Origin of the sequence: Mesorhizobium carmichaelinearum, from assembly GCF_900199455.1 — a bacterium.
In the GTDB taxonomy this organism is placed as follows: Bacteria; Pseudomonadota; Alphaproteobacteria; order Rhizobiales; family Rhizobiaceae; genus Mesorhizobium; species Mesorhizobium carmichaelinearum.
The window spans coordinates 1-55,324 of sequence record NZ_FZQR01000025.1 but is presented as its reverse complement, the minus strand read 5'-3'; the positions used below and the strand labels follow the sequence as shown (position 1 = coordinate 55,324).

At 62.9% G+C, this 55,324-nt stretch carries 55 protein-coding genes, 1 tRNA gene, 1 pseudogene and 1 riboswitch (1 of these 58 cut by a window edge); of the genes and pseudogenes, 32 read left to right on the top strand and 25 right to left on the bottom strand.

Features of this window, described 5'->3' with window-relative positions:
• The 4 genes in view from CKW40_RS33915 to CKW40_RS33900 are tightly spaced (at most 35 nt apart) and all read left to right on the top strand, a layout consistent with a single transcriptional unit that may run on beyond the window.
• Positions 1–1,221 carry the 3' portion of an NADH-quinone oxidoreductase subunit M gene (locus CKW40_RS33915; protein WP_095204086.1) on the top strand. Its footprint begins 285 nt before the window's first position, so only the last 1,221 of its 1,506 coding nucleotides appear in the window; its start codon lies beyond the left edge, outside the window; it ends in the stop codon at positions 1,219–1,221.
• 18 nt (positions 1,222–1,239) lie between these two features.
• The gene (gene nuoN, locus CKW40_RS33910; protein ID WP_095204085.1) at positions 1,240–2,676 is read left to right on the top strand and encodes an NADH-quinone oxidoreductase subunit NuoN; all 1,437 of its coding nucleotides are present in this window, start codon (positions 1,240–1,242) and stop codon (positions 2,674–2,676) included.
• A 4-nt stretch (positions 2,677–2,680) separates the two neighbouring features.
• Positions 2,681–3,502, top strand: a complete 822-nt coding sequence (locus tag CKW40_RS33905; RefSeq protein WP_095204084.1) for a biotin--[acetyl-CoA-carboxylase] ligase — start codon at positions 2,681–2,683, stop codon at positions 3,500–3,502.
• 35 nt (positions 3,503–3,537) lie between these two features.
• Positions 3,538–5,208, top strand: coding sequence for a ribonuclease J (locus tag CKW40_RS33900; protein ID WP_095204106.1), 1,671 nt, complete (start codon positions 3,538–3,540; stop codon positions 5,206–5,208).
• A gap of 9 nt (positions 5,209–5,217) precedes the next feature.
• Here the strand turns inward: CKW40_RS33900 and CKW40_RS33895 are convergent, their stop codons facing one another.
• Positions 5,218–6,081 carry an MBL fold metallo-hydrolase gene (locus tag CKW40_RS33895; RefSeq protein ID WP_095204083.1) on the bottom strand — a complete coding sequence of 288 codons (864 nt, stop codon included), beginning with the start codon at positions 6,079–6,081 and terminating at the stop codon, positions 5,218–5,220.
• A 159-nt stretch (positions 6,082–6,240) separates the two neighbouring features.
• On the opposite strand from CKW40_RS33895, the gene mce reads away from it, so the two are divergent.
• Together mce and CKW40_RS33885 are read left to right on the top strand one after the other, a co-directional pair.
• Positions 6,241–6,645, top strand: a complete 405-nt coding sequence (gene mce, locus CKW40_RS33890; RefSeq protein ID WP_095204082.1) for a methylmalonyl-CoA epimerase — start codon at positions 6,241–6,243, stop codon at positions 6,643–6,645.
• A complete protein-coding gene (locus CKW40_RS33885; RefSeq protein ID WP_010910093.1) occupies positions 6,642–6,926 on the top strand; it encodes a DUF1467 family protein in 285 nt (94 codons plus the stop codon). The genes mce and CKW40_RS33885 overlap by 4 nt, the downstream gene beginning before the upstream one ends.
• A gap of 296 nt (positions 6,927–7,222) precedes the next feature.
• On the opposite strand, the gene CKW40_RS33880 is transcribed toward CKW40_RS33885, so the two are convergent.
• A complete protein-coding gene (locus CKW40_RS33880) occupies positions 7,223–7,573 on the bottom strand; it encodes a hypothetical protein (protein WP_095204081.1) in 351 nt (116 codons plus the stop codon).
• Here CKW40_RS33880 and proS point away from each other — a divergent pair.
• From proS to CKW40_RS33850, 7 genes are all read left to right on the top strand, one after another.
• Positions 7,572–8,900, top strand: coding sequence for a proline--tRNA ligase (gene proS / locus CKW40_RS33875; protein ID WP_095204080.1), 1,329 nt, complete (start codon positions 7,572–7,574; stop codon positions 8,898–8,900). The genes CKW40_RS33880 and proS overlap by 2 nt on opposite strands.
• Positions 8,897–10,183: a lipoprotein-releasing ABC transporter permease subunit gene (locus CKW40_RS33870; RefSeq protein ID WP_095204079.1), complete on the top strand. Its 1,287-nt coding sequence runs from the start codon at positions 8,897–8,899 to the stop codon at positions 10,181–10,183. The genes proS and CKW40_RS33870 overlap by 4 nt, the downstream gene beginning before the upstream one ends.
• Positions 10,135–10,863, top strand: a complete 729-nt coding sequence (locus tag CKW40_RS33865) for an ABC transporter ATP-binding protein (protein ID WP_179298215.1) — start codon at positions 10,135–10,137, stop codon at positions 10,861–10,863. Before CKW40_RS33870 ends, CKW40_RS33865 begins: the two co-directional genes overlap by 49 nt.
• 120 nt (positions 10,864–10,983) lie before the next feature.
• Positions 10,984–11,277: a GYD domain-containing protein gene (locus tag CKW40_RS33860; RefSeq protein ID WP_095204077.1), complete on the top strand. Its 294-nt coding sequence runs from the start codon at positions 10,984–10,986 to the stop codon at positions 11,275–11,277.
• 267 nt (positions 11,278–11,544) lie between these two features.
• Positions 11,545–11,697 (top strand): hypothetical protein, encoded by a 153-nt coding sequence (locus CKW40_RS44085; RefSeq protein ID WP_179298214.1) that lies wholly within the window; start codon positions 11,545–11,547, stop codon positions 11,695–11,697.
• 385 nt (positions 11,698–12,082) lie between these two features.
• Entirely contained in the window at positions 12,083–13,333 is a 1,251-nt protein-coding gene (locus CKW40_RS33855) for a site-2 protease family protein (RefSeq protein ID WP_095204076.1), read from the top strand.
• A 174-nt stretch (positions 13,334–13,507) separates the two neighbouring features.
• Positions 13,508–14,158: a hypothetical protein gene (locus tag CKW40_RS33850; RefSeq protein ID WP_143748418.1), complete on the top strand. Its 651-nt coding sequence runs from the start codon at positions 13,508–13,510 to the stop codon at positions 14,156–14,158.
• A 14-nt stretch (positions 14,159–14,172) separates the two neighbouring features.
• Here CKW40_RS33850 and lipB read toward each other — a convergent pair whose 3' ends face one another.
• Positions 14,173–14,916 carry a lipoyl(octanoyl) transferase LipB gene (lipB, locus tag CKW40_RS33845; RefSeq protein ID WP_095204105.1) on the bottom strand — a complete coding sequence of 248 codons (744 nt, stop codon included), beginning with the start codon at positions 14,914–14,916 and terminating at the stop codon, positions 14,173–14,175.
• A gap of 187 nt (positions 14,917–15,103) precedes the next feature.
• On the opposite strand from lipB, the gene CKW40_RS33840 reads away from it, so the two are divergent.
• Positions 15,104–15,188, top strand: a tRNA-Leu gene (locus CKW40_RS33840).
• 86 nt (positions 15,189–15,274) lie between these two features.
• Here CKW40_RS33840 and CKW40_RS33835 read toward each other — a convergent pair.
• From CKW40_RS33835 to CKW40_RS33795, 9 genes are all read right to left on the bottom strand, one after another.
• On the bottom strand, positions 15,275–16,600 hold the full coding sequence (locus CKW40_RS33835; protein ID WP_095204074.1) for a HAMP domain-containing sensor histidine kinase: 1,326 nt from the start codon (positions 16,598–16,600) through the stop codon (positions 15,275–15,277).
• Entirely contained in the window at positions 16,597–17,358 is a 762-nt protein-coding gene (locus CKW40_RS33830) for a response regulator (protein WP_179298216.1), read from the bottom strand. The genes CKW40_RS33835 and CKW40_RS33830 overlap by 4 nt, the downstream gene beginning before the upstream one ends.
• A gap of 17 nt (positions 17,359–17,375) precedes the next feature.
• Positions 17,376–18,230: a MipA/OmpV family protein gene (locus CKW40_RS33825; RefSeq protein WP_095204073.1), complete on the bottom strand. Its 855-nt coding sequence runs from the start codon at positions 18,228–18,230 to the stop codon at positions 17,376–17,378.
• A gap of 211 nt (positions 18,231–18,441) precedes the next feature.
• Positions 18,442–21,351, bottom strand: a complete 2,910-nt coding sequence (locus CKW40_RS33820; protein ID WP_244571393.1) for a phosphoenolpyruvate carboxylase — start codon at positions 21,349–21,351, stop codon at positions 18,442–18,444.
• Between the two features lie 33 nt (positions 21,352–21,384).
• On the bottom strand, positions 21,385–22,284 hold the full coding sequence (gene sucD, locus CKW40_RS33815) for a succinate--CoA ligase subunit alpha (protein WP_095204072.1): 900 nt from the start codon (positions 22,282–22,284) through the stop codon (positions 21,385–21,387).
• A 13-nt stretch (positions 22,285–22,297) separates the two neighbouring features.
• On the bottom strand, positions 22,298–23,485 hold the full coding sequence (locus CKW40_RS33810) for a malate--CoA ligase subunit beta (RefSeq protein ID WP_095204071.1): 1,188 nt from the start codon (positions 23,483–23,485) through the stop codon (positions 22,298–22,300).
• 19 nt (positions 23,486–23,504) lie between these two features.
• Positions 23,505–24,467: an HpcH/HpaI aldolase/citrate lyase family protein gene (locus CKW40_RS33805; protein WP_095204070.1), complete on the bottom strand. Its 963-nt coding sequence runs from the start codon at positions 24,465–24,467 to the stop codon at positions 23,505–23,507.
• Positions 24,468–24,479: 12 nt separating this feature from the next.
• Positions 24,480–25,670, bottom strand: coding sequence for an aminotransferase class V-fold PLP-dependent enzyme (locus tag CKW40_RS33800; RefSeq protein WP_095204069.1), 1,191 nt, complete (start codon positions 25,668–25,670; stop codon positions 24,480–24,482).
• Between the two features lie 123 nt (positions 25,671–25,793).
• Positions 25,794–26,414 (bottom strand): LuxR C-terminal-related transcriptional regulator, encoded by a 621-nt coding sequence (locus CKW40_RS33795; RefSeq protein WP_095204068.1) that lies wholly within the window; start codon positions 26,412–26,414, stop codon positions 25,794–25,796.
• A 425-nt stretch (positions 26,415–26,839) separates the two neighbouring features.
• Here CKW40_RS33795 and mgtE point away from each other — a divergent pair.
• The 3 genes and pseudogenes from mgtE to CKW40_RS33785 all read left to right on the top strand — a co-directional run bounded on the left by mgtE (position 26,840) and on the right by CKW40_RS33785 (position 29,327).
• Positions 26,840–28,250, top strand: a pseudogene (gene mgtE / locus CKW40_RS33790) (magnesium transporter).
• 156 nt (positions 28,251–28,406) lie between these two features.
• On the top strand, positions 28,407–28,790 hold the full coding sequence (locus CKW40_RS43265; RefSeq protein ID WP_143748417.1) for a DUF6572 domain-containing protein: 384 nt from the start codon (positions 28,407–28,409) through the stop codon (positions 28,788–28,790).
• Between the two features lie 150 nt (positions 28,791–28,940).
• On the top strand, positions 28,941–29,327 hold the full coding sequence (locus CKW40_RS33785; protein WP_006203215.1) for a MerR family transcriptional regulator: 387 nt from the start codon (positions 28,941–28,943) through the stop codon (positions 29,325–29,327).
• A 35-nt stretch (positions 29,328–29,362) separates the two neighbouring features.
• Here CKW40_RS33785 and CKW40_RS33780 read toward each other — a convergent pair whose 3' ends face one another.
• From CKW40_RS33780 to CKW40_RS33760, 5 genes are all read right to left on the bottom strand, one after another.
• Complete coding sequence (locus CKW40_RS33780) at positions 29,363–31,507, bottom strand: beta-galactosidase (protein WP_095204067.1); 2,145 nt, start codon at positions 31,505–31,507, stop codon at positions 29,363–29,365.
• A 26-nt stretch (positions 31,508–31,533) separates the two neighbouring features.
• Positions 31,534–32,679, bottom strand: a complete 1,146-nt coding sequence (locus CKW40_RS33775) for an ABC transporter ATP-binding protein (RefSeq protein ID WP_095204066.1) — start codon at positions 32,677–32,679, stop codon at positions 31,534–31,536.
• Positions 32,680–32,746: 67 nt separating this feature from the next.
• The gene (locus tag CKW40_RS33770; RefSeq protein WP_095204065.1) at positions 32,747–33,598 is read right to left on the bottom strand and encodes a carbohydrate ABC transporter permease; all 852 of its coding nucleotides are present in this window, start codon (positions 33,596–33,598) and stop codon (positions 32,747–32,749) included.
• A complete protein-coding gene (locus tag CKW40_RS33765) occupies positions 33,598–34,482 on the bottom strand; it encodes a carbohydrate ABC transporter permease (protein ID WP_095204064.1) in 885 nt (294 codons plus the stop codon). Before CKW40_RS33765 ends, CKW40_RS33770 begins: the two co-directional genes overlap by 1 nt.
• A gap of 67 nt (positions 34,483–34,549) precedes the next feature.
• Positions 34,550–35,821, bottom strand: coding sequence for an ABC transporter substrate-binding protein (locus CKW40_RS33760; RefSeq protein ID WP_095204063.1), 1,272 nt, complete (start codon positions 35,819–35,821; stop codon positions 34,550–34,552).
• Positions 35,822–35,935: 114 nt separating this feature from the next.
• On the opposite strand from CKW40_RS33760, the gene CKW40_RS33755 reads away from it, so the two are divergent.
• Positions 35,936–37,111 (top strand): ROK family protein, encoded by a 1,176-nt coding sequence (locus CKW40_RS33755; RefSeq protein ID WP_095204062.1) that lies wholly within the window; start codon positions 35,936–35,938, stop codon positions 37,109–37,111.
• Positions 37,112–37,135: 24 nt separating this feature from the next.
• Here the strand turns inward: CKW40_RS33755 and CKW40_RS33750 are convergent, their stop codons facing one another.
• Positions 37,136–37,612 (bottom strand): methyltransferase family protein, encoded by a 477-nt coding sequence (locus CKW40_RS33750; protein ID WP_095204061.1) that lies wholly within the window; start codon positions 37,610–37,612, stop codon positions 37,136–37,138.
• Positions 37,609–38,607, bottom strand: coding sequence for a heparan-alpha-glucosaminide N-acetyltransferase (locus CKW40_RS33745; protein ID WP_095204060.1), 999 nt, complete (start codon positions 38,605–38,607; stop codon positions 37,609–37,611). Before CKW40_RS33745 ends, CKW40_RS33750 begins: the two co-directional genes overlap by 4 nt.
• A 209-nt stretch (positions 38,608–38,816) precedes the next feature.
• Here CKW40_RS33745 and CKW40_RS33740 point away from each other — a divergent pair, with 209 nt between their 5' ends.
• Positions 38,817–40,016, top strand: coding sequence for an MFS transporter (locus tag CKW40_RS33740; protein ID WP_095204059.1), 1,200 nt, complete (start codon positions 38,817–38,819; stop codon positions 40,014–40,016).
• A gap of 3 nt (positions 40,017–40,019) precedes the next feature.
• Here CKW40_RS33740 and CKW40_RS33735 read toward each other — a convergent pair whose 3' ends face one another.
• Positions 40,020–41,189, bottom strand: coding sequence for an aromatic ring-hydroxylating oxygenase subunit alpha (locus CKW40_RS33735; RefSeq protein ID WP_095204058.1), 1,170 nt, complete (start codon positions 41,187–41,189; stop codon positions 40,020–40,022).
• 143 nt (positions 41,190–41,332) lie between these two features.
• Positions 41,333–41,530, top strand: a riboswitch (cobalamin riboswitch).
• Positions 41,531–41,563: 33 nt separating this feature from the next.
• On the opposite strand from CKW40_RS33735, the gene CKW40_RS33730 reads away from it, so the two are divergent.
• From CKW40_RS33730 to cobO, 4 genes are read left to right on the top strand one after another with little or no spacing between them, the layout of a single operon-like run.
• Positions 41,564–41,743, top strand: coding sequence for a CbtB domain-containing protein (locus tag CKW40_RS33730; protein ID WP_091575531.1), 180 nt, complete (start codon positions 41,564–41,566; stop codon positions 41,741–41,743).
• Positions 41,744–41,758: 15 nt separating this feature from the next.
• On the top strand, positions 41,759–42,562 hold the full coding sequence (locus CKW40_RS33725) for a CbtA family protein (RefSeq protein ID WP_095204057.1): 804 nt from the start codon (positions 41,759–41,761) through the stop codon (positions 42,560–42,562).
• Positions 42,555–43,070: a bifunctional adenosylcobinamide kinase/adenosylcobinamide-phosphate guanylyltransferase gene (gene cobU / locus CKW40_RS33720; protein ID WP_095204056.1), complete on the top strand. Its 516-nt coding sequence runs from the start codon at positions 42,555–42,557 to the stop codon at positions 43,068–43,070. The genes CKW40_RS33725 and cobU overlap by 8 nt, the downstream gene beginning before the upstream one ends.
• A 1-nt stretch (position 43,071) precedes the next feature.
• A complete protein-coding gene (gene cobO, locus CKW40_RS33715; protein WP_095204055.1) occupies positions 43,072–43,686 on the top strand; it encodes a cob(I)yrinic acid a,c-diamide adenosyltransferase in 615 nt (204 codons plus the stop codon).
• 120 nt (positions 43,687–43,806) lie between these two features.
• On the opposite strand, the gene cbiB is transcribed toward cobO, so the two are convergent.
• Entirely contained in the window at positions 43,807–44,778 is a 972-nt protein-coding gene (gene cbiB / locus CKW40_RS33710) for an adenosylcobinamide-phosphate synthase CbiB (RefSeq protein ID WP_095204054.1), read from the bottom strand.
• On the opposite strand from cbiB, the gene cobD reads away from it, so the two are divergent.
• Positions 44,777–45,820, top strand: a complete 1,044-nt coding sequence (gene cobD / locus CKW40_RS33705) for a threonine-phosphate decarboxylase CobD (RefSeq protein WP_095204053.1) — start codon at positions 44,777–44,779, stop codon at positions 45,818–45,820. The two genes, cbiB and cobD, sit on opposite strands and share 2 nt — an antisense overlap.
• A complete protein-coding gene (locus CKW40_RS33700) occupies positions 45,817–46,326 on the top strand; it encodes a tyrosine phosphatase family protein (protein ID WP_095204052.1) in 510 nt (169 codons plus the stop codon). Before cobD ends, CKW40_RS33700 begins: the two co-directional genes overlap by 4 nt.
• A gap of 24 nt (positions 46,327–46,350) precedes the next feature.
• On the opposite strand, the gene CKW40_RS33695 is transcribed toward CKW40_RS33700, so the two are convergent.
• The 4 genes from CKW40_RS33695 to CKW40_RS33680 all read right to left on the bottom strand — a co-directional run bounded on the left by CKW40_RS33695 (position 46,351) and on the right by CKW40_RS33680 (position 48,245).
• Entirely contained in the window at positions 46,351–46,647 is a 297-nt protein-coding gene (locus CKW40_RS33695; protein WP_095204051.1) for a type II toxin-antitoxin system RelE/ParE family toxin, read from the bottom strand.
• Positions 46,647–46,901, bottom strand: coding sequence for a type II toxin-antitoxin system ParD family antitoxin (locus CKW40_RS33690; protein WP_095204102.1), 255 nt, complete (start codon positions 46,899–46,901; stop codon positions 46,647–46,649). The genes CKW40_RS33695 and CKW40_RS33690 overlap by 1 nt, the downstream gene beginning before the upstream one ends.
• 102 nt (positions 46,902–47,003) lie before the next feature.
• Positions 47,004–47,807, bottom strand: coding sequence for a creatininase family protein (locus tag CKW40_RS33685; protein WP_095204050.1), 804 nt, complete (start codon positions 47,805–47,807; stop codon positions 47,004–47,006).
• Positions 47,808–47,861: 54 nt separating this feature from the next.
• Positions 47,862–48,245 (bottom strand): RidA family protein, encoded by a 384-nt coding sequence (locus tag CKW40_RS33680; RefSeq protein ID WP_095204049.1) that lies wholly within the window; start codon positions 48,243–48,245, stop codon positions 47,862–47,864.
• Between the two features lie 265 nt (positions 48,246–48,510).
• Between CKW40_RS33680 and CKW40_RS33675 the strand changes: the two genes are divergently transcribed.
• From CKW40_RS33675 to CKW40_RS33645, 7 genes are read left to right on the top strand one after another with little or no spacing between them, the layout of a single operon-like run.
• Positions 48,511–49,515: an ABC transporter substrate-binding protein gene (locus tag CKW40_RS33675; protein WP_095204048.1), complete on the top strand. Its 1,005-nt coding sequence runs from the start codon at positions 48,511–48,513 to the stop codon at positions 49,513–49,515.
• A gap of 12 nt (positions 49,516–49,527) precedes the next feature.
• Complete coding sequence (locus CKW40_RS33670; RefSeq protein ID WP_095204047.1) at positions 49,528–50,352, top strand: ABC transporter ATP-binding protein; 825 nt, start codon at positions 49,528–49,530, stop codon at positions 50,350–50,352.
• Positions 50,339–51,190: an ABC transporter permease gene (locus CKW40_RS33665; RefSeq protein WP_095204046.1), complete on the top strand. Its 852-nt coding sequence runs from the start codon at positions 50,339–50,341 to the stop codon at positions 51,188–51,190. The genes CKW40_RS33670 and CKW40_RS33665 overlap by 14 nt, the downstream gene beginning before the upstream one ends.
• A gap of 4 nt (positions 51,191–51,194) precedes the next feature.
• Positions 51,195–52,496, top strand: a complete 1,302-nt coding sequence (locus CKW40_RS33660) for a cytosine deaminase (RefSeq protein WP_095204045.1) — start codon at positions 51,195–51,197, stop codon at positions 52,494–52,496.
• Complete coding sequence (locus CKW40_RS33655) at positions 52,496–53,899, top strand: FAD-binding oxidoreductase (protein ID WP_095204101.1); 1,404 nt, start codon at positions 52,496–52,498, stop codon at positions 53,897–53,899. Before CKW40_RS33660 ends, CKW40_RS33655 begins: the two co-directional genes overlap by 1 nt.
• Entirely contained in the window at positions 53,899–54,480 is a 582-nt protein-coding gene (locus CKW40_RS33650; protein ID WP_179298213.1) for an NAD(P)H-dependent oxidoreductase, read from the top strand. Before CKW40_RS33655 ends, CKW40_RS33650 begins: the two co-directional genes overlap by 1 nt.
• Positions 54,480–55,067, top strand: coding sequence for an NAD(P)H-dependent oxidoreductase (locus CKW40_RS33645; RefSeq protein WP_095204043.1), 588 nt, complete (start codon positions 54,480–54,482; stop codon positions 55,065–55,067). Before CKW40_RS33650 ends, CKW40_RS33645 begins: the two co-directional genes overlap by 1 nt.
• Positions 55,068–55,324 lie beyond the last annotated feature (257 nt).

Below are 55,324 nucleotides of genomic sequence, written 5' to 3'. Positions count from 1 at the left end.
TTCCTGATGCCGCTCTGCATCCTGGCCTCGTGGGAAGCGATCGAGAAGCGCGTCAAGGCCTATATGATCGCCTTCCTGCTGCTCGAGACGCTGATGATCGGCGTGTTCTGCGCGCTCGACATCGTGCTGTTCTACGTCTTCTTCGAAGCCGGTCTGATCCCGATGTTCATCATCATCGGCGTCTGGGGCGGCAAGCGGCGCGTCTACGCCTCGTTCAAGTTCTTCCTCTATACGCTCGCCGGTTCGGTGCTGATGCTGCTCGCCATCATGGCGATGTTCTACCAGTCCGGTACGACCGACATACCGACGCTGTTGACGCACAGCTTCCCGGCCAACATGCAGACATGGCTGTGGCTGGCCTTCTTCGCCTCCTTCGCGGTGAAGATGCCGATGTGGCCGGTGCACACCTGGCTGCCGGATGCCCACGTCGAGGCGCCGACGGCAGGTTCGGTCATCCTGGCCGCCATTCTCCTGAAAATGGGCGGGTACGGCTTCCTGCGTTTCTCGCTGCCGATGTTCCCGCTGGCATCCGAAATGTTCGCGCCGCTGGTCTTCACGCTCTCGGTCGTCGCCATCATCTACACCTCGCTGGTGGCGCTGATGCAGGAGGATATGAAGAAGCTGATCGCCTATTCGTCTGTCGCCCATATGGGCTTCGTCACCATGGGCATCTTCGCCATGAACCAGGAAGGCGTGCAGGGCGCGATCTTCCAGATGCTCAGCCATGGCCTCGTGTCGGGCGCGCTGTTCCTTTGTGTGGGCGTCATCTATGATCGCATGCACACGCGTGAGATCGCCGCCTATGGCGGGCTGGTCAACAACATGCCGAAATACGCCACCGTGTTCATGGTCTTCACCATGGCCAATGTCGGCCTGCCGGGCACCAGCGGCTTCGTCGGCGAGTTCCTGACCATGCTTGGCGTGTTCCGGGTCAACACCTGGGTGGCGTTCTTCGCCGCCACCGGCGTCATCCTGTCGGCGGCCTACGCGCTCTGGCTCTATCGCCGGGTGATTTTCGGCGCGCTGACCAAGGACAGCCTGAAGAACCTGCTCGACCTGTCGCCGCGCGAGAAGTTCATCATCTACCCGCTGGTCGTGCTGGTCATCTTCTTTGGCGTCTATCCCGCTCCCGTCTTCGATGCGACGGCCCAATCGGTCAAGTCGCTCGTCACCAATGTCACCGCATCCATCGGCGCCGCGCAGACCGCGGCGGCGAACTGACCAGAGGTTTTGCGAACCATGACGCCGGACCTTCTCTCCAGCCTGTCGCTCTCGACGCCCGAGCTGATCCTTGCCATCGGCGCGCTCGCGCTGCTGATGGTCGGCGCCTATTCGCGCGCCAACACCGCCAACACCGTGACCGGCCTTGCCGTGGCCGTGCTGGTGGTCGCCGGCGCCTGGCTGATCTTTTCCACCGGGCTGGGCAGCGCCTATGGCAATGCGTTCATCCAGGATCCCTTCTCCCGCTTCATGAAGGTGCTGGCGCTGGTCGGCTCGGCGGTGACGCTGATCATGTCGATGCGCTTTGCCAAGGCGGAGCATTTCGACAAATTCGAATACCCGGTGCTGATCCTGCTGTGCACGCTCGGCATGATGCTGATGATCTCGGCCAACGGCATGATCGGGCTCTATCTCGGGCTCGAACTGCAGTCGCTGGCAATCTACGTGCTGGCGGCGATCAACCGCGACAATCTGCGTTCTACTGAAGCCGGCCTGAAATACTTCGTCCTTGGCGCGCTGTCGTCGGGCATGCTGCTTTATGGCATCAGCCTGGTCTATGGCTACACCGGCAACACCGGCTTCCAGGAGATCGCCTCAGCACTCGGCAGCGGCGAACGCCAGCTCGGCCTCGTCTTCGGCCTGGTTTTCGTGCTGGCCGGCCTTGCCTTCAAAATCTCGGCGGTGCCGTTCCATATGTGGACGCCCGACGTCTATGAGGGCGCGCCGACGCCGGTGACGGCTTTCCTGGCGGCGGCACCGAAGATGGCGGCGATGGCGCTGATCGTGCGCGTCACCATGGGCGCGTTCAAGCCGATCGCCGCCGACTGGCAGCAGATCATCGTCTTCATTTCTATCGCCTCGATGGCGCTCGGCGCCTTCGCCGCGATCGGCCAGACCAACATCAAGCGCCTGATGGCCTATTCCTCGATCGGCCATATGGGCTACGCGCTGGTCGGTCTTGCCGCCAACAGCCAGGCCGGCGTGCGCGGCGTTGCGATCTATATGCTGATCTATCTGGTGATGACGCTCGGCACCTTCGCCTTCATCCTCGCCATGCGGCGCAAGGAAGGCAATGTCGAGCAGATCAGCGACCTGGCCGGGCTTGCCTCGACCAATCCGATCATGGCGACGATTCTCACCATCCTGATGTTCTCGCTGGCCGGCATCCCGCCGCTCGCCGGCTTCTGGGGGAAGTGGTACGTCTTCCTCGCAGCCATCAACGCCAACCTCTACGCGCTGGCGATCATCGGCGTGCTGGCCTCGGTGGTGGGCGCCTATTACTATCTGCGCATCATCAAGATCATGTGGTTCGACGAACCGGTCGGCGGCTTCGTACCGATGGCCAGTGAACTGCGCCTCGTGCTCGGCGTCTCCGGCGCCTTCGTGCTGTTCTATGTGCTGATCGGCGGGCCGATCGGTACCTATGCCGAAGCCGCCGCCAAGACATTTTTCTGACGGGATGGCATTTCGGCTGGCTCCAACCTCGGCGTCGGAAGGGTTCCGGCTCGAGGCCCATGACAGTATCGGTTCCACCAACACGGTGGCGCTGGACCATGCAAGGGCAGGCGACCCGGGCAGGCTGTGGGTCGTTTCCAAAAAACAGGAAAGCGGGCGTGGCCGGCGCGGCCGCGCCTGGGTGTCGCCTGAAGGCAATCTGGCCGCGACCTTGCTCGTCGTCACTGGCGGTGAGCTTCGCCTTGCCGCGACGCTGGGTTTCGTCGCCGGCCTGTCGCTTGCCGACGCGCTCGATGCCGTGGTGCCGAAGGGCCGCATATCAATCGGCCTCGACGGCGCAAGCCAGGGACAAAACCGTTTCGAGCTGAAATGGCCGAACGACGTGCTTGCTTCAGGCGCCAAGCTCGCCGGCATCCTGCTGGAGTCGGCGATACTGGATGGCGGCCGTTTCGCGGTGGCGGTCGGCATCGGCGTCAATGTGGTGGCGCATCCAACGGATTTGCCTTATCCCGCGACATCGCTGCACGCGCTCGGCGCGACATGCGATGCGGAAACGCTGTTCCTGGCGCTGTCGGATGCCTGGAGCGAGAATGCCCGCCTGTGGGATGAAGGGCGCGGCCTTGCCGCTGTCAGGCGGCGCTGGCTGGCGCGCGCGGCGGGGCTTGGCGGCGAGGTTGCTGTCAGAATTGACGGTAATGTAGTGCGTGGGGTGTTCGAGACCATTGACGAGGACTGCCGTTTCGTGATCCGCGACGATGAGGGGACTGTCCTGACGATCGCCGCCGGCGATGTGCATTTCGGCGCGGTGGCGTCCGCACGGGTATAATGGGCTTGGCCTCAAGGGCCAGGAAGGGAAAAATCATGGCGAAAGCGGAAAACGCCGAACTCGTCTTCGTGCCGCTCGGCGGCGTCGGCGAGATCGGCATGAACTTCGCCCTCTACGGCTACGGCCCGCCGAGCGCGCGCGAATGGATCGTCATCGATGTCGGCGTCACCTTTCCAGATGCCAGCCTGCCCGGCGTCGACCTTGTGCTGCCCGATACGCGCTTCATCGAGGAGAACCTCGCCAATCTGCGCGGCATCATCATCACCCACGCGCATGAAGACCATTACGGCGCGCTGCTCGACACCTGGCCGAAGCTGAAGGCGCCGGTGTGGATGACGCCGTTCAGCGCCGGGCTGCTGGAAGCCAAGCGGCAGGGCGAGCAGGGCGCACCGAAAATCCCGCTGACGATCTACCGGGCGGGCGAGAAATTCACCGTCGGCCCCTTCGAGATCGAAGCCATTCCAGTGGCGCATTCTATCCCTGAGCCGATGTCGTTGGCGATCACCTCGCCGGCCGGCACCGTCATCCACACCGGCGACTGGAAGATCGATCCGGAACCGACGATCGGACCCAAGACCGACGAGGCGCGTTTCAGGGCCTATGGCGACAAGGGCGTGCTGGCGCTGATCTGCGATTCGACCAATGCGCTGCGCGAAGGGGAATCGCCGTCGGAAGTGGCGGTTGGTGAGGGGCTCAAGGGCGTCATCCAGAGTGCCGTCGGCCGGGTCGCCGTCACAACCTTCTCCTCCAATGTCGGGCGCATCGTCTCCATCGCCAAGGCGGCGCGCGACGCCGGCCGCCAGTGCCTGGTGCTCGGCCGCTCGCTGAAGCGGGTCATCGATGTCGCCGACGAGCTTGGCTATATGGACGGCCTGCCGGAATTCATCGCCGAGGAAGATTTCGGCTTCATCCCGCGCGAAAACCTCGTCATCATCTGCACCGGCAGCCAGGGCGAGCCGCTTGCGGCGCTGGCGAAACTGTCGCGCGAAGAGATGAAGTCGGTGTCGCTGACGGCGGGCGACACGGTGGTGTTTTCCTCGCGCACCATTCCCGGCAATGAGAAGGCGATCCTCGAGATCAAGAACCGCCTGATCGATCTTGGCATCAAGATCATCGAGGATGGCGACGCCCTGGTGCATGTCTCCGGCCATCCCCGGCGCAGCGAACTGCGCAAAATGTATGAATGGGTACGCCCGCAGATCGGTGTTCCCGTGCATGGCGAGGCGGCGCATCTGGTGGCACAGGGCTCGCTGATGTCGACCTCCGGCATCGGCCAGGTGGCGCAGGTGCGTGACGGCGACATGCTGCGGCTCGCTCCCGGTCCTGCCACCATCATCGACCAGGTGCCGTTCGGCCGCATCTACAAGGACGGCAATCTGATCGGCACCGACCAGGCGATGGGCATTCGCGACCGGCGCAAACTGTCCTTTGCCGGCCATGTCGCGGTCAATGTCGTGCTCGACGACAAATATGAGCTCGCCGGCGACCCAGACCTGGTCGCCATCGGCGTCGCCGAGGCCGATGCCAGCGGCGAGACGCTGGAGGATTTGATGATCGATGCGGCGGTCGGCGCGGTCGATTCGATTCCCCGCCAGCGTCGCAAAGATCTCGACCTGGTGCAGGAGGCAGTGCGGCGCGCGGTGCGCGGCGCCGCCAACGAAGCCTGGGGCAAGAAACCATTGGTGACGGTTTTCGTCACCAGGTGAGGGCGGGAGCTAGACGTTCAGCTGATAGCTGACGGGAAGCCAGCGAAAAGAACCGTTCGCCGATTCGATGTAGCCCAGGCCCGGAAATGGCATGTGGTGGCCGGCGACCAGCAGGCGCTGTTCGGCGGCCATCTTCAGCAGGCGCTCGCGGGTCTCGACCGCCTGCTCCTTGTCATCATCGAAATCGGCATGCCATTCCGGATGCTGGATGGACACGACATAGTGCAGGAACGCATCCGACCAGATCAGCAATTTCTGGCCGTCGCTTTCGACGAGAAATGCCAGGAGACCGGGGGAATGACCTGACGCGTCGATGGCGGTAATGCCCGGCAGAACCTCATCTCCGGGCGCGATGAATGTTGCCCGATCGGCCAGCCCGGTGCAAATCTGCCTGAACAGATCACGGTTGGCCAACCTGGCCTCACGGACCGCGGTTCCCTCGGTCCAGAAAGCGAATTCAGCCGCGCCGAATACATAGCGTGCCCGGCTGAAAACGGGTTCGCCATTCCTGATGAGCCCACCGATATGATCTGGGTGCCCGTGCGTGATGACCACCACGTCGATATCATCGGGCCCGAGCCCAAGGTCCTGCAGACAGTCCAGCAGTGAGCTGCCCTCATCCCCGCATCCGGTGTCGAACAGGATCTTTTCGGAACCGGTGTCGATCAGCGTCGGGATGAAACAATGTTCGTATCGATCCTGGTCGATGAAGTTCGAGACCGCCAGTTCGAGCACGGCGGCTGGCGGCTGTCCGGCTGCGAAGGCCGATGCAAGATTGTCTCTGATATCGACAGCGTCGAGCAAGGCGGCAATCTTGAATGATCCGAGATCGAAGCTGAAAACGCGGGCGCGGGCGGGGCGGATGCAAGACATTGCCGTTTGTACTTTGCGGTTGCCGGGCGGACCAGCCTCGATCGTGATTCGCGAGAATGTCCACCAAAGTGCGACAGTGCGCGCTTCGCGAATGGCTGTTGATCTCAGCCGATTTGACGTATGACGCCAGCCATTGGACAGAGGAGAGATAGCGCGCACATGCTCGGACGGCTGAACCATGTCGCACTTGCGGTGCCGGATCTGACCACTGCCGTTACTGCCTACCGCGACACGCTTGGCGCCGAAGTGACGGAGCCGCAGGCTTTGCCCGAGCATGGTGTCACCGTGGTGTTCGTCAATGTCGGCAACACCAAGATCGAATTGCTGGAACCGCTGGGCGAGGGCTCGCCGATCGCCGCTTTCCTGGCGAAGAGCCCGTCCGGCGGCATGCATCATCTCTGCTACGAGGTCGACGACATCCTGGCCGCGCGCGATCAGCTCAAGGCCTCGGGCGCCCGCGTGCTGGGCGACGGCAACCCCAGGATCGGCGCGCATGGCAAGCCGGTGCTGTTCCTGCATCCGAAGGATTTCTTCGGCACGCTGATCGAACTGGAGCAATCATGAGCTGGGTTTCGTTTACCGCCCTGTTTTTCGCGACCTGGTGGGTGGTGCTGTTTGCCGTGCTGCCGTTCAGCGTCCGCACACAGGACGACGATCACGACGTGACGCTGGGCACGGTCCCAAGCGCGCCGCGCGGGCCGCACATGCTGCGCGCCGTGATCCGCACCACCATCGCCACGGCGATTCTGATGGGCATTTTCTATGGCCTGACGCACGGGCTGGGATACAGCCTCAACGACATCCCCCACATCGTGCCGGATTTCGGCCAGACGCCGGCAAAGTAGATCGTCCGGCGAGGGCGCTCCTGCCGCATTGGAGCGCTGCGGGCAGGGATCAAAAATGCCACCACATCTCGCGGCCGTACGCCTGTTGACGCAAGGTCATGCACCGTGGCAACTCGCCGCGCTAACCAGATGATTGCACAAAAAAAATGCAAGGCACGAGGCCTTGCAATTAAACGCGTCCGATCTGTTTCCGGTTTCCGGCGGCAGCGAGTAACCGCGCCTAGATCGCATCCTCCCAAGACTTTGACCGCGTAGGAGAGCAGATTTTTCTCCGCCCTCTCGGTTATCGAGGCACACTAGCCTAAGCCGAATGAAAATGTCACGAAGAATTTTGCCTCGAAACAGGCATTCTCGTGCTGCACTGCACAATAGTATGGCATGCTTTGCTTTCGAAACGACCACGGAGCCTTTGCGACATGTCCTGAATTGACGCGCGCAAAGAATTGGCGGCCAAGTCCGAAGACGTTCGCTATGCTCAATCGCCGGCGCGGCTGATCCTGGAAACCGTAGGATTCCGGGCCGCAACGCACTGATGTGCCGCCATGTCCGGGTTTCCATTCCGCCATGAAATGGCTATGAAGCCGGGTCAAGCAAGCCTGCGTCGCGCCGATTCTGGCGTGGCCGTTCTCATTCACGGACCAGTCCATGCGTTTGTCGCGCTATTTCCTGCCCATCCTCAAAGAAAATCCGCGTGAGGCCGAGATCGTCTCGCACCGGCTGATGCTGCGTGCCGGCATGATCCGCCAGCAGGGGCAGGGCAGCTTCTCCTGGCTGCCACTTGGCAAACGTGTGTTGGACAAGGTCTGCCAGATCATCCGCGAGGAGCAGAACCGCGCCGGTGCGCTGGAAATCCTGATGCCGACCATCCAGTCGGCCGATCTGTGGCGCGAAAGCGGTCGCTACAACGACTATGGCAAGGAGATGCTGCGCATCAAGGACCGCCAGGACCGCGACATGCTCTACGGTCCGACCAATGAGGAGATGGTCACCGAGATTTTCCGCGCCTATGTGAAATCCTACAAGGATTTGCCGCTCAACCTCTACCACATCCAGTGGAAGTTCCGCGACGAGGTGCGGCCACGCTTCGGCGTCATGCGTTCGCGCGAGTTCCTGATGAAGGACGCCTATTCCTTCGACCTCGACTTCGAGGGCGCGAGGGCGGCCTACAACAGGATGTTCGTTTCCTACCTCAGGACGTTCACGCGCATGGGCCTGCAGGCGATTCCGATGCGCGCCGACACCGGGCCGATCGGCGGCGACCTCAGCCATGAATTCATCATCCTGGCGGACACCGGCGAAAGCCAGGTTTTCTGCCATCGTGACTATCTTTCGCTAGCCGTGCCCGGCGCCAGTACCGACTTCGCCAATGACGGCGAGATATCCGATATCGTCAAGACGTGGACGACGCCCTACGCCGCCACCGACGAGATGCATGACGAGGCGGCGTGGGAAAAGGTGCCCGAGAGCGACAAGGTTTCGGCACGCGGTATCGAGGTTGGCCACATCTTCCACTTTGGCGAGAAGTACTCCAAGCCGATGGGCGCCAAGGTGACCGGACCGGACGGCAAGGACCATTTCGCCTCCGGCGGTTCCTACGGCATCGGCCCATCGCGGCTGGTCGCTGCGATCATCGAAGCCAGCCATGACGAGAACGGCATCATCTGGCCCGACGCCGTGGCGCCGTTCGACATCGGCCTGATCAACATGAAAGTGGGCGACGCCGACTGCGACCGTATCAGCGAAGAGTTGAATGCCGCCTTCACCGCCGCCGGCAAGGATGTGCTCTATGACGACACCGACCAGCGGCCGGGCGGCAAGTTCGCCACCGCCGACCTGATCGGCTTGCCCTGGCAAGTGATCGTCGGGCCGCGCGGTGTGGCTGCCGGCGAGGTCGAGATCAAGAATCGCAAGACGGGTGAGCGCGAAACGCTGCCGATCGCCGATGCGAAAAAACGCTTCGGTGCCGCCGCATGAGCGAGGCGGCGGCGACAAGATCGGCGGGCGCCGGCCCGTTCTCCTTCTTCGAGCGCACGGTTGCCTGGCGCTATCTGCGTTCGCGGCGCAAGGAGACGGTGATCTCGGTCATCGCCTCGATCTCCTTCCTCGGCATCATGCTGGGGGTGGCGACGCTGATCGTCGTCATGGCCGTGATGAACGGGTTCCGCGCTGAACTGTTGACGCGCATCCTTGGCGTCAATGGCCATCTGATCGTGCAGCCGCTCGATTCGCCGCTTGAGGACTACGCCCAGGTCGCCGGCCGCATCAACGGCGTGCCCGGCGTCAAATACGCCATCCCGCTGATCGACGGCCAGGTGCTTGCGCAAGGCAATGTCGGCGGCGGTACCGGCGCGCTGGTGCGTGGCATACGCGGCGAAGATCTCGGCAAGATCGCCATCGTCGCCAACAACATCAAGCAGGGTTCGCTCGCCGGTTTCGACTCGGGCGAGGGCGTCGCCATCGGCAAGCGCATGGCGGAGAATCTCGGCCTGACGCTCGGCGACACCATTACGCTGATCTCTCCTGACGGCGACGTCACGCCGATCGGCACGACGCCGCGCATGAAAGGCTACAAGATCGCGGCGATCTTCGAAGTCGGCATGTCGGAATATGACACTTCCATCGTCTACATGCCGTTCTCCGAAGCGCAGCTCTATTTCAACATGGATGGCCGCGCGCAGACCATCGAGATCTATGTCGACAATCCCGACAATGTCGACGCGCTGAAACCGAAGGTGGAGGAGGCGGCGCAACGGCCCATCGACATGGTCGACTGGCGCCAGCGCAACGAGACCTTCTTTTCGGCCCTGCAGGTCGAACGCAACGTCATGTTCATGATCCTGACGCTGATCGTGCTGGTGGCGGCGCTCAACATCATTTCCGGACTGATCATGCTGGTGAAGGACAAGGGGCACGACATTGCCATCCTGCGCACCATGGGCGCCTCCCGGGGCGCCATCCTGCGCATCTTCCTGATGACGGGGGCGGCGATTGGCGTCACCGGTACGCTCGCCGGCGTGCTGCTCGGCGTCGTCATCTGCACCAACATCGAATCGATCCGCCAGTTCTTCTCCTGGATGACCGGCAAGGTGCTGTTCAACCCGGAGCTCTATTTCCTCAGCCAGCTGCCGGCGAAGATGGATCCGCGCGAGACGACCTATGTCATCATCATGGCGCTCGGCCTGTCCTTCCTGGCGACGGTGTTTCCGGCATGGCGGGCAGCCCGCCTCGATCCCGTCGAAGCCTTGAGGTACGAGTAGTGGCCGAGGTCATTATCGAACTGAAGAGCGTCGAGCGGCACTATGTCCAGGGGCCGCGCAAGCTCACCATTCTGAACGGCGCCGATTTCTCGTTGAAGCGCGGCGAGATGGTGGCGCTGGTGGCGCCGTCGGGCACCGGCAAGTCGACGCTGCTGCACACGGCCGGGCTGCTGGAACGCCCCGACGCCGGCGACGTGATCCTGTCCGGCCGGGCCTGCGGGCGGCTGTCCGACGACGAGCGCACCTCGATTCGCCGTAACGATGTCGGCTTCGTCTACCAGTTCCATCACCTGCTGCCGGAGTTTTCCGCGCTGGAAAACATCATGATGCCGCAGCTGATCAAGGGGCTGCCGCGCAAGGAAGCGGCGGAGCGCGCGGCGCAACTGCTCGACTATATGCAGATCGGCAAGCGCGCCTCGCACCGGCCGGCCGAATTGTCGGGCGGCGAGCAGCAGCGCGTGGCAATAGCGCGTGCGGTCGCCAATGCGCCGCTGGTTCTGCTGGCCGACGAGCCGACCGGGAATCTCGATCCGGTCACCGCCTCTTATGTGTTCGAAGCGCTGGAGGCGCTGGTGCGACAGTCAGGCCTCGCGGCGCTGATCGCCACCCACAATCACGAACTGGCATCGCGCATGGACCGGCGCGTCACGCTGGCCGACGGCAAGGTTGTCCCATTGTAGGCTGCGCGATGGCGTGTCTGGCCGCCTGTGGTTCGCACATCCGGCTCGTGTTATCGTAGGCTCTGGGAGACGGCGGACGCGCCGTGAGTGCCCGCCCGCTCCCTATTGTGGGAGGAACAAATGGCTTATTACGTGCTGCTGTCGAATTTCACAGATCAAGGTATCAGGAGTGTAAAGGATACTCAGAAGCGTTCTGAGGCCTTCAAGGCGATGGCCAGCAAAAGCGGTGTCAAGGTCCACACCCTGTTGTGGACGCTTGGCCAGCATGATGTCGTGGCGATTGCCGAAGCAGACGACGACATTGCTGCGACCGCACTAGCCCTGTCGATAGCGTCGCAAGGTAACATCAGAACTCAGACACTGAGGGCGTTCGACACGGCAGATATGACCAAGATAATGGCAAAGATGGCCTGACTGGAGCGTAGGCATTCACGCCATCCCGGCTAGTCACCGCGGCTCACACCAAGGTGCGTTGGAGGCTTCCCGCCCGCAGCGGGCTTAATGGCAGCAATCGCAGTTGCGATTTCCGGACCATCGGGAACGGCCCAACTGTGGGCGAGAAGATCGCTTGCCGCAGAGTTGAGATCACCAAGGGCGAGGTGCGCCATCCACCACGCTTGCCGTGATCTCGAACCGCTTCGGCATGGTACGTTCCCGGGCTCTCGCTGGTCGGAGGCGGCCGTGAAAAAGATCATTCTCGGGGTTGCGGCGTTGCTGTTCCTGGTCGCCATCCTGGCGACCGTCTATTCATTGATCTTCGGTTGCCCGCATGGCGGTTCATACCGGTGCGTGCAGGGCTCCAACCGGGAAGTCTGTGGCTGCCCGCAATCGTAACCTTCGCGGCGCTGCTCGCGGATGGCCTGCCTGGTGTGGTCAATAGCAGCTTCACTCGCCTCCCAGCGAGCGGTTAACCTTTTACTAACCGTCCCAAATTCCCGTCCTATCACCATATCTCTGCAGGCGTTGACATTGAAACAAAATTAGAACAAATTGCGAACATATCAACAACAGGAGAGAGTTATGACCGATCTGGTTCAGGATGTCATCTCGCTGGTTTGCATGAGCACATTCCTCATTTCCATGGCGATCTGGATCGGCGCCATGTGATTTGGCGGCTCTCGCCGCCTTGGTTTCAGGCGGGCGAAAACCGCTCCGCCGTTAAACCTTTCTTGCCGCCGCGACGCTAGGGTAGCTCCTCTAAGGCAGGAGCAACGTCCAGGTGTCGCCCATCGTCACGGCCATTCTGGTGGCCAGCAATCTCGGGCTGATCTTTCTTTTGATGACCGTGCCGCTTGGTTTGCGCACGGTCAGAATGAGCCGCGTGATTGCGATGGACCGCCATCGCCTCTGGCAGGCGCTGTGGCCGCTTGGCAGCGATGCCGGCTGGTCCGGTGAGATCCTGTCGGCGCAGCCGCTGGACGGGGAGGGTGTGTCTCGCATCATGCTGTCGTGGGAAGGCCGCGACGGCAAGCCGATCGAGCGCAGGGCGCGGTTTGAAGACGTCGTCGAGGGCAGCCGCTTCGCCATGCGCGTCCTCGAGGATACCGCGCTCGATGGCTCGTTCTGGAAAGACTATCGCGAAACCGCCGAACTCGTCTCCGAAGGCAGCGGCACGCGGGTGACGCTCAGCCAGACGGATCGTTACCGCGGCGCTGCCTTTCTGGTGTTCCGTTACTTCGCCATGCGCCGCGAGCTGTCCAAGCTGCAGCGTTGGGCGGTAACCGGACAGTATCGCAAGGGCGGCTGGTTCGAGCATCCGCTGAGCCAGGTCGGCTTTGCCGTGCTGTCGGCACTGATCCTGTGGCCGTTCTTCGGTCTTCACCTTGGCGGACTGGCGTTGGCCGCGATCCTCACCTCGGTCGTGGCTCTGCACGAGCTTGGCCATATGGCGGCGTTCCGGCTGATGGGCCACCGCAAGGCGCGGATGATCTTCATTCCGCTGCTCGGCGGCATCGCCATTGGCGGCCGGCCCTATAACAGCCGTTTCGAAGTGGCCTTCGTGGCGCTGATGGGAGCAGGCTTCTCCGCCTTCCTGGTGCCGATCGTCATTGCCGCCAGCGCGTTTGCCGGTAGCGAGGGGCACAAGGCCGCGGCCGCACTGCTGGCGGCGCTGGCAGGTTGTGCGGCCCTGTTCAACATCGCCAATCTGGTGCCGGTGTGGAAGTTCGACGGCGGCCAGGTGCTGCGCCAGATCTGCCCGGGGCCGGTCGCGCTGGCGCTGGCTTCGTTCTTCCTGCTTTCCGTCTTCCTGGCACTTGGCCGACAGGCAGGCTTCTCCTCCGGCTTTCTAATCGCGGCGGGAGCGGTCTTTTCGATCCTCAGCCTGCTCACTGTCGGCAGCGGCGTGAAGCCGCGCTACGAGTTGGAGCCGATCCGCACCGTTGACCGCTTCGCTATCGCCGGCGCGCTGCTGGCGGTGTTCACCATTCATGGCTGCGGCGTGTTGTGGGCGTCGGCACAACTGCTTTGAGTTGTCCGGTCGACCGTCGAGCTGTGTCAGCAGTGAGAGCTTAAAGACGTAATCATCCGCTTCCCCGGGATTTCGTCTTTTCCAAGAGATTTTGTATGTTTCCAAGAGATTTTGTATGTTCAATTTCCACCCACCTCGAAGGGCACACAAACTCTCAGATTTGTAGGCGACATGTTGACTTTGAAGGAAATTCTGAAATCGGAGCCGAAATCTATTCCAATCGGTGAGTATGATAGAATATTTGGTTTCATGAAAATTAATAAAATGCCTGAAGATGATGAAAGTAAGAAGCAGGCATATCTTCAGGCGTATAGGCTCCGCGTATTCGTCCATTACTCGTGGGTCCCGATCGCCATTTCTTTGTTTGTGTATTATGCTTCCAAATTTTCTTCTGATAGAGGATTGGTATCGCAGTGGGTTGATGGCATTTTATATGCCTTTTGGCACTGGGGCCCTCCGAAAGACGACAATTTGCTTTACATAAGGGTATGTGGTGCGACGAGTTTGTCGTGGGCGATTTGGATGATCTGGAGGCTATATCACGATATTATGGACAGGGGGGTCTTCATTCGTGAGGAGATTGAAGATGCTTTCACGAAGATTGGTAATCTGTCAGCCGTTTCCTTATTCGGATCTCTATTTCTTTTTACATTTGCAACGATAGGTCCGGTTGATTTCCCGTCATTGGAGGTGCCATCAGCGCACGACAGCATCTATATGTACGCGTTTAAGAAATGCGCAATGATATCATCTGGTTACTGGCTTCTCGGTTTTTCCTCGCTATTGATGTCGACGTGTATTCGATGGGCACGTCGCCGAAAATAGAACGAGATCAGAGTTCAACCGGCCTTGCGTGTCGCTTGGATAGGCACGGCGGTCGCTGCACCAAACACATCCTCGAAGGCTGATTTCAGCGCCAGATCAAGGTCGGCCATGCCGACGGGCAGGCCGAGGTCGACGAGGCTGGTGACGCCGTGATCCTGCACGCCGCACGGCACGATGCCGCCGAAATGCTCGAGCTCCGGCTCGACATTGATGGCGATGCCGTGAAAGCTCACCCAGCGCCGCAGCCTGATGCCGATGGCCGCGATCTTGTCCTCGGCCGGCGAGCCGTCCGGCAGGCGAGGGCGATCGGGCCGCACCACCCAGACACCAACCCGGTCCTCGCGGCGCTCGCCGCGCACGTTGAAGGCGTCGAGCGTGCCGATGATCCATTGTTCGAGCGCAGCAACGAAGGCGCGCACATCCTCGCGGCGCCGTTTCAGGTCGAGCATGACATAGGCGACCCGCTGGCCGGGCCCATGATAGGTGTATTCGCCGCCACGGCCGGCCGCAAAGACCGGAAAGCGATCAGGATCGATCAGGTCCTCGATGCGGGCGCTGGTGCCGGCGGTGTAGAGCGGCGGATGTTCGACCAGCCAGACCATTTCCCCGGCGGCCCCGCTGCGGATCGCCTCGGCCCGCGCTTCCATGAAGGCCAGCGCATCGGGATAGGCGGTCAGGCCAGGCTCGATGCGCCACTCGACCGGTGCTGAACCGGGGAGCGGCAGGAACGACGTGGCGATCTGGCTGCGTTCTGTCATGGTTTTCATTTTTTCGCTTGTGCACACCATATGGCGATATCGGGCGCAAACGTCCAGTTCCGGTCGTGGTTTCCGATCCTGTGGACCATTGTGCCAATTGCCGGATATTATTGCGTGCCGCGCACTTGTTTCGCCGGAAACGATTTGCTACACGCCGCGAGCCGGTCGGTTCCGGCTCCTACCACGTGCGGTCGTGGCGGAATTGGTAGACGCGCAGCGTTGAGGTCGCTGTGGGGCAACCCGTGGAAGTTCGAGTCTTCTCGACCGCACCAGTATTTTCCGAGGCAAGCCTTCGGACGCCCTGAAATCACCTCCGGCAATCCTGTGATCATCGACCCCGAGCACGGCGCCGACCCTCCTACAAGGGTTGGACGTCGGGCCCATTCGGCAGATCGACGGTAACGACGAGCCCGGTTGGCTGGTTGTCGTGCAACTCGATCTTGCCGCCATGGCCCTGGATGATATCCGCGACGATCGAAAGGCCTAGACCGAAACCATGCTTCGACGCAACGCCGCGTGACATGTCCTCCTTGAAGAAGGGTTCGAAAACGCGGGAGCGCGCCGTCATCGAAATGCCGGGTCCGTCATCGCCCACCGCGATGCGCGCCGCCGTATCGGTCTGCGTCAGTGCGACGGTGACATTGCCGGCGAATTTGACCCCGTTGTCGCACAAATTGGTGACGGCGCGCGCCAGCGCATTGGGTTTGCACCAGCCCAGAAGCCTGTCCGGCCCTGAATAGGAAACCGAAAACCCGACATCGGAGAATTCGGCGCAGACGGTTTGCAGCACGCTGGCTATGTCGGCCCGCTGCAGCTTTTCCGTCGAGACGTCGTTGCGCAGATAGGTCAGGGTCTCGTCGATCAGATCCTCGATGTGCCGGACGTCGGACAATATGGCGGTTCGAACGGGGCCGTCATCCATGCGCTCGGCGCGAAGCCGCAGCCGCGTCAACGGCGTGCGCAGATCATGACTGACGCTGCGCAGCATGCGCGTGCGGTTTTCGATCATTGTGCGGATCCGCGCTCGCATCCTGTTCAGCGCGCGTGCCAGGCCGACCATTTCGATGGAGCCGCGTTCGGCGAAAAGCTCGTTGCCATTCTCGATCTCGGCTTCCCCCACTGCGTTCGAGATGCGCTTCAACGGCTCCGTCACGGCCCAGACCGCAAACAGCCAGATCAGCACGGGCAACGCGACGAAAGCCATGAACCTGTAGAACGAGACACGGACGAAGCCTGATGTCAGCCAGGAATCGGGCATGCCGAAATGCGCCAGAACGCTCTGCTGGTCCAGATCGATAACAAACGCGTACTGGCCGCCGATCCTTATCCAGCGCCCAGGGATCGGGCCGCTCTCAATCTGGAGAAGCCATGTGATGCTTCGCCATTGCAGATAGGAATCCGGAATATCGCTGATCTGTTGCCTGGGCAGGATCTTGAAATCAAAGCCGGCGCGTGTCGCTGCGGCCAGAACAGCGCCGCGGGCTTCGGTTGGTGTTTGGCGCAACAAGGCAGCGACAATTGCAGCTCGCCTGGCGCTGTCTTCCACGACGGGGAGGTCGGCATTCTCGATCAAACCTTCGAAGGCCGATCCGGCGGACATGATCACGATCACGGCCATGAAAATGATCGCCGCGAACTGCCCGCGCACCGACTGCGGCAGGAAGCGGCGGACCAGATCCCTCACGCTTCCTCCACCGTGGCGGTGAAGATGTAGCCACCCAGCCGGACAGTCTTGAGAAGAACCGGATCGCGCGCGTCCTTTTCGATCTTTTGGCGGATCCGGCTGACATGGACGTCGACGCTTCGCTCGATCGGGCCGGCAAGCCCGGCATGGGTGACGCTGAGAAGCTCCTCGCGCGACAGAACACGGCCCGCATTGCGGCAGAACGCCAGCAAAAGGTCGAATTCGTGCGTCGTGGTCGCAACCCGTGCATTGCTGGGATCATGCAATTGTCGGCGAACGGGATCGAGGCGCCAGCCGTTGAAGCGAAGCACCTTTGTGCGGTCGCGTTCGTCGGGAGCGTAGGCCGTGCGGCGCAGCAACGCCCTTATCCTTGCCGTCAGTTCGCGCGCGCTGAACGGTTTCGTCACATAGTCGTCGGCGCCGATCTCCAGTCCGAAGATGCGGTCGATTTCCTCGCCAAGCGCGGTCAGCATCAGGATCGGAACGTTCGTCTGCGCGCGAAGCCGGCGGCAGATGCTGAGGCCGTTTTCACCCGGCAGCATGATATCGAGCACGATCAGATCGAATTTCTGGTTGCGCAGCGCGGCGTTCATGCGGACGCCGTTTGCGGCGATTTCCACGATCATGCCGTTTTCGCTGAGCGTTTCGCCCAGCATGCGCGCGATCTCGATATCGTCTTCGACAATGAGGATATGCGGGCCTTGCCTCGGCGATTTGAACTCGGCGTTCAAATCGATCCGGCTTGCCGCAGCCTGCATTGCACTATGTGTGGGCATCAAAACCGATATCCGACGAGAAGCATGCCCATGGGCTGGACCTTGTCGACAACAACAGGGCTGTCGGCAGCGTCACCCATGAGAATGCCGACCCCCGCCTGGCCGCGCACCATCCAGTTGCGATTGAGCATATATGTGGCGGAAATCGAAAAATCGGCGCGCTTCAACCCGGCGCCGGCATCATACTGGGCCAACCCCGAGCGAGCCGATTGCTCCGGCGTGACGCCAAAATAGGCCTGCATGTATTTTTCGTCGGCGAAGACGACCGATGCGCCGGCGCCGACCATCAATGATTGAGACAGAGGCTGGGTCACCTCGATGCCAAGCGTGCCTTCCAGGCCGTCGCTGCCGCCGATGGTCTTGTCCAGTTGCGCGAAGATTTCGGCCGGGCCGAACTTCATCGCCGCCTTGGCGCCGACGATCGCGCCCATGTCGACATCCCCCAGGCCGCGCAGACGATCGGCATCGTCTTCCTTGCGACCCATGTCGTAGCCAAGCCGCGCACTGAGTTCGAACGGTCCTTGTTCATAGACGGCGATGTTGGCGCCCGTCGGATCGATCGTCACCGTGTCGAGGAATGTCGCCGATATGAAAGGCACCGGCATGACCTTGAACTCGTTGCTGCCCTCATATTTGGGGACGATGATGGCGCCGCCGCCGAGGACGACATGCCAGTCCGCCAGTTTCTGTTCGAAGCGCCCGAAACGCGTGGGATCGGGCGGCGGGGTCAGATCCTCGGTGTCGACGGCAATGGCGTCCGCCGCCAGCACGATCTGCGAATGCGTTGAAAACAGGATTGCCATCGCCGCGAGCGAGGCCCGGCCGGCGAGGAGTCCAGAAACCATTTTGAACATGCATGCTCCAGAGCAGCGAGGCAGTAAGAGCCCCCGATGCTCGGACTATTTCAGGCGAAGATGGCTGCATGCGTGAAGTGATGTTAAGTTTTGTTGCGCAATCTTGGCCTGATCTTGGCTACTGCCGACGTGGCCGGTGCAGCGGCCCTTTGGCGCCGAAAGCCCTGCGCTGTAGGTGCCTTGAACGACCACGCGCTGGCAAAAACCGAGCCTATCCCGTCCACCCAAGGCCGGCCGAGATGCAATTGATCGATACGAGCAGAGCGTCGGTGGCCCGCTTTTGATCCGCTGTGCCGGTGTTTGTCCGAACTTCACGCAACAGGTCGACCTGCAGCCGGTGAATGTCATCCATCTGTCGCCGCAGATTGTCGAAGCGCCGCTTGAACATTGGAAAGCGCGCGGAGAGATCGCCTCCCGTGAGGTCACCAATCAGGCGCCGCGTCAGCTCGTATTCGGCAGCGATGCGGGCGTAGATCCGTCGGGCCGCATCGCTGTCGGACACCAGGCGGGCGTAAAGCTGAGCGATCTCCATGTCGGACTGGTAGAGCGTCTTTTCGGCCTCGTCGACGATCAGGCGGAAGAAGCGCGAATGCTCGAACATGCGCGCCAAAAGCTCGCGCCCGGCCTCGCCGCGCACCGCGACGAAGGAGCTGAGCGCGCTGCCGATGCCATACCAGCCGGTCAACAGATGACGGTTCTGGCTCCAGGCGAACACCCATGGAATGGCGCGCAGGTCGGCAATACCGCTGGCGCCGAAACGGCGCTCCGGCCGTGAACCCATTTTCAGGAGCGCCAGTTCCGCGACCGGGCTCGCCTGGTTGAAATAGTGGAGGAAGCCAGGCTCAGCCATCAGCCCAGCATAGGATGCCTGCGACATGCCTGCCAGCGCTTCCAGCGCTTCATTGAACTCGGGCGTTTCCTTCGCCTCGACATCACCGGGCGATCCGACACTGTGGGCCAGCACGCCGGCGGCGAGAATCTCGAGCTGGTTGAGGCCGGTGCCGCGATTGGCGAATTTCGACGATACGACCTCGCCCTGCTCGGTCACCCGCATGGTTCCAGCGACAGTGCCTTCGGGCTGCGCCGCGATCGCCCGGCCGGTCGGCGCGCCGCCACGGCTGACAGAGCCGCCGCGACCGTGGAAGAAACTGATCCTGACCTTGTGCTTGTGCCCGACGGCAGCGAGGCGCCTTTGCGCTTTTGCCAGTTCCCAATTGGAAGCGAGGAAACCGCCGTCCTTGTTGGAATCTGAATAGCCAAGCATGATTTCCTGGCGCGCGCCGAAATCTCGCACCGTCCGTCTCACCAGCGAAACACCGAGCAATCCATCCAGGATGCCAGGGGCGGCCTGTAGATCAGCGATGGTCTCGAACAATGGCACGATCCGCAGCCTGATTGTGCCGCCACCGGGCGCTGACAGTCCGCAATATTGCGCCAGCAGATAGACCGCGAGAAGATCGTCGGCTGAGCGGGTCATGCTGAGGACGAAAGAGCCGACAGCGTCGGCATCCAAGCTGGAAGTATGGTCGCGGATGACAGAAAATGTCGAAAGCAGTTCACCTGCTTCAGGTGAGAGCCGGCCTGCCTCGATCTCCAGCCGCTCGCCCTGGCTGACGGCCGCGCGAATGCGCGCCGACCATTGCTGCGTGCCAGCTGCGACCGGATCGGTGGGATTTGTCAGCGCAAACAACTCGGCCAGCACCCGGTTGACCACCGTGGAGTTCTGCCGGATGTCGAGCGAGACCGAACGGAAGCCGAAGCTTCCGACTTGCCAGAGCAGAGGCTGGACGAAACGCTTGGCTACCGCGCGTCCTCCGATCGCTTCGAGGACACAAGACAGGCCGTTCAGATCAGCACGAAACGCCTCTGCCGAGTGGTACGCCGCCGTAGCGCCGTTTCGCGTGGCCTCCAGCCGGGCAAGCAAGGCCGAAGCGAACTGGCGAAGCGGTTCGTCAGGGTTGCGGGCGGCGATCATCTGCGCCTGTCCGCTTTTATCAAGTGCGGTTTGCAGCGCCGGTTTGAAGCTGGCCGGCAGAGCGACGACATTCGAGCTGGCGCTGAGCACCGTCACCAGCCGCTGCACCTGCGTCAGATACCAGCCTATGGCGGTATCGCGGTATTCGGTCATGGCGTGGGCGGTGACCGCGGCCGTCACATTGGGATTGCCATCGCGATCGCCGCCGATCCACGAGGCATAGCGCATGAAGGAGGGAATTCTGATCGGCTCTCCCGGATAGTGACGCTCGAAGGCGCCTTGAAGCTTGCCATAGAGCTGCGGCGTTGCCTCGAAGATGACTTCGCGAAAGAAATGCAGCCCCCAGGCGATTTCGCGTTCGACAGTCGGGCGCTCAAGTCGCAACTCGCCCGTCATCCACAGAAGCTCGATCTCGCTTTCCAGATCGGCGATCAACAGGTCGCGTTCGCGCGGCGCCCAGCGCGGCTGATCGAGCTCGGTCAGCTTGCGATAGATACGGCGGTGGATCTCCAGCACCGTGACGCGTTTGGCCTCCGTTGGGTGCGCGGTCATGGTCGGGCCGACGCAAAGCTCATTGAGCGTCGCTTGGACTTCCTGCGCTGAGTGGCCATTGGCTGCCATCTGCGCGACAACGCTGGCGAAGGAGCCCGGCACTTCGTCGAAGCCCGCGCCTTGTTCGAGTTCGCGACGCGCCCGCATGGCAAGCAACTCGTCTGCAATCGCCAGCAACTGGAACCATACGCCGCTCGCCTGAAGTGCCGGGATGCGCTGCTCCGCGGCGAGGGAGACAAGCGACCTGCGTCCGGTCAGAACGGCGGCGATCTCGGGCTCACGCGCGCTTGCGACCTGCAGCAGCAGGCGCAACAAGAGGCTGCGCTCGTCCTCACGAAAGTTGATGCGTCTGCTCTGTTCCAACTGCTTTCCTGATCCGTCCGCATCGATTGCTGCTATTGCCGCGCCCCGAATCGAGGGCGGCGCCGGCTGCCGGGCGACCCGATCGGGGACCGGGTGACCCTCGAAGAAGGCGGTCGAGTTCACCACCACCTCCATGCCCATCGCCACCCGCGTTTCCTCGGTCGCACTGCCGAGATGCGGCAACAGCACGACGTCCTCCAGCGGCTTCAGTGCCGCTGGAACAGACTTCACGTCTTGCGCTATGCGGCCTTCGCCGGTCGGCCATCACGCCGCCTTCTTCATCCGCGCCAGCGTATCGGCCACGACCTCGCCGAAGGACGACGGCGTCGGCACGATGACGACGCCGGCCTCTTTCAGGATCTCGACCTTCTCCTGCGCCGACTCGCCGAAGGCCGAGATGATGGCGCCGGCGTGGCCCATGCGGCGGCCTTTCGGGGCGGAGAGGCCGGCAATGTAGGCGATCAGGGGCTTGCGCATGTTGTCGCGCGCCCAGATCGCGGCTTCGGCTTCCTGCGGTCCGCCGATCTCGCCGATCATCACCACGGCGTCGGTCTCGTCGTCCTGTTCGAACAGTTTCAGCATGTCCTTGAAGGAGGAGCCGTTGATCGGATCGCCGCCGATGCCGACGCTGGTCGACACGCCGATGCCGAGCGCCTTCATCTGTGAGGCGGCCTCGTAGCCGAGCGTGCCGGAGCGGCCGACGATGCCGACGCGGCCGGGCAGGTAGATGCTGCCCGGCATGATGCCCATCAGCGCCTGTCCCGGCGTGATGACGCCAGCGCAGTTCGGGCCGATCAGCCGCATGCGGTCTTCGTAGCGGTAGCGCAGCATGTAGCGTTTGACCTGCATCATATCCTGCGAGGGGATGCCGTCGGTGATGCAGACACAGAGTTTTATGCCGGCATCCGCCGCCTCCATGATCGAATCGGCGGCGAAGGGCGGCGGCACGAAGACGATGCTGGCCTCCGCGCGGGTCTCGCGCACCGCGCCCTTGACCGTGTTGAAGACGGGCAGGCCGAGATGCTTCTGGCCGCCCTTGCCGGGTGTGACGCCGCCGACAAGCTTGGCGCCATAGCGTTTCATGTCCTCGGCATGAAAGCTGCCGATCTTGCCGGTGAAACCCTGGACGATGACCCGGGTGCTGCGGTTGAGCAGAATTGCCATTTTTCGACCTCCCTCAGGCTGCTTTTTTCTTCTTGGCGGCCGCGCGCCAGGCGGCGACGGCTTTTTCGGCGGCTTCGGCCAGCGTGTCGGCAACGATCACCGCCTCGCCGGAATCGGCCAGGATGCGGCGGCCTTCCTCGGCTTTGGTGCCGGAGAGGCGCACCACCAGCGGCACGTTGACGCCGACTTCGCGTATCGCCTTGATCACGCCTTCGGCGACCCAGTCGCAGCGGTTGATGCCGGCAAAGATGTTGACCAGGATGGTCTCGACATTCTTGTCGCCGAGCACGGCGCGGAACGATTTTGCCACCCGCTCGGGCGAGGCGCCGCCGCCAATGTCGAGGAAGTTGGCCGGTTCGCCGCCAGCGATCTTGATCATGTCCATGGTCGCCATGGCGAGCCCTGCGCCGTTGATGATGCAGCCAATGTTGCCGTCGAGGCCGACATAGGAGAGGCCGCGGTCGCTGGCGAAGGTTTCGCGCGGGTCTTCCTGGCTCTTGTCGCGCAGTTCGGAAATTTCCGGGCGGCGGAACAACGCGTTCTCGTCGAACGACATCTTGGCATCGAGCGCGATCAAATTGCCGTCGCGCGTCACCACCAGCGGATTGATCTCCAGCATCGAGGCGTCGTAGTCGCGGAACACCTGGTAGCAGCTGAAGATGGTTTCGGTCGCCTTGCCGATCAGATTGTGGTCGAGGCCGAGGCCGAAGGCGATCTCGCGGGCCTGAAAGCGCTGCATGCCGACGCCGGGATCGACCGATGTGCGCAGGATGGAATTGGGTTCTTTCTCGACAATGTCCTCGATCTCCATGCCACCGGCGGCCGATGCCACGATCATGACGCGCTCTTCCTTGCGGTCGAGCACGAAGCCGACATAGAGCTCCTGCGCGATGTCGACAGCTTCCTCGAGATAAAGACGCGAAATCAGCTTGCCGCGCGGGCCAGTCTGCTGGGTCACCAGCTTGCGACCGAGCATGGCTTCGGCGGCGTTGGAGATTTCCTCGTCATTGGCGCACAGCTTGATGCCGCCGGCCTTGCCGCGGGCGCCGGAATGCACCTGCGCCTTCAAGACCCATTTGCTGCCGCCGATCTCGCGCGCCCGGTAGGTGGCCTGTTCGGGGCTGTAGGCCAGCCCGCCGCGCGGCACATGCACGCCGTGGCGGGCGAGCAGTTCCTTGGCCTGATATTCGTGGATGTCCATTGTTGTCCTCCCGTAACTTTCAATGCGTGGCGACGCGGATCTGGCCGGCGCGCTCGATGGCCTCGTTGACCACCAGAACATTGCGCGCCATGCGCTCCGACGCGGCGTCGATCATCTTGCCGTCGAGTGCGGCCGCTCCCTTGCCCTGCGCCTCGGCCTCCTTCAGCACTTCGAGAATGCGCCTGGCGCGCGTCACCTCTTTTTCCGGCGGCGAGAAGACGTCGTTGGCAAGCGCGATCTGCGAAGGGTGGATCGCCCATTTGCCTTCGATGCCGAGGGCGGCGGCGCGCCTGGCGCCGGCGATATAGCCCTCCGGATCGGAGAAATCGCCGAACGGCCCGTCAATGGCGCGCAGGCCGTAGGCGCGGCAGGCAACCGTCATGCGCGACAGCGCGAAATGCCACTGGTCGCCGGGATAATCGGGGTTGAGGCCGCCAATGTTGACGGTGCGCGCCTTGCAGCTTGCGGCATAGTCGGCGACGCCGAAATGCATGGCTTCCAGCCGGCCTGGCGTTGCGGCGATCGCCTCGACATTGGCCATGCCGAGCGCGGTCTCGATCAGCGCTTCGAGGCCGACACGGGTCTTGAAACCCTTGGCCATCTCGATCTGGTTGACCATGGCCTCGACCATATAGAGGTCGGCCGGCACGCCGACCTTGGGCACCAAAATGGTGTCCAGTCGGTCACCGGCCTGTTCCATGACGTCGACCACGTCGCGGTACATGTAGTGGGTGTCGAGGCCGTTGATGCGCACCGACACGGTCTTGCCCTTGGCGCGCCAGTCGATGTCGTTCAGCGCCTGGATGATGTTCTTGCGGGCGCGTTCCTTGTCGGGCGGCGCGACCGCGTCCTCGATGTCGAGGAAGACGAAGTCGGCGGCGCTGTTCGCCGCCTTGTCGATCATCTCCGGGCTGGAGCCGGGAACCGCCAGCTCGCTGCGCTGCAGCCGCAGTTTCTTCAAATGGTTGATGGTGTGGCTCATCGTCGGCTCCCCTCAGGCGGCTTCGGCGACCGGCACGGCGGCCGAGGCGCGGAAATGCTGGATGGCGGCGCCGACGCCGGAACCCGGCGCCAGCCTGACGCCACAATCGAGCAGCGCCATTTCGGCTGCGGACAGGGAGGAGAGCACCATCACCTCGTTCAGCCAGCCGAGATGGCCGATGCGGAAGACCTTGCCCATCACCTTGTTGAGACCGCCGCCGAGCGAGGTCTGGTAGGTGCGGTAGGCGCGCTTGACGACGTCGCCGCTGTCGATGCCTTCCGGCACCAGGATGGCGCTGACCGTGTCGGAGTGCCATTTCGGCGCCTTGGCACAGAGCTTCAGGCCCCAGGCGTCGACCGCCTTGCGCACGCCTTCGGCGAGGCGATGGTGGCGGGCGAAGATGTTCTCCAGTCCTTCCTCGGCGATCAGGTCGAGCGACGCGCGCAGGCCGCGCAGCAGCTGCGTCGCCGGCGTGTAGGGGAAATAGCCGGCATCGTTGGCGCGGGTCATGTCCTCGAAGGAGAAGAAGCAGCGCCTGTGGGTGGCGGTTCTGGACGCCACCAGCGCCTTCTTGCTCACCGAGAGGAAGCCGAGGCCGGCGGGCAGCATGAAACCCTTCTGCGAGCCGCTGACGGCGCAGTCGACGCCCCATTCTTCCTGGCGGAAATCGATCGAGCCGATCGACGACACGCCGTCGACGAAGAGCAGGGCAGGGTGGTTGGCGTCGTCGAGCGCGGCGCGGCAGCCGGCGACGTCGCTGGTCACGCCGGTCGCCGTCTCGTTCTGCGTGCAGAAGACGGCCTTGATGCGATGCGTCTTGTCAGCCTTGAGCCGTTCGGCATAGAGCTCGAGCGGCACGCCGGTACCCCATTCGCAGTCGATGACATCGACTTCGAGGCCGAGGCGCTCGGCCATGTCGACCCACAGATGCGAGAACTGGCCGAAGCGCGACATCAGCACGCGGTCGCCGGGGCTGAGCACATTGGTCATCGCCGCTTCCCAGGCGCCGGTGCCCGACGACGGGTATATGAAGACGCGGCCGGTCTCGTTCTTGAAAACCGCCTTGATGTCCTCGAACAGCGGCAAAGTGAGATCGGGGAAGGACGCGGCACGCATGTCCTCCATCGGCAGGTTCATCGCCTGCCGAACCTGTTCGGGAATGTTGGTCGGTCCGGGAATGAAAAGATGGGTGAAACCGGCCATGATGCGAACTCCTCCTGATCCAGCAAAGCGGTGGGGGGAGTTTCGTTTCGACGGCTAAAGCCAACAACACCTCAGCGGGTAACATCTCGCCGCGCGCGGGTGGGACGAGCCTACCCGGTCGGCCTACCCGAAAGGCTGCTTCTGGGTGCGCCGCTCCCGTGCATAGAGCGCGACGGCCATCGCCCGGTTGCGGACGTCGAGCTTGTCGTAGAGATTCTTGAGGTGGTACTTCACCGTATTCTCGGAAATGCCCGTCCGCGTGGCAATCTGCAGATTGGTCCAGCCGTCGGACAGCACCGCCAGCAGCTCGCGCTCACGCACGGTGAGCTGCGCGAGCGGCGTGTCGTTGACCTTGTTGATGTCGATATAGGGGATGCAGATGCGGCCATGCGCGACGGCCAGGATCGTATCGAAGATGATCGCCGGATCGTCGAACTGGAAACAGTAGCCCTGCGCGCCGAGCCGCACGCATTGCTTCAGGATGCCGATGTCATGGTCGTTGGAAAAGACGGTAATGCGCACGTCGAGCTTGCGGCTCTGGACCTCGGCCAGCACATCAGCGCCGTCCATGTCGGCGAGCTTCCAGCCGATGATTGCGACGTCGAACCCGCCCTTGACCGCCAGATCCAGGAATTGCTTGCCGCTTTGCACGGTGCTCAACAAGTCGAAGCGGCCGTCGCATTCCAGCATTTCGCGCAGCGCCGATATGACGAATGGATTGCGCTCGGCGACGACGATGCGCATGCGCCGGTCGCCAATTGCCTTGCTCGTTTTCCCGGGCTTGCTGTTCAAGGGCCGTTTTTGTCCTGGGCTGGTTGTGCCGCAACTCCGAGGTCAGGTTTCAGGCCTGGACCCGTATCATGACAATTCTGCCCCAACCGCGCTGGGGTGCTCTTTCCCCAGCGACATCGGCTGTCGCGCCGTCTGAAGCCGGGATTGGCTGGTTTTTGATGGGAGAGGCATTGCCGGGTCAGGCATCCGCGATACGTTCACCGGGGTGGCGTGGAACACGTGTTTCGTTTGATATTCCGTGCCTTAGAGCGATAAGTTCTCAAATCGAATCGCGCCTGCGCGCGAGATGCATCGGATTTCCGCGAAACCGATTTCCGCTTTAAGGTTCGATGCTCTAGACCTGAGACATAATTTTTCCGGGATGGCGGGAGGCGCTGGTGGAGGACAAGCAGACGATCTCCGCCAAGGCGGCTGACGACGCTCACGCTGACATCTATGGCGAGGACGGTGCCGTCCTTTCGTCCTTCCTTGCCCAGATCGGGGCTGCGATCGCCGACCGCGATACGCTGACGCTCAAGCATGAAGTCGACCATCTCCACCAGTCGGAACTTGGCGACCTGATCGAGGCGCTGCATCCTGAGCAGCGGCGGACCCTGGTCGAACTGCTGGGCGCCGATTTCGACTTCTCCGCGCTGACCGAGGTCGACGAGGCGATCCGCATGGAGATCGTCGATCATCTGCCCAATGCACAGATCGCGCAGGCGGTGCAGGAACTCGATTCCGATGACGCGGTCTACATTCTCGAAGACCTCGAAAAGGAAGACCAGGACGAGATCCTGTCGCAACTGCCGTTCACAGAACGGATCAGGCTGCGCCGCTCGCTCGACTATCCCGAAGAGACCGCCGGGCGGCGCATGCAGACGGAGTTCGTCGCGGTGCCGCCGTTCTGGACCATCGGCCACCATCGACTATATGCGCGAGGACAAGAACCTGCCTGAGCGCTTCAGCCAGATCTTCGTCATCGACCCGACCTTCAAATTGCTCGGCGCCATCGATCTCGACCAGATCCTGCGCACCAAGCGCACGGTCAAGGTTGGAGAGATCATGCACGAGACGCGGCACGCCATTCCGGCCACCATGGACCAGGAAGAAGCGGCGCGCGAATTCGAACAGTACGACCTCTTGTCGGCCGCCGTCGTCGACGAGAACGAGCAGCTGGTCGGCGTGCTGACCATCGACGATGTCGTCGACGTCATCCAGCAGGAGGCCGAGGAAGATCTGCTGCGCATGGGCGGCGTCGGTGACGAAGAACTTTCCGACAGCATTTTTTCGACCTCGCGCTCGCGCGTTCCCTGGCTGCTGATCAATCTGTTGACGGCATTCCTGGCGGCGTCGGTGATCAGCCTGTTCGACCGCACGATCGAGCACATCGTGGCGCTTGCGGTGCTGATGCCGATCGTCGCCGGCATGGGCGGCAATGCCGGTTCGCAGACCATGACCGTTACCGTGCGGGCGCTGGCGACCAAGGATATCGACATCTACAATGCCGGCCGCATCATCCGCCGCGAAATGGGCGTCGGCTTCATCAACGGCGTCGTCTTCGCTATCCTGATCGGCATTGTCGCGGCGGCCTGGTTCCACGATCGCAATCTGGGCGGCATCATCGCGGCGGCGATGATCATCAACATGTTTGTCGCCGCCTTGGCCGGCATCCTGATCCCGCTGCTGCTCGACCGGTTCAAGATCGATCCGGCGGTGGCTTCGGCGGTGTTCGTCACCACGGTCACCGATGTCGTCGGCTTTTTTGCCTTCCTTGGCCTCGCCACCTGGTGGTTCGGCGTTGCGTGAGTGGGTAGTGTCTCAGTTTGAAATTTGCCCGACGGTCAATCCGCGCCGCTGGCGTATCGAAAACTCTCTGGTCGATGGAAGACCTTTGCGAGAAGATGGACGTCGTTGCGCCGAAGCCGGGCAAACGCGGGCCTTACAAAAAACGATTGAAGGATAATGAACAACGAGAGTTTTGCTATCAGTGATGACTTTTCGAACGATTTGGAAGTTCGTTTGGGAAATAATGGTCTGCGGTTCGTCATCACTGATACGTTGCCTTGGACAGATGACGAGGCGATAGCTGCGCATCTCGAAAGCATATCGGCGAGAGCGGACTCCTACTTGCAGATTGCAACAAGCGATCAATTTCGCCAGAGATATCCAGAAACCCCGCCAGCCAAGGTTTCGATTGTGCTTCGATTCCGCTACGAGCCCGCTCCAACTGCGGAGCCGATTTTGTCTGCGACATCAAAGAGGCTCGCAACCGATGGCATACGCTTCCGTTACGGGATGGCTTCGGAATATCGGAGAGATCGTAGCGGCGGTGAAATTTCAAACTGAGACACTACCCGCGAGCGGCCTCAATTGACTTTTACGTAAATGCCGTGCGAGGCTCGCGCGGGGGCCATGTCGATTCCGGCAGGCAAGGGTTGGTTCGGGACGGGAGGCAGCGGCACGTGGCGTTGCCCGGGATTCCGGCATGGAGCGACAATGCGGGAATATTATTCGATCACCGAACTGACCCGCGAATTCGACGTGTCGACGCGGACGCTCCGCTTCTACGAGGATGAGGGGTTGGTGCAGCCGGTGCGGCGCGGCCGCACGCGGCTGTTTCGCCCATCCGACCGCCATCTCATCCGGCAGATCATGCGGGGAAAGCGGCTCGGCTTCTCGATCAACGAAATCCGCGAAATCATCCAGATGTACAAGGAGCCGCCCGGCGAGGTCGGTCAACTCAAGCTGATGATCAAGCGCATCGAGGAAAAGCGCGAGGATTTGAGGCAAAAGCGCCGCGACCTCGAGGAGACGCTGGCCGAACTCGACCAGGCCGAGGAATCCTGCGTCGAGCGGCTGGTCGAGCTCGGCGTCAACACCTGAGCGGCCAATGGCCGCTCAGGGCAAATCCATGCTTGCTACAGGCTGAGCGAGACAACCGAACAACCATAGGCCTCGAGTTCGATGGCGCCGGTAACCGGCCGGCCCGTCAAGAGGTCGGTACCCGCCGGCACGTTCGGCACGGTGATCGGGATTTCCCTGGTGTTCTGGACGAACATCAGCTGACGATCCTCGGCTTCGCGGATCGACACTTCCACTCCGTCAGGTAATTCGGGAAGCAGAGGCGCCACACCCGCCCTGGCCAGAACGACATCGGCGATGGCTTCGGCTAGCTCAGGCGTAAGGTAAGTGCCGACATAGACGACGCGGCCCTTGCCCAGTTGTCGGCTGGTGATCGCCGGCTGTCCCGCGCAAAAGCGGTCCGACCATGCGCCCAGCACCTCGGTGTCCGGCCCGACCTCGAGCAGTTCGTAGAGGTGGGCGGCCGCGAACTGCCTGTTGCCGAAGGTGAAGTGGTATTTGCGCTCAGTCGACGAGGCCGGCAGCGGCGATGGCGGTATATAGGCACCCGTCGAGGCTTGCCGGAACAAGGGAAACAGCCCCGTGCCACCCTCCGGAACGAGGCGGCCGAACTCGGTCACCTTGACGCCGCTCAGCGCCGAAAGACCACTCCCCGGTGCCTGCTCGCGAATGATGTGGTTGTTCTCGTCCCTTGTGCCGGTGAGCGCCGACAGGATCAGCGTGCCGCCGCCGCGCACAAAAGCCTCGACCGCGGCATTCCATTCCGGCTTCCACATCACCCAATGCGGAACATAGAGCGCCTTCAGCCGCGACAGGTCGTCCTCGGGATGGATGAAGCCGCAGGCTATACCGTTCCGATAGCAATGCCGGTGCAGCAGCGTGGCGTCGTCGAGCGGGCTCGGCAATCCCATCGCATAGGTCTTGTGCGCTTCCTGGTTGTCGAAATCGGCGCCGGCGATGCCGATATCCATGCGCACGACCGTGCCGAGAATCTGATCCTTGATGGCGGCGATCTCGTGGAAGAAGCGGCTCGCCTCGTCATAGCGGCGGCGCGGCACATCGTCATGATCGATGACGCCCATCCAGTAGATCTCGGCGCCGAAATGCGCCGGGCGCCAGCGGAAGAACATGATGCCGTCGGCGCCGCGCGCGACCGATGTCATCGCCATGCGGCGCATCTCGCCCGGCTCCGGTGTCATGGTCGAGAAGCCCGGCTGGCTGCCAAAGCCCGAGGCCTGTTCCGGCACGATGTAGTTGCCGGAATAGGCGCGGCAGATGTCGAGATGCAGCGCCTGCGTGGCCGCGTGGCCGCCGGTGCGCCGCATTTCGTCGTACAGCATCGGGTAGATGTCGAAGCCGATGAAATCGAGGTCCTGTCCGAACTGGCCGCGGAAATCGATGTCGGCGAGTTGGCCAAGATTGTGGAAGATGAACCAGTCCGGGTTGGTGGCGCGCAGGATCTCGATCTGGTCGTGCTGAAAAGCCGCCGTCGCCGCGGCCAGGAAGCGATGATAGTCCTGCACATGGCCGGGGCTCGGATAGGACGGCATCAGCGGCCGCGGCAGGTCGATCTGAGAGAAATTATCATAGGCCGTTGCCCAGAAATGGCCACCCCAGGCGAAGTTCAGCGCGTCGATCGCGCCGTATTTGTGCTGCAGGAATTTCTGGAACTCCAGCCGCGTCGCCGGCGCGAACGATTCGGAAACGGTGGTGTTGAGCTCGTTGTCGGTCTGCCAGCCGATGATGCGCGGATTGCCCTTGTAGTGCTCGGCCATGGCGCGCGTGATGCGGCGGCTGTGAGCCCGATACACCGGGCTGGTCGTGTCGGCGTGCTGGCGCGATCCGTGGCTTGTCGGGCGGCCGTTGACGTCGACCCGCGACACTTCGGGATAGTTGGCACTCAGCCAGCGCGGCGGCGTCGCCGTCGGCGTGCATAGGATCGTATCGATCCCGGCGCTGCCCAGGACATCGATTGCACGGTCGAAAAGGCCGAAGTCGAATTTTCCCTCATAGGGTTCGAAAATATGCCAGGCGAACTCGCCCATCCGGACCGTGTTGACGCCGGCAGCAGCCATGCGTTCGGCGTCGCGCCGCCAGCTGCTTTCGTCGACATGTTCGGGATAGTGCGGCGCTCCCAGCAGGAAGCGGTCGAGGTTGAGGGGGCGCCAAACCGAAAGCGGGGCGGGCTTTTTGCGCTGCATGCGGATGATACTCTTGGATTTGAAGGTCAGGTTGCGGGGACGGGTTTTCGCGGCGTCAGCGTGCGGCCATCGGGTCCGAACAGATAGGCGTCGGCGGTCTCGAAACCGGCGGTCAGCTGGGCGCCGATATTGATCGGGGACACCTTGTTGAGCTGGACCGTGAAATTGCCCGTGCCGCTGTCCGAATTGGTCGCCTGCAGGGGAGAGGCGTCGAGGTAGAGGACCGTCTCCCGCCCCAAATGTTCGACCAGCCGCACCTGACCCGGGAACGATGCCTGGCCTGGGTTTGCCCGTTCGAGGACGCGCAGATGTTCCGGCCGGATTCCGACAGTCACCGCGTCTCCAGGTGAAACGCCACCCGCATCGATGCCGCCGAAGGCGAGTGCCGGTATTCCGGTCGCGGTCAGCGTGACCCCGGCCGCGTTGACGGTTTCTATCTGCGCTTCGATGAAGTTCATGCGCGGCGCGCCGAGAAAGCCGGCGACGAAGATGTTTGCCGGATTGGCGTAGAGTTCGAGAGGCGAGCCGACCTGCTCGACCCGCCCCTTGTTCAACACCACGATCCGGTCGGCCATGGTCATAGCCTCGATCTGGTCGTGGGTGACGTAGACCATGGTGGATCCGAGCTGGGCATGAAGGCCTGAAAGCTCCACCCGCATCTGCGTGCGCAGCGCCGCATCGAGGTTCGACAGCGGTTCGTCGAACAAAAACACCTCCGGCGAACGCGTGATGGCGCGGCCGATCGCGACACGCTGGCGCTGCCCGCCCGACAATTGCTTCGGGCGCTTGTCGAGCTGTTCCTCGAGGCGCAGGATCTGCGCGGCGCGTTTGACGGCGGCATCGATCTCCGCCTTCGGCCGGTTCGCCATCCGCAAGCCGAAGCCCATATTCTCGGCGACGGTCATGTGCGGATAGAGCGCGTAGGACTGGAACACCATGGCGATGCCGCGGTCGCCGGGCTCTTCCTTGGTGACGTCACGCCCGTTGATGACGACCTGGCCAGAATTGATGGTCTCGAGCCCGGCGATCGTCTTCAGCAAGGTCGACTTTCCGCAGCCGGACGGTCCGACCATGACGACGAATTCGCCCTTTTCGATCGTCAAGTCGATCGCCTTCAGGGCGTGATAGCCGGCATAGTGCTTGTCGACCTTGCGCAATTCCACGCTGCTCATGACGAGGCGCCTTTCCGTGTTTGCCGGTTGCGTCCGTTTGGTCCGGCCTGAATTCCGCGAACAGAAATCATCCTTTGACCGCCCCCATGGTGAGGCCGCTGATGAAGTGCTTCTGCATCAGGAAGAACATGACGACCGGGGGCAGGGCGACGAAGATCGTTGCCGCCGACACGATGTTCCAGGCCGACGTCCATTCACCGCGCAGATTGTTCAGCCCGGCGGTGACGGGTTTGACCGCATCGCTCTGGGTGAGCACGATCGCCCAGAAATAGTCGTTCCAGATGAAGGTGAAGGTGAGGATGGCGAGCGCCGCCAGCGCCGGCCGCACCAGGGGGACCACGACATGGCGCAGGATCTGGGCAGGGGATGCACCTTCGGCGCGGGCGGCCTGGAACAATTCACCCGGCAGCGCGGCGATGAAGTTGCGCATGAACAGCGTCGCAAAGCCGGTCTGAAAGGCGATGTGGAATACGATCAACGCATAGATCGTGTCGTAGAGGCCGAGCCTGACCATCAGGTCCCGCACCGGGATCATCATCACCTGGGCCGGCAGGAAATTGCCACCGACGAACAACGCAAAAATGAGATTTGAGCCGCGGAACGGATAGCGCGACAAAACGAAGCCGGTCAGTGTCGACAGGATCAGCACGCCGATCACCGAGGGAATGGTGATCAGCAGGCTGTTGAGAAAGAAACGCAGCATCGCGGTCTGCTCGAAGACCGCCGTGTAGTTTTCGATCAAGCTGAATTTCTGCGGCCAGCCCCAGTAATTGCCCGCCATCAGCTCCTCGTTGGAGCGGATCGACGTCAGCATGACGGCAAGCAGCGGCAGCAGCCACAGCGCGACGACCAGGGTCACGCCGCCGACATAGAGCGCGCGCTGGATTTTCGCATCTTCGGGGATCGGGCGCGGATACATCAGGCATTGCTCCGTTCGGCCTTGATGAGGCCGTGCAGGTACCAGGCGATGAAGCTGATCATGATCACGAAGAGAACCGTGGCGATCGCCGCGCCGTAGCCGAAGCGGTAGGAAAAGATCGATTCCTCGTACATCTGATAGGCGAGCACCGTTGACGAGCCGTAGGGACCGCCGGTGGTCATGACCGCGACCATGTCGAAGGAGCGCAGCGCGCCGATCACCGTCACGGCGATGGCAATGAACCCGACCTGCGACAGCTGCGGCAGGACGACATGGCGCAGCATGCGCCAGCCGCGCGCGCCGTCGACGCGCCCGGCGCCGATCAGGTCCTCATTGAGGTTGTTCAGCCCGGCCAGGAACAGCACCATGCAGAAGGCGATCTGCGGCCAGAGGGCCGCGGCGGCGACCGCGAAAGTGGCGAAATTCTCGTCGGAAAGCAGCGCCGGCGCGGTGCCGCCGAACAGGCCGAAGATCAATTGCAGCAATCCGTAGGTTGGATCATAGACCCAGCCGAAAACGACGCCCACGGTCACCGTCGCCAGCACCAAAGGGACGAAGAACAGCGACTTCAAAATGCGCATGCCGCCGATCTGCTGGTTGACGATCAGCGCCAGCGCCAGGCCGATCGGCGGCGCCAGCATGAAGATCAGCAGCCAGATGACGTTGTTCTTGAGCGAGACGTAGAATTGCGGGTCGTCGGCCAGCTCTGCATAGTTGGCGAGGCCGACCCAGGTCTTGGCGCCGATGCCGTCCCATTCGTGCAGCGAGATCCAGACCGTCTCGACGGAGGCGGCAAGGATAACCAGGCTGAACAGGATGAGGCCCGGCGCCAGGAACAAGGCCGGCGTCAACCAGTGACGATTTCTGCGCCAGAAGCCGGGCATTGGCATTCATCCAAAAAAGAGGACGGAACCGCCGGGGAGAGCCGTCGGTCCGTCAGGTCCGGGAGGACTAACCGAAGATTCTCTTGCGGGTCTTTTCCAGCCGCTCGAGGATCTGATCGCGCCGTTCGGGCTTGACCATGAATTCCTGGAGCCCCGTCATGCCTTCCTGGGCCATGTCCGGATCGGTGTCGCGGTCGTAATATTGCGACGTGCCAACCACCTTCTTCAGCTCCTCGACGGCGGCGTTGACCAGCGGATCCTTGCTGGGCGGGCAGTCGTTGCGCGGCGGGATGGCTCCCTCGGCGGCGAGGAAGGCGCCCAGATTCTCCGGCCTGTAGAAATAGGCAAGGAAGTCGCGCGCGCCCTGCTTGTTCTTGGCATTGGCCGGGACATGGATGGAGTTGACCGAGAAATCCTCGTACCTGGCGACCCCGGGGATAACCTCAGGGAAGGGGGCGTAGGCGAGCTGCGGTATGTCCGCCTCCGGGAAGGCTGACCTGACGAAGCCGCCGAGGTCCATCATGGCGGCCTTCTTTTGCGCCAGCGCCGCACCGGCCTGCTCCCAACCGAAGGAACTGTGGTTGGGCGAGAAGAAACCCGCCTTGATCAGATCGCGCCATTTGTCGAAGACCGGGGTCAGCATCGGATCGGTGTACTGGACCTTGCCGTCCATCAGCGCGATGTGCTTGTCGAGGCCGTTGATGCGCAGGTTCATATGGTCGAACCAGCCGCCCGCCGGCCACAATTCCTTGGTGCCCATGCTCATCGGAATCATGCTTGCGGATTTGGCGGCCTCGCCAAAGGCGAGAAAGTCGGTCCAGGTTTTCGGCGGCGTCCAATTGTGTTCGGCGAAGACGTCCTTGCGGTAGAACAGGCCCCAAAGCAGACCGCCCATCGGCAGGCCATACTGCTTGTCGCCGACAGTGACGGCACTTGTCGTGGCGCCGAGCACGTTCTTGTAGTTCTCGCGGGCGAACAGATCGGAGATGTCGTCGAACAGGCCCTTGTTGACAAAGGCCTTCATGCGGTTGCCGGAGAACCAGAAGCAGATGTCGGGGGCGCCGACGACGAGATAGCTGCGGATCGCGGTCTTGTGGGCCTCGTGATCCATGTTGTTGATGGTGATCTTGGCGCCGGATTTCGCCTCGTATTCGGTCGCCAGCCTGTGCAGGATGTCAGGTTGCCCCGCATTGCTGAGATTGGAAATGATGGTGATTTCCTGCCCCTGCGCCAGGGCCGGCAAGCAAAGCCCTCCGCTGGCCGATGCCGCGAGGGCCGCGCCCGTGCCCTGCAGGAAACGACGCCTTGTGGTGGACAGAGTTGTAGCGGTGATGGCCATGGCTTTTATCTCCTCCCTGAGAACAGCCGGATTCCAATTGAACCGAGGCAAGTCGTAGCGTATGCAGGGGAAGCCGGTCAATACTTAATTTACAAAATTAATAATGAGGTAGGAATGAAACTCAAGGGCGACCAGCAGACGTCGCGTTCGATCAACCGTCGACTGATCCTCAACCTGCTGCGCCGGGAAGGGGCGATCAGCCGCGCCGAGATCGCCGCGATCACCGGATTGAGCCCGGCGGCGGTGACCTTCGTCGTCACCGACCTGTTGAACGAGAACATCCTGGTCGAGGGAGAAGCCAGCGTTGGAGCGCCGGGGCGGCGGCCCATCCCGATCAACATCAATTATGCGGGCCGCCTTGTTGTCGGGTTCAAGCTGATGGTGGGCGCGGTCGATTGTGTTCTGACCGACCTCGCCACGACGCCCCTTGTCTCCAAGCGGGTCATGGTGCCTGATCAATCGCCGCAAACCACGGTGACTGCCTGTGCCGCCGCCGTCAGCCAGCTGCTTGCGGATCCAGCGGCGCCAACGGGGGCGCAGCTCAGCGGAATCGGCATCGCCGTGCCTGGGGTCATCGACAATGGCGTCTGCCGGCTCAGCCACCGCTTCGGCTGGACCGACGTCCCGATTGCGGCCATGCTCGCCGACCTCGTGAACGTACCCGTCTGGGCCGACGACGACACCAACGCTTTCGCGCTCGCACAGCAATTGTTCGGCCTTGGCCGGCATCATCGCACGGTCGGCGCGCTGGCCATCGGCGCCGGCATCAGCTGTGCTGTTGTGATCGACGGTTCGGTTCATCACGGCGCGAACGGCGCCGCGGGCAAGCTGGGGCACTCCATCTACGATCCGAACGGGCCGCAATGCGAGTGCGGCCGCCGCGGCTGCCTTCAGACTTTCTTTTCCGAGCCGGCCTTGGTGAAAAGGTGGCGAGAGGCGAAGGGTCTCTCAGGCGACGTCGACCGCTACGACATGCTCGAAGCGGCTAAGGCCGGTGACGAGACAGCTCTGAACCTGCTGCGCGAAGCAGGCGAAGGTATCGGCAGGTTTTTGGGCGGTTTCTGCAACATCATCGATCCGGAAGTGATTGTCGGCGGCGGCGAAGCGGTCAGCTTCGGCGACTATCTCTTCGGGCCTATGCGTGACGCGCTGGCGCGATATGCCATGTGGAGCCCGCCGCCGATCACGCCGGACTGGGCGGACGATTCCTGGGCCCGGGGTGCGGCCGCGCTCGCTACCCAGCGGCTGTTCGATTTTGAAAGCAGGCCTGGAGAGATCGCGGCCGCATAGGCAAAGCTTCGGCGTGGCTCAGGCTCAAATCCAGCGGCGCACGCGTTTGGCGTAGTCGCGGTATTTCTTTCCGAACTTCGCCGCCAGCACCTTTTCCTCGCCCTCGATCGCGACCTTCTGCGTGACGAAGGCGGCGATGAACGCCAGCGGCAGGAACCAGACGATCCCCGAGACAAAGGCGACGCCGATCAACAGCAGTGTGTTGGCCAGATACATCGGGTTGCGGGTGATGCCGAAAGGACCTGTGGTGACGAGGTGGTCGGGCACCGCGTTGGGGTTGAGCGTTGTCCTGGCCCTAATCATGGTACGGATGGCAGTGAACCAGAGTGCCGCGACGCCGAACAGTGCCACCCAGCCGGCGGCGAACAGGAGGTCGCCCAGAAGGTCGCCGATCCAGGGCAGGGGATAGAAAAGACCGAGGGCGACGCTGATGGCGATGGCAGCGATATAGATCACCGGCGGCCACGGTATCACCCCGGGCTTCGGCTGGGTTTCTGTCATTGCGTTCCTCCCTCGTCCATCTTGTCCTCGGTCTGAGCCGTGCAGCTGGCGGCCAGATCGCCCAGATGCGCTCGGAATTCCGCACTCTGGTCGTTGTTCTCGAGCCGATCAAGCGTGGCCTCGCCCTCGATCGTCGTGAGCATGCAACTGCAATAGCTGGTGCAGAAGGTTGCGTTGCGCGTCTGCTCGCATGAGCGCTGGCAGGTTTTCAGGAAATTGACTTGCGGGGTTTCGACCTGGGCGGGCATGGCTTGCGAAAACAGCCAGACGCAACCGATCAGCAGCGGCTGGTGGATCAGGTAGAAAGCGAGGCTGTGGCGGCCGATGAAGACCAGCGGATTGGCCCAGCGGCCGGGCGCAAGGCTCGCCAGACGGGCTCGCAGGCCGGAGGCAGAAGCGAGTTTCGCCACGCCGATGCCGATAAGCACCGCGCCGAACCATGGAAACAGCGGCACATAGTCGTTGGATCGTGGATTGATCGCCGAGAGGCCGATCCACCACAGCCAGGGATGGTCCAGGGCCTCGAAGCGCAGATAGACGGGCGCCGCGATGACGAGTGCGGCCACGACAACCGTCAGCAGGGCCGGCAGCCGCAGGAAGGCGAGGCCGAGCAGGCTGGCGACCGCGATCTCGTGCAGGATGCCGAAGAAGATGAACCCGTCCGGCGTCGCGATGCGGGTGACCACCGAAATGGCGATCGCGGCACCGGCAACCATGGCAAAGCGCTTCCAAAAACCGTTCCAGCGGATTTGCCGGCCATGGGCGAGGTACAGGCTGACGCCGACCAGGAACAGGAAGGTCGAGGCGATGCAGCGCGCGTAGATCTTCCACCAGCCGAAGGCGGTGAGGCCGGGATCGGTGTAGCCGAAGAATTCCAGATCCCAGGTGAAATGGTAGCTCGCCATGGCCAAGAGCGCGATGCCGCGCACGATGTCGATGGCGACGATGCGCTTTGATGGCTCCGGAACGGATGCGGTCGGCGTGTCGATGGTCATGGTCTCGCGATCTGATTCAGCCTCGCCTGAGGACTATCACGGTTGGACGGGACAGAAGAAGGCCGGGGCATCGGATCAAGCGCCGCTTTAGGCCAGAGCCGGGAAGCCTTTGACCGGTTTCGCTTTTCGCCGGTTACACGTCGGTTTCCTCTTAATCGTCCGGGAACGACCACGGCAGATTTGGCCGGTGATTCTGCTTTGGGGAAGCAATGTCCACCCATGTGCGCCATCCGATCTGGCTTCCGGCCCTCAAGGCCGCGGATGCGCGCACCTTCGCCTCGCTCTACGCGGTCGAATCCTTCGCCCGCGCCACGGTGTCGAGCGTCATCCCGATCCAGGCCTACGAAATCCTGCACAATGAGCAGATCGTCTCGATCCTCTACACCATCGTGGCGCTGCTCGGCCTGTCGGTGACCTTGTTCATGCCGATGCTGATCCGCCGCTTTGCCCGGCGCTGGGTCTACACGGCAGGCGCCTGCCTGCTCGCCATCGGCTCGCTGTTCTTCGTCACCCACACGCTGGCCGGACAACTGGCGGGCATGTTGTGCCGGGTGATGGGCGCCAGCGCGCTTTCGATCACGCTCAACCTCTACATCATGGACCACATCCGCAAGACCGACTTCATGCAGGCCGAATCGCTGCGCATGGCGTGGTCGATGCTTGCCTGGACCGGCGGGCCGACACTCGGCATCTTCCTCTACACGCGCTTTGGCATCTATGCCGCGCATGGTGCGGTGGCGGTCTTCGCGCTGGCGCTATTGGCGCTGTTCTGGACCTATCGGCTTGGCGACAACCCGTCGATCCGGCCCGGCAAGACACGGCCGGCCAATCCGCTCGCCAATATCGGCCGCTTCGTCGCGCAGCCCAGATTGAGGCTTGCCTGGCTGATCGCCTTCGGCCGCTCCTGTTTCTGGACGACGTTCTTCGTCTATGGGCCGCTGTTCATGGTGATCACCGGCGAGGGCAAGCTGGCCGGCGGTCTTCTGGTTTCGGCCGGCAACGCGCTGTTGTTCATGGCGATCTTCTGGGGCAAGGCCGGACAACGCTTTGGCGGCCGGCGCACCATGACATTTGCCTATTTCGCCATGTCGGCAATGCTTCTGGCGGCGGGTGCTGTCGGGGAGAGCGTGCCGCTGCTCACCGGCACTTTCCTGCTGTGTGGCGCCTTCTTCACCATCGCGCTCGATGCGCTGGGTTCGACCGCCTTCATGCGCTCGGTACGCTCCTATGAGCGGGCGCAGATGGCGGCAGTCTACCGCACCTATCTCGACTTTTCCGAGCTGACGCCGCCGCTGGTCTATTCGGTGGTGCTGGCCTTCTTTGGACTGGGCTCGGTGTTCGTCACGCTCGGGCTGCTGGCGGCGGTTTGCGGGTTTGTCACGTGGCGCTACCTGCCGAAGTCCCTGTGAGGATCAGGCAGAAAGCGCCGCGTGCTGCTCGCGCACCCAGTTGTGGAAGCGGTGCAGGTCGTACTCCTCGGGCATCAGCACGCCGGCTGTGTGACGCATCGAACGCAGGCCCCTTTGGTTGACCTCGCAGATCGCCGCATCCTCTTCCAGCACCTGTGTGCCGAAGGCGACGATGTTGTCGATGTCGGTCGCGGCCAGTGCCTCGGGCGCGAACAGCCATTCGGCGACAAGTTCGGTCTGCTCCGGGCCGAGCGGCACCAGGCGCACGGTCCTGACATAATCGACATGTCCGACGATGAACATCGAGGGCAGGCTGGTGGCGTAGGTCTGGCCGGCGGCGCGTTCGGCTGGCGTCAGGCCTGAGAAGACCGGCCCATGCGTCTTGCCGTCGCGCGACCAGGTTTCGGCCCCGGCGCGCAGGCCGCCGGAAAATTCCGGCGCGTCATTGTCGGCATGGCGCGTCCATTCGGGATCGTCATGCCGACTCATCAGGCCGCGGCCATAGATCGGCACCAGCCGTGACAGGTCCTTGTGCACGCCCGGACAGTGCAGGCACTCGTTGAAGTTTTCCCAAAAAATCTTCCAGTTGCAGTGCATCACCTTGCGCAGCACGTGGCCGGATACCAGTGATTCCAGCGGCCAGTTGCCGAGATTGCCGGAGGCGGGGTCGAAGGACGCCTGCGCGGTGTCCGCCGCGTCCTCCTGCAGATTGATGAACACGAAGCCGCCCCACACCGAGAGCGCGACGCGATAGAGCGGATGGTCGGCTTTGTCGAAGCCGTCCGGCAGCGATTTGGACGGCACGCGCACGAGGTCGCCGCGCAGCGAATAGGACCAGGCGTGATAGGGGCAAGTGATCAGCCGGGCCTTCAGCCGACCCTCGCTCTCCTGGCACAGCTGCGAGCCACGATGCCGGCAGGTGTTGTGGAAGGCGCGCAGCGCGCCGGTGTCGTCGCGCAGCACGATGATGTCCTGCGTGCCGATGCGGAATCGGCGGAAGGCCAGAGGCTGGGCCAGATCGGCCTCACGGCAGACGAGCAGCCAGTTTTTGTACCAGATGGCGTCGAGGTCGCGCTGGTAGGCCGCTTCATCCCAATAGGCCGATGAAGGCAGCGTCGGTTCGGCCCGGGTCAGGCCGTTGTAAGGATCGCGCTCGCTGGCAATGGGCTGCATGGCTGGCTTCCTGTGGAGGCGCCAGCCGACACCCGGCCAGGAGAATTGTCAATTGTCGTGCCCAGGACCACCTGACTTGTCGGCATGGCGCAATCGCGCTGGTTGTCGGCGGAATTTGGTTTGCCGCGTGTCGCGATTTTCCCTATAGTCATGCAGTCGTCGGTTCCGTTTTGGAGCCAAGAGGGAATGCGGTGCGGGCGAAATTCTTGCCCAATGCCGTGGCTGCCCCCGCAACTGTGTGCGGTAGTCCTCTCCATATGCCACTGAAGATTCGTCTTCGGGAAGGTGGAGAAGGGCGCTGATCCGCGAGCCAGGAGACCTGCCGACGACGGCAAAACTGACAGGCCCTCGGGTGGAGGGTGAAAGGACAAGATATGAATACCGCTTCCGTCTCCCTCGGCGCCTCCGTCTCCTCGCAGTCGCGCTTCATGCAGCTGGCGCTCGCTGCGTTTCTCGGCATTTTCGTGATGGGCTTTGTCGGCTTTTCGCATATCGATGCGGTCCACAATGCGGCTCACGACTATCGCCATTCGATGGCGTTTCCCTGCCACTGACCAGGATCTGACATCATGAACCTGTTTCGCAACGTCGTGTTCATCGCGGCGATCGCAGGGCTCGTGGCCGGCGTCATCCTCGCCTGCATGCAGGCCTATGCCACTGTGCCGCTGATCCTGAAGGCGGAAGTCTACGAACAGGCCGGCGGCGGCCATAAGCACGACCATGCCGCGGCCCCGGCCGCGGCGGATACCACTGCCATGAGTACGGCCGCCCCGGCGGGGAATGCCATGAGCACTGCGGCGCCGGCCCCGGCTGAAGTGACTGCCCCGGCGAAAGACGAGGGTTGGGCGCCGGCAGACGGTTTCGAGCGTTTCGCCTTCAGCGTGCTTGCCAATATCGTCACCGGCATCGGCTTCGCGCTGATCCTGGTCGCGGTTTCGGAATTCGCCGGCGGCATCGGCAATTGGCGCCAGGGCGTATTCTGGGGCCTGGCCGGCTTTGCCGTGTTCACGCTGGCGCCTGGTCTCGGCCTACCGCCGGAACTGCCGGCCATGCCGGCGGCCGATCTCTTGCCGCGCCAGATCTGGTGGTGGGCAACGGTGGCGGCAACCGCGGCTGGTCTCGGCCTGATCGCGTTCCGCAAGTCACTGCCGCTCGCCATCCTTGCCGTGGCGCTGATCGTTGCCCCGCACATCGTCGGCGCGCCCCAGCCCGACAGCTTCGAGACGGCGATTCCGGAAGGGTTGCATCACCAGTTCGTGGTGGCGGTGACGGTGACCAATCTGGTGTTCTGGCTGGTGCTCGGCGCCGTCGTCGGCGTGGTGCGCGGACGCTTCACCGGCACCGCGACCAGCCTGCGCGACAGCTTTGCCTGATCGCAACAAGCTGACGTTCATCATCGGCGGCGCGCGCTCCGGCAAGAGCGCGCATGCCGAAACCCTGGCGACGGCGTTGCCGTCACCATGGGCCTATATCGCCACGGCTGAGGCCTACGACAGCGAAATGCGCGAGCGCATCGCGCTGCACCGCTCGCGGCGCGGCGAGGGCTGGATGACTATCGACGCACCGCTCGATCTCGCCGGCGCGCTCGAGGCCTTGCCCGACAACCAGCCGGTGCTGGTCGACTGCCTGACATTATGGCTGACCAATCACATGCTGGCCGATCACGACGTTGGAGCCGAATGCCGGCGGCTGGCGGATGTGCTGTCACGGCCACGCGGCCCCTGGATCATGGTCTCCAATGAAGTCGGGCAAGGTATCGTGCCGGACAATGCCTTGGCACGCCGTTTTCGCGATGACGCCGGAAGGCTCAACCAGCAGGTCGCGGCGATCGCCGATACGGTGCTGCTGATGGTGGCGGGACTGCCGCTCAAGGTGAAATGACATGACCGACATCGACGATAAGGACGAAGAGCGGCATCGCGCCAAGATGGCCAAGCGCAAGGCGGTGCAGGACGCCGAGGTGGCCAGCAAGACGGTCGAAAAGGGGCTGCTGATCGTCAACACCGGTCCGGGCAAGGGCAAGACCACGGCCGCCTTCGGCCTGGCGCTCAGAATGCTCGGCTATGGCAAGCGCGTCGGCGTCGTCCAGTTCATCAAGGGCAAGTGGCACACCGGCGAGAAGGATGCGTTTGCCGCCTTCGGCGACCGCGTCGTCTGGCATGCGATGGGCGAGGGCTTCACCTGGGAGACGCAGGATCTGAAGCGCGATATCGCGGCAGCCGAGGCTGCCTGGGCCAAGGCGCTGGAGTTGATCGCCGATCCCTCGATCAGCCTTGTCGTGCTCGATGAGCTCAACATCGCGCTGCGCTACGATTATCTCGATCTCGACAAGGTGGTTGCAGCACTGAAAGCGCGCCGCGAGGGCCTGCATGTCGTCGTCACCGGCCGCAACGCCAAGCCGGCACTGGTCGAGGCGGCGGATCTGGTCACCGAGATGGGTGTGACCAAGCACCATTTTTCGGCAGGCGTGAAGGCGCAGCAGGGAATCGAGTTCTGAGCGTTTCTTACCCTCCCCCTTGTGGGGAGGGTCGATCCGCGAAGCGGGGCGGGGGTCTTCGGCGCCGCACCCCCCACCCCGGCGCTACGCGCCGACCCTCCCCACAAGGGGAGGGTGAGGTCATGCCAGAATGACGACGACCGAAACCACAGCGAACAACATGATCAGCAGATAATCGGCGACGCGGTAGAGTTTCAGTGCCTGCCTGATGTCGTCGCTGTCGACGTCGCGGCGGCCGCCTTCACCCATGAAGACATCGTCGACCACGATGCCGCCATAGCTGCGTGGCCCGGCAAGTGCCAGACCAAGCGCGCCGGCCATGGCCGCTTCCGGCCAGCCGGCATTGGGCGAGCGGTGTTTTTTCGCATCGCGCCGCACCGCCTGCCATGCACTGCTGGCGTCGGCGCCCTTGACGAGGAAAGCCGCCAGCACGATCAGCAGCGCCGTCAGCCTTGACGCCGGCAGGTTGATCCAGTCGTCGAAGCGCGCTGCGGCCCAGCCGAAGGCCTCGTGGCGCGGGGTGCGGTGGCCGATCATCGAATCGGCGGTGTTGGCGGCCTTGTAGGCGGCGCCGCCGGCCAACCCGCCGACACCGGTCCAGAAGGCCGGGGCGACGATGCCATCGGAAAAATTCTCGGCCAGGCTTTCGATCGCCGCACGGCAGACGGCGGCCCTGTCGAGCGCTTCGGGATCGCGGCCGACGATTCTCGAGACGGCAACACGGCCCATGGCAAGGCCGGCGCTGTCGAGCGCGTCGGCCACGGCCTCGACGTGCTCGTAGAGGCTCTTCTGCGACAGCAGCGATGTCGCCAGAAGGGCGGCGATGAAAAACCCCAGGGGGACGAACCAGAGCAGGACAAGCTGCACGCCGAGGCCGATCACTGCCGGCACCAGCACGATGACCAGCAGTGCCCGGACACCGCGTTGGCGACGCAGCGCGTCGGGATCAGTGGCGCGGTTGAGCCTGCGATCGAGAAAGGATATCAGCCTGCCGAACCACGTTACGGGATGGCCGATGGCGCGGAACAGCCAGTCCGGGTAACCCAGGACACGTTCGACGGCCAATGACAGGAAAGCGATCAGGACTGACATGAAGCTTCTTGAAGGAGCGGTGGACCATGGTGGAAGTCTTGGCCGGGCGAGGGCGCTTTTCCCCAACGCCGTGCTGCCTTTCGTCGACCTCTCGACCGGTATCAATCCGCACTCCTACCCGTTTTTCGACCTGCCCGCCACCTCGCTGTCGCGATTGCCGGAAGCTGGACGGGCGCGTGAGCTGACGGAGGTCGCAGCGAGCGCCTATGGCGCGCCGTCGCCAACCCACGTCGTCGCGGCACCCGGCACGCAGATCCTGCTGCCGCGCGTGGCGTCGCTGGTCAGGCCCGGCAAGGCATTGGTGCTGGGGCCGACCTATGCCGAACATGCCCGTGCCGCAGCAATCGCCGGGCATGAGGTGACCGAAGTCAGCGATTTTGCGGCACTGGCGCAGGCCGACCTAGCCATCATCGTCAACCCGAACAATCCCGACGGTCGCGTCATCGAGCGCGACCAGTTGCTGGCGCTGGCCGCCGGGCTGCGCGCCAGAGGCGGGCTGCTGGTCGTCGACGAAGCGTTCATGGATGTCGGCCCGCGCCAGCACAGCCTCGCCGGTGATGTCGATCAGGGCGGCATCGTCGTGCTGCGCTCGTTTGGCAAGTTTTTTGGGCTGGCCGGCCTGCGGCTTGGCTTCGCGCTTTCCGATGCAGCGACAGTTCAACAGCTGGAAACGCAATTCGGGCCTTGGGCCGTCGCCGGGCCGGCGCTGGAGTACGGCATTCGTGCGCTAGCCGATATTGGCTGGCAGGACGCGATGCGGGCATCGCTTGCCGAGGCAGCCGCACGGCTCGACGCATTGCTCGGCCGTTTCGGCGTGCCTGTCGCGGGCGGCACCACGTTGTTCCGCTATCTTAGCCTGCCGGATGCCGCCGGCCTGTTTTCAGCGCTTGGCGAGCGCGGCGTCCTGCTTCGGCATTTCTCCGAGCGACATGTCCTGCGCGCCGGCCTGCCGGGGAGTGAGCTGGAATGGCAGCGGCTCGAATCGGCCCTTGCCGAATGGGCGATGCGGCGCGAGGATCGACAAAAAGGTTCAAAACCATGATCCATGTCTGCTCGCTGGCGAAGATCGAGGAAACGGTGGCCAGGACCGGTGCCGACCGCATGCTGTCGCTGCTCTCCGTCGGAACCGATGTGGCGCGTCCAACCTCGATAGCGAGGGAAAACCACCTGCACCTGGTCATGCACGATATCGCGGTGGCGCAGGACGGCATGACCATGCCGGGCGAGGAGCATGTCCGCAACCTGCTCGATTTCGCCCGCCGCTGGGACCGGGCGAAGCCCATGGTCGTGCACTGCTATGCCGGCATCAGCCGCTCGACCGCTTCGGCCTACATCATCGTCGCCGCACTCGCGCCAAAACGCGACGAGGCCGAACTGGCGCGGACATTGCGGGCGCTGTCGCCCTCGGCGACACCCAATCCACGGCTGATCGCGGTGGCCGATGCGTTGCTTGGCCGCGACGGCCGCATGATCGAGGCGATTCAGTCGATCGGGCGCGGCGCCGACGCGTTCGAAGGCACGCCGTTCGAGCTGAAGATCGAGAGCTAGCTGTGCCCATACATCGTTGTAGGACTATCGAGTGCTTTCATTCGCCCAATCTTCGTGCCCGTGGCGTACCCGGACAATGAACACGTCGCCGTCGGCTTCGATCCGGTAGACGACAAGATGGGCCTTGAAGGGATGGATACGCATTGGTGGCGACAATTCAAGCCGCTCCCGTGCCATTCGGGGACTGGCAGCGATCAGGTCAAAGATCGCGAACAACTCGTCATGATACTGTCTGGCCTGCACAGCACCGAACAGGCGCACCCCTTGCTCGGCAATACCGATGATGTCCTCTTCCGCGGCTAAAGAAAGGCGAAATCCCATTACCCGTTGCCGGGTGACTTTCCAGCGCGTTTGACCGCCTCAGTAAAAAGCGCGTCCCTGGATCGATTGCCGATGCCACTCTTCAATCCGTCATCGACAAAGCGCTGCATGGCGGCAATCTTGTCGTTGCGCTCCTGATCCCGACGGATCAAATCGCGCACATAGTCGCTCGCGTTGGCGTAGCGACCCGTTTCGGTTTGCGCCTCAACCCAATCCTTCATCGGATCGGGCAATGATACGTTCATTGTTGCCATATCGGCCTCCATATCCCGTCCAATATGACCTATTTTGGCAAAGTCTGTCAAAATCTCATATGCGGGAGTATTTTTTGCGAAGGCGCGATTGTGGCCAGGCGGCTACTTCAGCCAGTCGGCGAGCTTGGCCTTGCGCACATCCCTGAGCAGGCTGATGAAACCATCGGCCTGATGCTCTGCCGTCAGCCGGCCTTTTTCAGCCGCAGCGATGCTGGCGTCGCCGACCACGCCGTTCGGGTTGAGATCACCAGCGATCCAGGCAAAGGCGTGGGTGCCGGTGTGGCGCAACAGAGAAAATTCCTGCTCGGCCCTGGCGACGTTGGACACGAAATTGTCGGCGTTGCCCATGTCGACGAGATCCGGCCGGAAATGCAGCATCAGCGACGTCTCGACATCGCCGCCATGGATGCCATGGCGATCCTCGAGCTCGGTGTACATGCCGGCCGGGCGGCCAAAGCGCTGCCAGCTGGTTTTCACCGCCAGCATCTTTTCGCGCACGCGCAATTCGCGCGTGATGATGCCCATGATCTCTTCATTGCCGCCATGCGAGTTGACGACGATGAGCTTGCGCACGCCGGCGCGCGCGATCGATACGCCAAGTTCGGTCCAGGCCTCGACCAGCGTCGTTGCCGGCAAAGTGAGCGTGCCCGGCGCATGCAGATGTTCATTCGACTTGCCCACCGCCTGGACCGGCAGGATGCGGATGTCGAGATCGTCGGGCAGGCGGGCGATCACCGTGTCGAGCATGCCGTTCATGATCGAGGTGTCGGTCGAAACCGGCAGATGCGGTCCATGCTGCTCGATCGCCGCCACCGGCAGAACGGCGATCGTCGCCTCCGGATCGATCGAGGCATATTCCGTGGTCCGGTAGTCACCCCACCAGACGCGTCTTCTTGCAGCGGTCATGTCGTGCCTCTTCGATGATCGGTGAGACCTAGCGCGGGAAGGGCCTGCTGTCGATCACCCGGCCGCGATGGCCTCCACCTCGACCTTGAATTCGGGGCGGGCAAAACCGGAAACGATCATCAGCGTCGAGGCTGGCGCCGGGCTGGAAAACAGCCGGTCGCGGACATCCATATAGGGGCGCAGATGCGCGCGGTCGGTGACATAGGCGTTGATGCGCACGATATCCCCGAGTTGCAGCCCGGCCTCCGCGAGGATCGCCTCGATGTTGCGGAAGCAGAGCTCGGCCTGCGCGCCGGCGTCCTCGGGAATCTGGTCGTCCGCCGTGATCGCCACCTGGCCCGAACACAGCACCAGCCGCTTGCCCGCCGGCACCTCGACGCCGTGGCTGTAGCGGGCAAAGGGCGGCTTGATCGACTTCGGGGTGAGGAATCTGAACATGGCAATCTCCTGAATGCCGCCAGCCTAAGACCGGATTCACTACAGCTTCAAGATGGCCGTGCATGGCGCCGGCGCGATTGTGGACAGGCGTTCAAAAAATAGGCACGATGCCTCCGGTGCAGCACGACCTTTCCGGCTTTCGCAGATGGCTGTGGTGCAGGCGGGCGGGTCCCGGCGCGAGACGCCGGTGGCATGTGTCTTGCTTCTTGAATCTTTGGTGTCGAGCCTGGCGCGTGGCGCCGGAGCAAACAGAGGGTGGTTGTCGATGTACGCAAAACAGAAGATCTCGGTGGCGGTGGTGGCCTTGCTGGCGGCCAGCACGCTGGGGGCCGCGGCGAATGAAAAAGTCACCTTCGGCACCAACTGGCTGGCCGAACCGGAACATGGCGGCTACTACCAGGCCGTGGCGGACGGCACCTACGCCGCCTGCGGCCTCGACGTCACCATCATGCAGGGTGGCCCGCAGGTCAGCGGCCGGCCGATGCTTTTGGCCGGCAAGATCGATTTCTACATGGGCGGCAATCTGCTGTCGGCCTTCGATGCCGTCCAGCAAGGCATTCCGATGCGCGTGGTGGCAGCCGACTTCCAGAAGGATCCGCAGGTCATCATGTCCCACCCCGGCGAGGGGCTGGACAAGTGGGAGGATCTGAAGAACGCCGACCAGTACATACTGGGTGACGAAGGCGTGCAGACCTTCTTCCAGTGGATGGTCACCGCGCTCGGCTTCGACGCCGCCAAGCGCGCGCCCTACACCTACAACACCGCTCCGTTCCTCGCCAACAAGAAGTCGATCCAGCAGGGCTACGTCACTTCGGAGCCTTTCGCGGTCAAGAAGGAAGGCGGCTTCGTGCCGAACCAGTTCCTGCTCGCCGACTATGGCTGGGACACCTATTCGACGACGATCGAGGTGATGCAGGACACGATCGACAAGAAGCCGGAGGTCGTCCAGTGCTTCGTCGATGGCTCGGCCAAGGGCTGGTACAAGTACCTCTACGGCGACAACAAGGCCGCCAACGACATGATCAAGAAAGACAATCCTGACATGACGGACGACCAGATCGCCTTCTCGATCGACCAGATGAAGAAGTTCGGCCTTGCGGATTCCGGCGACACCGAGAAGCTCGGCATCGGCGCCATGACCGACGCGCGGATCAAGAGTTTTTACGACAAGATGGTCAAGGCCAAGGTCACGCCTGAAGGCATCGACATCACGAAGGCCTACACGCTGGCCTTCGTCAACAAGGGCGTCGGGCTCGACCTGAAGAAATAGGCCAGCCTGGGCATGATAGGGGAAAAGGTGGCGCGAGCGCCGGCATCGGACGTCGCTCCGACCTTGCTGGCGCTGCGCGGCGTCGGCAAGGTGTTTTCCAACGGCGTGACGGCGCTGAGCGCTGTCGATCTGACGATCCGGGAAGGCGATTTCCTCAGCCTGCTCGGGCCGTCCGGCTGTGGCAAGTCGACGGCGCTGCGGCTGATCGCCGGCCTGTCGACGCCGACCTCCGGCGTGCTCGACTGGCGCGGCGGCGGCTCGCTCGACCGCGCCAATATCGGCTTCGTCTTCCAGGAGCCGACGCTGCTGCCCTGGGCCAGCGTCTTCGACAATGTCTGGCTGCCGCTCAGGCTGAAAGGCATTTCCCGCGCCAGGGCGGCACCTGCGATCACGCAGATGCTGGCGCGGGTGCACCTGACCGGTTTCGAGGATGCGGTGCCGCGCGAATTGTCCGGCGGCATGAAGATGCGCGTCTCGATCGCGCGCGCCATGGTGACCAAGCCGCGCGTGCTGTTGATGGACGAGCCGTTCGCCGCACTGGACGAGATCACCCGCTTCAAGCTCAACAACGACCTTCTGGAGCTGTGGCAGGACGAGCGCTTCACCGTCGTCTTCGTCACCCACAGCGTCTTTGAAAGCGTGTTCCTTTCCAACCGCGTCGTCGTCATGGCGGCGCGGCCGGGCAGGGTGTTCGACGAACTCGCCATCGAGGCCTCCTATCCGCGCGACGAGGTGTTTCGCACCTCACCCGACTATGCGGCGCTTTGCCGACAGGCCTCGGACGTGTTGGTCAATGCCATCAATTCAACAGCAGGCACGCATCATGACGGTCATTGACGAGCAGGTGCTCCAACTCGATCCCGAGGAAGCGCGCCGCGTGCGCCAGGAGCAGTTTGAACGGATCGGCCGCTGGGTACTGCCGCTGGCGATCATGATCCTGGCGATCTGCCTGTGGGACCGCATCTGTGTCTGGAACGAGATCCCGCAATATATCCTGCCGCGCCCCGGCGTGGTGTTGCAGACACTCTTCAACGACGCTGGCCTGCTGTTCTCCTCGCTGCTGGTCACCTTGCGCATCACCTTCCTCAGCCTGGTTTTGGCTGTCATCGGCGGCGTCGGCCTGTCAGTGCTGTTCACGCAGTCGAAATGGGTGGAGATGTCGTTCTTCCCGTTCGCCATCGTGCTGCAGGTGACACCGATCGTGGCGATCTTTCCGCTGATCAACATCTATGTGAACAACCAGACGACCAAGCTTCTGCTCTGCGCCTGGATCGTCGCCTTCTTTCCGATCCTGTCCAACACCACGCTTGGTCTCAACTCCGTCGACCGCAATCTGCGCGACCTGTTCAAGCTCAATGGCGCGACGCGCTGGCAGCAGCTGCGCTATCTCAGACTGCCGGCGGCTATGCCGTATTTCCTCGGCGGGCTGAAGATCGCCGGCGGCCTGTCGCTGATCGGCGCCGTCGTTGCGGAGTTCGTTGCCGGCACCACCGGCCAGTCGTCGGGGCTCGCCTCGCGCATCATCGAGGCCGGCTACCGGCTCAACGCGCCTCGGCTGTTCGCGGCGCTGTTTCTGATCTCGCTGACCGGGATCCTGATCTTCCTGGTGCTGTCGCTGATTTCGCATCTCATTCTGCGGCGCTGGCACGAAAGCGCGCTGAAGCAGGAGCGGTAGGTCCTTGATTCCGAACACAGGTTCATACCAGCTCGCCAACGCCCGCGTTCATCGATCGCTGACATCGGGTCTTGCCGCAGCTTACGACAATGACGGTTTCACGCTGGCCGACATTGCTATTGCCGACGGCACGATCTCCAGCATTGCGGCGCATGGCACATCGAAGGCGCCGACGGAGGCTATCGATCTTGCCGGCCGGATCATCCTGCCTTGTTTCGTCGACTGCCATACGCATATCGACAAGGGCCATATCTGGCCGCGAAAGCCCAATCCCGACGGCACCTTCATGGGCGCGCTCAAAGCCGCGGGCGCGGATCGCGTCGCGCGCTGGAGCGCCGAGGATCTTGCCAAACGCATGGATTTCTCGCTGCGCTCGGCTTACGCGCATGGCACCAGGGCGCTGCGCACCCATCTCGACAGCGTCGCGCCGCAGGAGGAAATCTCCTGGCCGGTGTTCGAGACGATGCGCGAAGCCTGGTGCGGCCGCATCGAATTGCAGGGCGCCTGCCTGCTCGGCATCGAGGGCGTGCGCGACAAAAAATGGTTCGACAGGCTGGCGAAACGGGTGGCCGCCGCCAAGGGCGTGCTCGGCGTCGTCACCTATATGGTGCCGGACCTGGAAGAACTGCTCGACCACGTCTTCGCGCAGGCGATCAAGCATGGGCTCGACCTCGATTTCCACGCCGACGAGACCGACGACATCGCGGCCATCTCGCTGAAGAAGATCGCCGAGGCGGCGCTCTGGAACGGCTTTGAAGGAAATATCCTTGTCGGCCATTGCTGCTCGCTGGCGCGTCAGCCCGATCTCGAGGTGCTGGACACGCTGGACAAGGTGGCGAAGGCCGGGCTGGCGGTCGTGTCGCTGCCGATGTGCAATCTCTATTTGCAGGACCGCCGCTTGGATCAGACCACGCCGCGCTGGCGCGGCGTAACGCTGCTGCATGAGATGAAGGCGAGGGGCATTCCGGTCGCCGTCGCTTCCGACAACACGCGTGACCCGTTCTACGCCTATGGCGATCTCGACATGCTGGAGGTCTACCGCATGGCGACGCGCATCCTGCATTTCGATCATCCGGTCGCTGACTGGCCGCAAGCGGTCACTGCCACGCCGGCCAAAGTGATGCGGCTCGACGGCTTTGGCACGCTTGCCGCCGGCGGCGATGCCGATTTCATCCTGTTCAAAGGTCGAAGCTGGACGGAATTGCTGTCGCGGCCCGAATCGGATCGCATCGTCGTGCGCGCCGGGCGCGCGATCGACCGGCAATTGCCCGACTATGCCGAACTCGACGGATTGATGGTGGAATGATGGACGTTTCGGCGCTCAAACGCGATCTCGACGGGCTGAAACTCGACGACAATCCGGCCATCGTCCAGCAGAAGAGCCGTGACTTCTACTGGTACAGCCCGGTGCTGAAACAGCAGCTCGACCATGTCACCGGCGACCTGATCGTCACGCCAAAGACCGAGGCCGAACTGATCCGCGTGCTGGCCGCCTGTCACCGGCATGGCGTGCCGGTGACGCCGCGCGGCAGCGGCACTGGCAATTACGGCCAGGCGATGCCGTTGTCGGGCGGCGTGGTGCTCAATCTTGCCGAGATGAACGAGATCAAGTCGGTCGCGCCGGGGCGCGTGGTGACGGGGCCGGGCGCAGTGCTGGCCGATATCGACAAGGCAACACGCGCGCATTCCGGGCAGGAACTCAGGCTCTCGCCCTCGACCTACAACACGGCTTCGATTGGTGGCTTCATCGCCGGCGGTTCGGGCGGCGTCGGCTCGATCAATTTCGGCGGGTTGCGCGATTTCGGCAATGTGCTGCGGCTGCGCGTGGTGACGATGGAGGCCGAGCCGAAGGCGCTCGAACTCACCGGCGAGGATTTGCACAAGGTCACCCACGCCTACGGCACCAATGGCATCATCACGGAAGTCGAGATGCCGCTGACCGCGGCCTATGACTGGGTCGACGTCATCGTCGGCTTCGATGCCTTCATGGACGCGGCGCGCTACGGCAATGCGCTGGCCTGCCAGGACGGCATCCTGACCAAGCTGATCACCCCGATCGCCGCACCCGTGCCGCAGCTCTATTTCAAGCGCCACCAGAAATTTTTCAGGGAAGGGCAAAGCATCTGCGTCGTCATGGTGGCGCAGCATGGGGTTGATGCCTTCCTCGCCTTCACCCGGCTTGCGGGCGGCGAGGTGATCTTCAACGCCGCGACTGCGACGCCCGAGGAGAAAAAGGGGCTGCCGCCGGCCTATGAGTTGGCCTGGAACCACACCACGCTGAGAGCGCTGCGCGTCGATCCCGACATCACCTATCTGCAGTCGCTCTATCCTTTTCCCAATCAGCTGGCGCTGGTTGAGAAGATGGATGCGATGTTCCCAGGCGAAGTGTTCTCGCATCTGGAATTCGTGCGGCTGGACGGCAACATCACCTGCTTTGGCCTGCCGCTGGTGAAATTCACCACCGAGGCGCGGCTCGACGAGATCGTGCGCCTGCATGAGGACAATGGCTGCCCGATCTTCAACCCACACCGCTACACGCTGGAAGAGGGCGGCATGAAGCAGACCGATGCCGTGCAACTCGCCTTCAAGCGCGAGACAGATCCGCAGGGGCTGCTCAACCCCGGCAAGATGATCGCCTGGGAAAACCCGGACTATGACTACCGGTCGGGGCGGACGTTTCTGTTCAAGGGGCTGCAAAAGGCAGGCTGATGAACATCCTCGTCCTCTACGCGCATCCGGTCGAGACCAGCTTCAATGCCGGCCTGCACCGGTTGATCGTCGAACGACTGACTGCGGCGGGCCATAGTGTCGATGATTGCGACCTCTACGCCGAGGATTTCGACCCGCGGCTGAGGCGCCAGGAGAGGCTGGACTATCACAACCCGCGCGGTTCGATGGACCCGGCGGCGCCTTATGTCGAGCGCCTGCTGCGCGCCGAGGCACTGGTGCTTTCCTATCCGGTCTGGAACTACGGCTTCCCGGCGATCCTGAAAGGCTTCTTCGACCGGGTCTTCCTGCCCGGCGTGTCGTTCAAGCTGGTCGACGGCAAGGTGCAGCCCTCGCTGCACAACATCAGCAAGGTCGCCGCCGTCACTACTTATGGCGGCAGCCGGTTCCGTGCCGTCCTGATGGGCGATCCGCCGCGCAGACTGATCAAACGTATGCTGCGCGCGACGGTAAAGCCGGGCGCGCCGGTGACTTATCTCGCGCACTACGCAATGAACCTGTCGACCGACCAAACGCGGAAATCCTTCATGACGAAGGTTGCGGCGAGCATGGATGCGTTCTGATGCGGGTCCTCGTGGTCTATTGCCATCCGGTACCGGAAAGTTTTTGCGCCGCCATTCGCGACACCGCCGTGGACGTGCTGAAGGCAAGAGGCTGGGAGGTGCGGCTGCTCGACCTCTATGCCGAAAAATTCGACCCGGTGATGGGCTGCGACGAACGGCGCGGCTATAACAACCAGGCGCCGCGGGATCCGGCGCTGAAGCCGCATTTCGAACTGCTCAACTGGGCCGAAGCGATCCTGTTCGTCTATCCGACCTGGTGGTACGGGCTGCCGGCGATGCTGAAGGGCTGGCTCGACCGGGTCTGGGCGACGGACGTCGCCTTCAAGCTGCCGGCGGGCAAGGGGCGGATCAAATCGTTGATGACGCATGTCACCAAGGTCGGCGTCATCACCACCTGCGGTGCGCCGACCTGGTGGAGCGTCGTCGTCGGCCAGCCTGGGCGCAAGACCTTGCTGCGCGGCATGCGGGCGCTATGCGCGAGACGCTGCAAGACGTTCTTCCTGGCGCATTATCTGATGGATGCCTCGACGCCAAAGACGCGGGCGGCGTTTCTGGCGAAGGTGCGGGCGAGGTTGGAAAGGTTTTGAGGGGATTAGCGTCCTTCTCCCCGTTCAACGGGGAGAAGATGCCGGCAGGCAGATGAGGGGCAGTGCTAGCTTGGCAAAACGTAGCGCCGCCCCTCATCCGGCCCTATCGGGCCACCTTCTCCCCGTAAACGGCAGGGCTATCGCATATGAGCGATTGCCTGGATGAGATAGTCGTCATTCCAAGCGCATTTCTTGATGCGGTGGCTGATGGGGACTTTGTCGATGTCGGCGGCCTGAAGGATATTTCTGGCGATGCG

Coding starts and splice junctions, on each gene's coding strand:
- nuoN (WP_095204085.1), top strand. CDS start 1,240: ATGACGCCGGACCTTCTCTCCAGCCTGTCGCTCTCGACGCCCGAGCTG.
- CKW40_RS33905 (WP_095204084.1), top strand. CDS start 2,681: ATGGCATTTCGGCTGGCTCCAACCTCGGCGTCGGAAGGGTTCCGGCTC.
- CKW40_RS33900 (WP_095204106.1), top strand. CDS start 3,538: ATGGCGAAAGCGGAAAACGCCGAACTCGTCTTCGTGCCGCTCGGCGGC.
- CKW40_RS33895 (WP_095204083.1), bottom strand. CDS start 6,081: ATGTCTTGCATCCGCCCCGCCCGCGCCCGCGTTTTCAGCTTCGATCTC.
- mce (WP_095204082.1), top strand. CDS start 6,241: ATGCTCGGACGGCTGAACCATGTCGCACTTGCGGTGCCGGATCTGACC.
- CKW40_RS33885 (WP_010910093.1), top strand. CDS start 6,642: ATGAGCTGGGTTTCGTTTACCGCCCTGTTTTTCGCGACCTGGTGGGTG.
- proS (WP_095204080.1), top strand. CDS start 7,572: ATGCGTTTGTCGCGCTATTTCCTGCCCATCCTCAAAGAAAATCCGCGT.
- CKW40_RS33880 (WP_095204081.1), bottom strand. CDS start 7,573: ATGGACTGGTCCGTGAATGAGAACGGCCACGCCAGAATCGGCGCGACG.
- CKW40_RS33870 (WP_095204079.1), top strand. CDS start 8,897: ATGAGCGAGGCGGCGGCGACAAGATCGGCGGGCGCCGGCCCGTTCTCC.
- CKW40_RS33865 (WP_179298215.1), top strand. CDS start 10,135: ATGGCGGGCAGCCCGCCTCGATCCCGTCGAAGCCTTGAGGTACGAGTA.
- CKW40_RS33860 (WP_095204077.1), top strand. CDS start 10,984: ATGGCTTATTACGTGCTGCTGTCGAATTTCACAGATCAAGGTATCAGG.
- lipB (WP_095204105.1), bottom strand. CDS start 14,916: ATGACAGAACGCAGCCAGATCGCCACGTCGTTCCTGCCGCTCCCCGGT.
- CKW40_RS33830 (WP_179298216.1), bottom strand. CDS start 17,358: ATGCAGGCTGCGGCAAGCCGGATCGATTTGAACGCCGAGTTCAAATCG.
- CKW40_RS33825 (WP_095204073.1), bottom strand. CDS start 18,230: ATGTTCAAAATGGTTTCTGGACTCCTCGCCGGCCGGGCCTCGCTCGCG.
- sucD (WP_095204072.1), bottom strand. CDS start 22,284: ATGGCAATTCTGCTCAACCGCAGCACCCGGGTCATCGTCCAGGGTTTC.
- CKW40_RS33810 (WP_095204071.1), bottom strand. CDS start 23,485: ATGGACATCCACGAATATCAGGCCAAGGAACTGCTCGCCCGCCACGGC.
- CKW40_RS33805 (WP_095204070.1), bottom strand. CDS start 24,467: ATGAGCCACACCATCAACCATTTGAAGAAACTGCGGCTGCAGCGCAGC.
- CKW40_RS33800 (WP_095204069.1), bottom strand. CDS start 25,670: ATGGCCGGTTTCACCCATCTTTTCATTCCCGGACCGACCAACATTCCC.
- CKW40_RS33795 (WP_095204068.1), bottom strand. CDS start 26,414: ATGCGCATCGTCGTCGCCGAGCGCAATCCATTCGTCATATCGGCGCTG.
- CKW40_RS43265 (WP_143748417.1), top strand. CDS start 28,407: ATGAACAACGAGAGTTTTGCTATCAGTGATGACTTTTCGAACGATTTG.
- CKW40_RS33785 (WP_006203215.1), top strand. CDS start 28,941: ATGCGGGAATATTATTCGATCACCGAACTGACCCGCGAATTCGACGTG.
- CKW40_RS33780 (WP_095204067.1), bottom strand. CDS start 31,507: ATGCAGCGCAAAAAGCCCGCCCCGCTTTCGGTTTGGCGCCCCCTCAAC.
- CKW40_RS33775 (WP_095204066.1), bottom strand. CDS start 32,679: ATGAGCAGCGTGGAATTGCGCAAGGTCGACAAGCACTATGCCGGCTAT.
- CKW40_RS33770 (WP_095204065.1), bottom strand. CDS start 33,598: ATGTATCCGCGCCCGATCCCCGAAGATGCGAAAATCCAGCGCGCGCTC.
- CKW40_RS33765 (WP_095204064.1), bottom strand. CDS start 34,482: ATGCCCGGCTTCTGGCGCAGAAATCGTCACTGGTTGACGCCGGCCTTG.
- CKW40_RS33760 (WP_095204063.1), bottom strand. CDS start 35,821: ATGGCCATCACCGCTACAACTCTGTCCACCACAAGGCGTCGTTTCCTG.
- CKW40_RS33755 (WP_095204062.1), top strand. CDS start 35,936: ATGAAACTCAAGGGCGACCAGCAGACGTCGCGTTCGATCAACCGTCGA.
- CKW40_RS33750 (WP_095204061.1), bottom strand. CDS start 37,612: ATGACAGAAACCCAGCCGAAGCCCGGGGTGATACCGTGGCCGCCGGTG.
- CKW40_RS33745 (WP_095204060.1), bottom strand. CDS start 38,607: ATGACCATCGACACGCCGACCGCATCCGTTCCGGAGCCATCAAAGCGC.
- CKW40_RS33740 (WP_095204059.1), top strand. CDS start 38,817: ATGTCCACCCATGTGCGCCATCCGATCTGGCTTCCGGCCCTCAAGGCC.
- CKW40_RS33735 (WP_095204058.1), bottom strand. CDS start 41,189: ATGCAGCCCATTGCCAGCGAGCGCGATCCTTACAACGGCCTGACCCGG.
- CKW40_RS33730 (WP_091575531.1), top strand. CDS start 41,564: ATGAATACCGCTTCCGTCTCCCTCGGCGCCTCCGTCTCCTCGCAGTCG.
- CKW40_RS33725 (WP_095204057.1), top strand. CDS start 41,759: ATGAACCTGTTTCGCAACGTCGTGTTCATCGCGGCGATCGCAGGGCTC.
- cobO (WP_095204055.1), top strand. CDS start 43,072: ATGACCGACATCGACGATAAGGACGAAGAGCGGCATCGCGCCAAGATG.
- cobD (WP_095204053.1), top strand. CDS start 44,777: ATGAAGCTTCTTGAAGGAGCGGTGGACCATGGTGGAAGTCTTGGCCGG.
- cbiB (WP_095204054.1), bottom strand. CDS start 44,778: ATGTCAGTCCTGATCGCTTTCCTGTCATTGGCCGTCGAACGTGTCCTG.
- CKW40_RS33700 (WP_095204052.1), top strand. CDS start 45,817: ATGATCCATGTCTGCTCGCTGGCGAAGATCGAGGAAACGGTGGCCAGG.
- CKW40_RS33695 (WP_095204051.1), bottom strand. CDS start 46,647: ATGGGATTTCGCCTTTCTTTAGCCGCGGAAGAGGACATCATCGGTATT.
- CKW40_RS33690 (WP_095204102.1), bottom strand. CDS start 46,901: ATGGCAACAATGAACGTATCATTGCCCGATCCGATGAAGGATTGGGTT.
- CKW40_RS33685 (WP_095204050.1), bottom strand. CDS start 47,807: ATGACCGCTGCAAGAAGACGCGTCTGGTGGGGTGACTACCGGACCACG.
- CKW40_RS33680 (WP_095204049.1), bottom strand. CDS start 48,245: ATGTTCAGATTCCTCACCCCGAAGTCGATCAAGCCGCCCTTTGCCCGC.
- CKW40_RS33675 (WP_095204048.1), top strand. CDS start 48,511: ATGTACGCAAAACAGAAGATCTCGGTGGCGGTGGTGGCCTTGCTGGCG.
- CKW40_RS33670 (WP_095204047.1), top strand. CDS start 49,528: ATGATAGGGGAAAAGGTGGCGCGAGCGCCGGCATCGGACGTCGCTCCG.
- CKW40_RS33665 (WP_095204046.1), top strand. CDS start 50,339: ATGACGGTCATTGACGAGCAGGTGCTCCAACTCGATCCCGAGGAAGCG.
- CKW40_RS33655 (WP_095204101.1), top strand. CDS start 52,496: ATGGACGTTTCGGCGCTCAAACGCGATCTCGACGGGCTGAAACTCGAC.
- CKW40_RS33650 (WP_179298213.1), top strand. CDS start 53,899: ATGAACATCCTCGTCCTCTACGCGCATCCGGTCGAGACCAGCTTCAAT.
- CKW40_RS33645 (WP_095204043.1), top strand. CDS start 54,480: ATGCGGGTCCTCGTGGTCTATTGCCATCCGGTACCGGAAAGTTTTTGC.